The organism is Herbaspirillum lusitanum, assembly GCF_046025995.1.
GTDB lineage: Bacteria > Pseudomonadota > Gammaproteobacteria > Burkholderiales > Burkholderiaceae_D > Herbaspirillum > Herbaspirillum lusitanum_A.
In genome coordinates this window covers 1-57671 of record NZ_JAQQFM010000009.1, presented here as the reverse complement: position 1 = coordinate 57671, position 57671 = coordinate 1, and the positions used below count along the sequence as shown (strand labels likewise).

Genomic DNA, 57671 nt, shown 5'->3' with positions numbered 1-57671 from the left:
TGAAGACCGCTCTGCAGGCTTATACCTGATAGGCTGAAGCAGCCTCTCTGATCCAGCAGCGAAGTCGGATCAGAATCTGAAGGCAGGAAGAAGAAAGGCGCTCAAACGAGCGCCTTTCTTCATTAGCCGGACTGGGTGAAAGAGTCTGATCAGGACAGCAGCAGCTTGATGTCCTGCGCCAATGGCTCCGCGCCCTGGCCATGCTTGATGAATAGCCGGATATGTCCTTCCGGATCGAACACATAGCTGCCGGCGGTGTGATCCATCGTATAGCTGCCCGGCGTCTTGCCCGGCACCTTCTGATAGAAGACCTTGAATTCCTTGGCGACCTTCTCGGTCGCCGCCTGATCACCGTACAGGCCGAGGAAGCGCTTGTCGAAGGCCGGTACATATTGCGACAGAATCTCCTGCGTATCACGCTCAGGATCGACGGTCACGAACAGCACCTGCACCTTGTCCGCCTGCGGGCCGAGATCCTTCATGACATTCGCCATTTCCACCATGGTGGTCGGGCAGACGTCCGGACATTGCGTGTAGCCGAAGAACATGACCACCACCTTGCCCTTGAAATCAGCCAGCGTGCGCGGCTTGCCGGTGTGATCGGTCAGCGCGAAATCCCTGGCGTAGCCGAGGCCGGTGACGTCGGTGTTGTTGAATTTCAGTTCCGGCTTGCCGCCGCAGGCTTGCAGCAGCGTGGCGGTGGCCGCCAGCAACAAGATAGACAGGAGACGTTTCATCAGAAAGATCAGAAGGAGCGGAACAGGAAATAATGATCGACCAGCAGCACCGCGAACAGCAGCGACAGATAGACGATGGAATAGGCGAAGGCCTTGCGCGCGATCAGATCGGTGTAATGCCGATAGATGCGCCAGGAATGCCACAGGAAAATCAGGCCCAGCACCACGGCGGCAGCCAGATAAATCAGGCCGCTCATGCCGACCGCGAACGGCAGCAGGCTGGTGGCGAACAAGGCAATGCTGTACAGCATGATGTGCTGCTGGGTCACCTTCATGCCGTGTGTGATAGGCAGCATCGGCAGACCGGATTTGGCGTAATCGTCGCGGCGGTACAGCGCCAGCGCCCAGAAATGCGGCGGGGTCCAGATGAAGATGATCAGCACCAGAAGCCAGGCTTGCATCGGCACGTCGTTGGCCATCGCCGCCCAGCCCAGCGCCGGCGGCATGGCGCCGGCCAGACCGCCGATCACGATGTTCTGCGGCGTCGCCGGTTTCAAAATGATGGTGTAGATGATGGCGTAGCCGACGAAGGTGGCGAAGGTCAGCCACATGGTCAAGGGATTGACCAGCGCGTACAGCACCCACATGCCGAGTCCGCCGATCACGCCGGAGAAAACCAGCGTCTGCGTTACGGTGATTTCACCGCGCGCCATCGGACGGCGGGCGGTGCGCGCCATCCGCGAATCGATTTCGCGCTCGACCAGGCAATTGATGGCAAATGCGGCGCCGGCCAGCAGCCAGATGCCGATGGTCGCGCACACCAGACGGCGCCAGTCAGGGACATCCGGGGAAGACAGCAGCATGCCGATCACCGCGCAAAACACCGCCAACTGAGTGACGCGGGGTTTGGTCAGAGCCCAGTACTGGGCGATGCGGTTCGGTTGTGCAGTCAAAGTGGTCATGTCAGGCTTTTTGCGCGTCGCGGGCGGGTATCGTGGCAATACGGGCGATACCGGCGGCGACAGGCGTGGCGTATCGAGCCTTGTAGTTTAACATGACCAGCAATGACACCAGTAAGGCCGCACCGCCGTTGTGCACCACAGCAATCGCCAGCGGCCAGTCCAGATAGATGGTGGCCAGCCCGGTTGCCAGTTGCAGCGCGATCACGATCAGCAGCCAGCGCCCGGTCTTGCGCAGCCCCGGATCCTTGAGCGCCTTATGCGCCACCCAGGCCACCACGGCGATCACCACGAAGGCAAAACTGCGGTGCACCCAGTGAATCGCGGTCAGCGCCGGGAACGGCAGAAAATCGCCGTCGGCCGTCATGCCCAAGTGTCGCCACAAGGAAAAACCATTGGCGAAATCCATCTCCGGCACCACTTTGCCGTGGCACAGCGGAAAGTCCTCACAGGCCAGCGCCGCGTAGTTGGTACTGACCCAGCCGCCCAGCGCAATCTGTATCACCAGCAGCACAAAGGCCAGCGTGGCCGGTCCGGTCAGCTTGCGCCCCAGTGCCGACACCGGCACATGTTCATTCTGTCGCGCCCCCAGCCAGACCAGCATTGCCAGCAGCGTCAGGCCGAGCAGCAAATGGATCGTGACAATCACCGGCTGCAGTTTCATGGTCACGGTCCAGGCGCCGAACGCGCCCTGCAGGCAGACGAACAGGAACAAGGCAGTCGGAAACCACGGCCGGAAGTTGCGATCGGTGCGGCCGGACTTGATCCAGCGCCGCCATGCAATCACCATCAGAATGATGATCAGCACGCCCACCGCCATCGCTACATAGCGATGCGTCATTTCGATCCAGGCCTTGCCCCAGGTCACCGGCCCGGTCGGCATCGCCTCTTGTGCCGCGTTGATGTGTTCATGCGCCAGCAAGGGATTGGAATGACCGTAGCAACCCGGCCAGTCCGGACAGCCGAGACCGGAGTCGGTCAGGCGCGTGAAGGCGCCGAACATGATCAGGTCGAAAGTGAGGAACAGCGTCACCCAGACCAGTTTCCGGTATTTGTTGGCGTCCGCCGAAACCCAGACCAGCGTGAGCGGTATCAGCGCCACCAGTACGCCCATGATTCCCAATTGGAGCAGCATCGTTGTTACTTTCGCCTTACATTCACTTGTTGCCTTGATATGTTCCCAGCATTGGTGCGCTGCACGCGCCTGCGCCGGCAGATCAACCGATGGCCGACGCGCGCAGCAGCTTGCTGATGTCTTTTTTCATCTTGCCCGGATCAGGATCCCTGGGGAAACGCATCATCAGATTTCCCAGGGGATCGATCAGATAAATATGGTCGGCAGCCGTGGTGCCGGCATCCACCGGCAACCAGGCTTTCAGCTTCGCCGCGTCGACACGCAACATTTCCATGCCGTCGTATTCGCGGATCAGCATGGTTTCCAGCGGCGCCTTGTCGTTCACCAGCCAGACGCGCTCGATGCGTTCCATTTCCTTGCCCTGCATCAGCCGCAGCTGGCGCATGGTAAACAATTTCTTCTTGCAGGCGTCATTGCAGTCGCCGCCGTCCACCTGCACCATCAGCCACTTGCCCTTGAGATTGGCCAGCGAGGCCGGATCGCCGTCCAGCTCGGTGGCGCCCAGATCGGGAATCGGATACTCGCGCGGGTCGATCAGCGTGCCGTAATTGTTGCGCCCCTCCGGCTTGATCACGTAGTAAGTCAGATACGAAGCGATCATCGGCGCCGCACAGACCAGCACCACCAGCAGCATTTTCCAGCGGCCGATGCGGCGCTGGCGTTGCGGATTGCTGCCGGCCGTCGCGGCGGAATTAATTGCGTCCTGGTTTGCGTCCACGTCTGAATCCTGTCACAACAAAAAAGACCAGCGCCATCGCCGCCAGCGCATACCACTGCAGCGCATAACCGCGATGACGATCGATACCGAGCGAAGGCGCGGGCCAGTCGCGCACCAGCGCATCGCCGACGTCCTTGCCGCCCTGCTCGATCACGAACGGCGCCAGCGGCAGACCACTGGCCTGCGCATAGGCGGCGACATCCAGATTTTGCAGAATCGCACCGGGCCTCGGCGCATCGGCCTGGCCCAGTTGCAGCACGTGCCCGGCGTCCTGCCGCAGCTCGCCCACGATCTGCGTCGTGCCGGCGGGCGTCGGCACCTGCGGCACTTTAGCCCGATCCGTCGGATCGCGCGGCGACCAGCCGCGCATCACCAGCACCACCTGATCCGAGCCCGCTATTTTAAACGGCATCACCACATAGAAGCCGGGCACACCTTTATACGGTCGGTTTTCCAGATAGCTGGCCCAGCCGGGAAGATATTCGCCGCTGAGTTGTACATGCCGAAACTCCAGGCTATTAAAACCCGCGCTCCCGTCTTTGCCGGCCTCATCGGCGCTCGCCGGCAAGCTCGTGAGCGGCGGCGCCGTTTCACGCTCGTCCATGCGCGCCTGAATCTCCAGTTTCTGTTGCGCACGATGCGTTTGCCACTGGCCCAGCGCCACGCCCGCCGCCGTCACCAGCACGGTGGCGCAAAACGGAATCCAGCCGAAACGGAATCTGATTGGCATTACAATAATCGCTCCAGACTACACAAATAATTAACTTGATACGGAGACCAGCGGCCAGCTCAACGGCGCACCAACATCATGAAAATCATCGTCGCCATCGCCTTCATACTGATCATCGGCAGCCTTGCCTCGGCCCTGCTTTTCCTGATGCGCGATCGCGGCCGCAGCAATCGTACCGTACAGGCGCTGACCATGCGCGTCGGTTTTTCGGTGGCGCTGTTCTTGTTGCTGTTGCTGGCCTACAAACTGGGCTGGATACAGCCGACCGGCATTCGCTGAGGCCGACATTGTTCAGAAGTAAAAAAGCCGCACCGAAGTGCGGCTTTTTCATGTGCGCAAGCGCCATTGTTCAGCTCACCAGCTCACCCGTGCATCAGAGCCAGTACACGACCACATACAAGCCCAGCCACACCACGTCGACGAAGTGCCAGTACCAGGCCGCGCCTTCGAAGGCGAAGTGATGCTCGGGCGTGAAGTGTCCGCGCAAAACCCGATACAGCACCACCGACAGCATGATGGCGCCCACCGTCACGTGGAAGCCGTGGAACCCGGTCAGCATGAAGAAGGTCGAGCCGTAGATGCCGGACGTCAGCTTGAGGTTGAGCTCGCTGTAGGCGTGCATGTATTCATACGCCTGAAAGCCCATGAAGATCGCGCCCAGCAAGACCGTCAGAAACAGCCACACTGCGGTCTGGGTACGATGGCCGGCGCGCAACGCATGGTGCGAAATGGTCAGCGTCACGCCCGAGGTCAGCAGCAAGGCGGTATTGATGGTCGGAATCGGGAACGGGCCCATCACGTTGAACGATTCCACCGTACCGGCCGGGCCGGTATTGCCCCAGTGCGCCGCGAAGTCGGGCCACAGAATCTTGTGATCCAGATCGGCCAGCCACGGCATGCTGATGCTGCGGGCGTAAAACAGGGCGCCGAAAAATGCGGCGAAGAACATCACCTCGGAGAAGATGAACCAGCCCATGCTCCAGCGATAGGAGAGATCGATGCGCTCGCTGTAGAGGCCGGATTCGGACTCCTTGATGGCGTCGCCGAACCAGAAGTACAGCACGGTCAGCACCATCAGAATGCCGAAGATGTTGACGTAAGGCGCCCATGACAAACCGTTGACCCAGCCCGAGGCGCCGATCATGGTGATCAGCAGTGCAATGCCGGCCAGCAGCGGCCATCTGGAAGGCCCAGGAACAAAGTAGTACGGCGTCTTGGCGTGTTGAGAACTCATGTGCATCTCCCGATACAAAATTCAATTGTCTTGTTGGCTGCTCTGCTCTTCCAAACTGCTCTGCATCACGATCCGGCTTGCTCTCGCGCCTTGCCGCTTCAATGCTGCGCCACCACCAGTTTCACTATCGTGATCAGCACGGCGATGAAGATCGCCGCACCCAGCACGCCAGCGATCAGCACGTAGACCGGATTCAATCTGGCCGCGTCCTGCTCATAATCGCTTTTCTTGCGCACGCCGAAGAAGGACCAGAACACCGCCTTCATCGTCGCGCCGAAAGAAGCCTTGCGTTGCGTTGCCCGTTTCAGATCATTCATCGCCGCCATCCTCCGACTGCCTCTGTCCCGACTCAGACTGTACTGTTCAGCTTGCCTTCTTGTCCTTGCCGCCGATTTCAAAGAAGGTGTATGACAGCGTGATGGTCGTCACCTCCTTGGGCAAGGCCGGATCGATGTAGAACACCACCGGCATCTGCTTGGCCTGATTCGGCCCCAGCGTCTGCTGGGTGAAGCAAAAACATTCCACTTTCTTGAAGAAGGCCGCCGACTGCTGGGGCGCGTAACTCGGAATCGCCTGCGCATCGACATTGCGCGCCTGCGTATTCACCACTTCATACATCACCTGCGTCATCTCGCCCGGATGCACTTGCAGCGTGGCCACCGTCGGCCGGAAACGCCATGGCCCCTGGGCATTGCCGTCGAACTCGACGGTGATGGTGCGGCTCTTGTCGACCTGCGAATTGGTCGGCGTTGCCACCGTCACATCTTTCGGCGTCAGGAAGTTGACGCCGGTCACTTCACAAATCTTGCGATACACCGGCACCAGCGCATAGCCGAAGCCGAACATCAGCACCGCAATGATGATCAGCTTGCGCAGCATCACCCGGTTCAGACCGCGCTCTGCGCCCTCCTCGTGGCCGGCATCGCTCATTTTGCGAACCAGATGCGATTGACGAAAATACCGACGAAGAACGCCAGCGCCACCAGGCCCAGCAGCAGGCCGGTGCGAGTGTTGTTAGGTTTCTTGCGATCTGTCATAAGCCGACGGGCCGCAGCCCGCCCTCCTGAAACTAAGTCCGAACAGCCAACAGAGACGACGGAAATCGGGCTGATTACTTCAGCACCGGCGGTTCTTCAAAGGTGTGGAATGGCGCCGGGCTCGGCACTGTCCATTCCAGGCCTTCAGCACCTTCCCACGGTTTGGCTTCGGCCGGCTTGCCGCCCTTGATCGACGGGATCACCACGAAGAACAGGAAGTACACCTGGCTCAGACCGAAGCCGAAAGCGCCGATGGTGGCCAGCATGTTGAAGTCGGTGAACTGCGCCGGATAGTCGGCATAGCGGCGCGGCATGCCGGCCAGGCCGAGGAAGTGCATAGGGAAGAAGGTGACGTTGAACCAGATCAGCGAATTCCAGAAGTGGATCTTGCCGCGTGTTTCGCTGTACATGAAGCCGGTCCACTTCGGGCCCCAGTAGTAGAAACCGGCGAACAGCGCGAACAGCGAACCGGCCACCAGCACGTAGTGGAAGTGCGCCACCACGTAGTAGGTATCCTGCATCTGGATGTCGATCGGCGTGACCGCCAGAATCAGGCCGGTGAAGCCGCCCATGGTGAACACGAAGATGAAGCCGACCGAGAACAGCATCGGCGTTTCAAAGGTCATCGAACCGCGCCACATGGTAGCGATCCAGTTGAAGATTTTGACGCCGGTCGGCACCGCGATCAGCATGGTGGCGTACATGAAGAACAGCTGCGCCGTCACCGGCATGCCGGTGGTGAACATGTGATGCGCCCAGACGATGAAGGACAGGATCGCAATCGATGCGGTCGCGTACACCATCGAGGCATAACCGAACAGCGGCTTGCGCGCGAAGGCCGGAATGATCTGCGAGACGATGCCGAAGGCCGGCAAGATCATGATGTAGACCTCGGGGTGGCCGAAGAACCAGAAGATGTGCTGATACATCACCGGGTCGCCGCCGCCGGCCGCGTTGAAGAACGAGGTGCCGAAGTGGCGGTCGGTCAGCGTCATGGTGATGGCGCCGGCCAGCACCGGCATCACGGCGATCAGCAGGTAGGCGGTGATCAGCCAGGTCCAGCAGAACATCGGCATCTTCATCAGCGTCATGCCGGGCGCGCGCATGTTGAGGATGGTGACGATGATGTTGATCGATCCCATAATCGACGACGCGCCCATGATGTGCATCGCGAAAATCGCCATGTCCATGCCGGGGCCCATTTGGGTGGACAGCGGCGCATACAGCGTCCAGCCGGCAGCGGTGGCGCCGCCCGGCACCAGGAAAGAACCGGCCAGCAGCAGCGCGGCCGGCGGCAGCAGCCAGAACGAGAAGTTGTTCATGCGCGCAAACGCCATGTCGGAGGCGCCGATCTGCAGCGGGATCATCCAGTTGGCGAAGCCGACGAAGGCCGGCATGATGGCGCCGAACACCATCACCAGGCCGTGCATGGTGGTCAGTTGATTGAAGAATTCCGGCTTGAAGAACTGCAGGCCGGGATGGAACAGCTCGGCGCGGATCAGCAGCGCCAGCACACCGCCCGACAGCAGCATGGTGAACGAGAACCACAGATACAGCGAACCGATGTCCTTGTGATTGGTGGCGAACAGCCAGCGGCGCCAGCCATGCGGGTGGTCATGTTCGTGTCCATGCGCATGATCGTGAGAATGATCGTGACCGTGATCGACAGCAGTTGTACTCATTTCCAATCTCCCAATCAATTACTTGCGACCAGCCAGAACATCCGTCGGCTGAACAATGTTTTCCTGCGGCTTGTTGGACCAGCTGTTGCGCGTATAGGTGATGACGGCGGCAATTTCGGTGTCGTTGAGCACCGTCTTCCAGGCCGGCATGGCGTTCTTGCCGTTGAGCACGGTGTGAATCTGCGGCGCCTTGGGGCCATTCACGACCGGGTCGCCGTCGAGCGCAGGAAACGCGCCGGGCACGCCCTTGCCGTTGGCCTGGTGGCACACCACGCAATTGGCGGTGTACACTTTTTCGCCGCGCTGCTTGAGTTCGTCTATGGTCCAGACCTTGTTCGGATCGTCCGCCTTGGCCGCCATTTCCTTCTTCTTTTCGTCGACCCATTTCTTGTAATCGGCTTCGCTGACTACGTTCACCACGATGGGCATGAAGGCGTGATCCTTGCCGCACAATTCGACGCACTGGCCGCGATAGGTACCGATCTTTTCGGCCTTGAACCAGGTGTCGCGCACGAAGCCGGGAATCGCATCCTGCTTGATGCCGAAGGCGGGAATGGTCCACGAGTGGATCACGTCATTGGCGGTGGTGACGATGCGCACCTTCTTGTTGACCGGCACCACCACAGGATTGTCGACTTCCAGCAGATAGTTGTCGTTCTTCTTGATCGAACCGTCGGTGATCTGTTCCCGCGGCGTCGCCAGATTGGAAAGGAAGGAAATGCCCTCGCCTTCGCCCTTCAGATAATCGTAACCCCACTTCCACTGCATGCCGGTGACCTTGATGGTGAGGTCGGCGTTGGAGGTGTCTTTCATCGCCACCACGGTCTTGGTGGCAGGCAGCGCCATGCCGATCACGATCAGGAAGGGCACCACGGTCCAGGCGATTTCAACGCCGGTGCTTTCGTGGAAACTGGAGGCCTTGTGGCCCAGTGATTTGCGATGCTTGAGGATGGAGTAAAACATGACGCCGAACACGGCGACGAAGATCACCAGACAGATGATCAGCATCAGGTGATGCAGGTCGTAGATCTGTTCTGCGATCTGGGTGACGGGCGGCTGGAAATTCATCTGCAACACGGCGGGGCCGCCGGGACTGTCCACCACTGCCCAGGACGGCATGCCTGCCGCCAGCAGCGATGCACCGAGGATCAAGGATGAAAGGCGCTTCGCTTGTGTCATGATTTCCTCAAAAGCCCAAAATATAAGAATTTTTTGCTAATACTGAATACTGGTTCTGGATGCAAGCTCCTGGCGGAGCTCCAGCGCCAATTCGCGGCGCTTCCATTCGGTCAAAAACCGGCCCACCTCGACACGCGCGTCAGTTCCGGCCAGCCCGATGAGCTTCCACCGGTTTTCAGGGAAATCGACGCGCACACCGCGCAAGTCCAGCTTAAATCGGCTCGCCTTGCCCGCCCGGGTCACTTCAACCAGCAGGCAGTCGTCTCCGAAGGCGACGTATTCCCGGTCGGTTGCATGACGTGCATAGGCCAGAAAGGCCAGTCCGACCGCTGACAGCTCAATAACAGAAAAAATCAGGATGTACCAGGCGCCGCGCAGTGTGAACACCAACGCGACCGTCAGTGATACCGCACAGAGTAATGCATAGACCTGCGCCAGTTGGCGCGGCGCAATCGAGCAGTTGCGCTTTAATATCCATTCCCTTGTCTCCATTTAGCACCTCGCCAATATTTGATAGGCTGAGTGTGTCTCTTATAATAAAACCCTCGGAGTATAAGGGGTAAGTGCGAAAGTTATCAAGCGCTCAAAAACCTGCATCAAAGCGCCTCCGGCGCGTCTATTGACACCTCTGAAAGGCGCTTGCAGCCTGGCGTTTGACAATTTTCGCAACGTTCTCCGAAAAGTCTGTTTCCTCCACAATACAACAGCCGCCGTACTTTACAGTTCAGCGCTCAATCTGACATACGGCGCGGCCGATACCGCTTATTGCTTCTTTGGAAAATCGAGGCGGATGATGGATTCGCCGCTGGCGGTTTTCCGTGGCACCGGCCTGAATGCATGACCATAGACTACTTCGAAGGTCAGCGGTATTTTTCCGTCGGCGCCGCGCATGTTTTCAAAGGCCTGCAACAGCTTTTGCTGCGCCGCACGACCGATCAGACCACGACGTCGCGACTCCAGCGGATTGCCGCCCCAGGCACGCACGTCCTGCAGCAATTTCTGCGGCGTCTGATAGGTGACGGTGATGTTTTCCATATCCATCACCGGCGTCGAAAAGCCGGCATTGACCAGCATGTCGCCGAAGTCGTGCATGTCGACGAAGGGCAAGGTATGCGGCGCCATGTCGATGCTGTCGAACGCGCTGCGCACTTCGCGGAAACTGTCCGGCCCGAAGCAGGAAAACATCAGCAGGCCCTGCACCCGCAGCACGCGGCGCCATTCGGCAAACACCCGATCCGGCTGCGGATGCCAGTGCACCGCCAGATTCGACCAGATGACGTCGAGCGCGTCGTTGGCCAGCGGCAGGCGCGCGAAATCGGCGCAGGCCAGCTCGGCGCCGCCGGCGCCGGCATTGCCGCCATTCGGCAACCACTTGTTGATGGAATTGAGCAGGCGATTGACCGCCGAACGTGCCGCATTCTGCCGCGCGCGCGCTACCGCCAGCATGGCGAAAGCGCCGTCCAGCCCGATCACCTGCGCCTCGGGAAAATGCTTTTGCAGCGCCAGCAGATCGGCCCCTTCGCCGCAACCGGCATCGAGCAAATGTTGCGGCGCAATTTTGACCAGCTCCAGCTTCTCCTGCATGCGGCGCGAAATTTCACGGCGCAGGAAATCGGACTCCGCCACCCGCTCCGGCCGCCCGAAGAAACGGCGAACCAAGGGTAAATCGATGGGCGCGCTCAATTTGGCGCTGGCAGAGGGAGGGCTGAGAGACATCGGAAGCTTTACTGGAACTTGGTGAGATAATCGGCGCTAGTTTAGTCCAATTCCCTTTTGCAGGTGCACCGATGGACCGCAAGCTTCCGCCCCGATCCGATTTCACCGGCGCCCCCGAGCGCCGCATCAGCAGCACGCCGCCGCCCGCCGCAGCGCCGACCCGGCGTCGCAGCGATCCGGTCAAGGACAATGTCAAAAATGCACCGGAACTGGTGCCGCATGCGCCGCAGCCGTTCCGCAGCAAACAGGGTTTCGTGCGGCAACTGCTGGCGCGCCTGCCGCAGTTGATTCCCTCCTCCTGCGCGCTGTGCGGCCGCAGTAATCCGCATGCGCTATGCGAACCTTGCCAGCGCCAGTTCTTTACCCGCAACTTCCGCCGCTGCGTGCAATGCGCGGTGCCGATTGCGATGAGCGCCAGGGACATCCGCTGCGGCGACTGCAGCAAGAACAAACCCGCCTTCGACGCCACCGTGGTGGCCTGCGACTATGTGGCGCCAGCCGACCAATTGGTGCTGGCGCTCAAGTTCGGCGGCGATCTGCGGCTGCCGCCCTTGCTGGCGCAACTGCTGCACGATGCCTTTCTGCGCGGCCCGATGCCGGGCGCCGGGGTGCAACTGGTCATGCCAACCATGCTGACGGCGGTGCCGCTGGGCCGCCAGCGCCTGCAGGAACGCGGCTTCAATCAGGCGCTGGAGATCGCAAGACCGCTGGCCGGCCTGCTCGACATTCCGCTGGTGCCGCAGCTGGTGGAACGCCTGCGCGAAACACAGGCGCAATCCGGCCTGCCGCTGGCGATGCGCCAGCGCAACATGCGCAAGGCCTTCATCGTGCCTTACCTTGCGATGGATCACGTCAAGGGGCGCCACGTCGGCATTGTCGACGACGTAATGACCACCGGCGAGACGCTCAACGAAGTAGCGGCCACGCTCAAGCGCTTCGGCGCCAAACGCGTGACGAATCTGGTTTTTGCGCGTACCCTGCCGACTTGATTTTTCAGGAGCTTGTCTTGTTTCACGTCGTACTGGTCGAACCGGAAATCCCGCCCAACACGGGCAACATCATCCGCCTGTGCGCCAATACCGGCGCGCAACTGCATCTGGTCGAACCGCTCGGCTTTCCGCTCGACGACGCCAAGATGCGCCGCGCCGGCCTCGATTATCACGACTACGCCAGCATGCAGGTGCACCCCGACTGGGAAAGCTTCCTGCAACGCCGCCTGGCCGATCCGCAATTCGACGCAGCGCGCATGTTTGCGCTGACCACCCACGGCTCAACCCCCTTCGCCAGCATGCAATTCCGCCCCGGCGACGTCTTCGTGTTCGGCTCAGAAACGCGCGGACTGGCGCCTGAGCGACGCGAGTCCTTCCCGGCTGCACAGCGCATACGGCTGCCGATGCGGCCCGACAATCGCAGTCTGAATCTGTCGAATACGGTAGCCGTGGTGGTGTATGAGGCCTGGCGCCAGAATGGCTACGCCGGCGGCAATTGAAACTTGTAGTCCGTCCCAAATGAAAAACGGCTCCTGATCGGAGCCGTTTTTTACAGATCACTGACACATCTGCGGATGGTCAAGGCCAACCCGCATTACCCCAGCAGCAAGGCGTCATCCGACAAGACCTCACCGCGCGTCTGCTCGAACATCTTGAGCAGATCCGGCACGTCGAGGCCGGCACGTTCGGGGCCGGACACATCCAGCACCACTTTGCCCTGATGCAGCATCACGGTGCGGTCGCCGTAGTCCAGCGCCTGGCGCATGCTGTGGGTCACCATCATGGTGGTCAGCTTGCTTTCGGCGACGATCTTGGCCGTCAACTCCAGCACGAAGGCGGCGGTCTTGGGATCCAGCGCGGCGGTGTGCTCATCCAGCAATAGAATGCGCGAAGGTTGCAGCGAAGCCATCAGCAGGCTGACCGCCTGGCGCTGGCCGCCGGACAGCAGACCGATGCGATCGGTCAGGCGCTTTTCCAGCCCCAGATTCAGGATCGCCAGCTTCTCGCGAAACAGCGCGCGCATGTTGCGCTTGATGGCGAATCCGAAACCGCGGCTCTTGCCGCGCGCCATCGCCAGCGCCATGTTTTCTTCAATCGTCAGCGCCTCGCAGGTACCGGCCATCGGGTCCTGAAACACGCGCGCGACCAGTCCGGCGCGATCCCAGGCCTGTTTGCGCGAGACATCCACGCCATCGATTTCGATCTTGCCGCTATCCACCAGCAGGTCGCCGGAGATGGCATTGAGGAAGGTCGATTTGCCGGCGCCGTTGGAGCCGATCACGGCGACGAACTGGCCGGTCGGGATTTCCAGACTGAGGCCGCGCAGCGCCGGGTTTTCAATCGGCGTGCCGGGATTGAAGGTGATCTTGAGATCATTGGCTTTCAACATCTCAGGCTCCCTTCATCAACAGCTTCAGCTTGCGCTTGCCCATCGGCAGCACCAGCGCAAACATCACCAGCAGCGCGGTCACCAGATTCAGATCCTGCGCCTGCAGGCCGATGAAGTCGCTGTTGAGCGCCAGCGCGATGAAGAAGCGATACAGGATCGCCCCCAGAATCACCGCCAGCGTGGTCCACACCAGACGACGCGCGGGCAGGATGTTTTCACCGATGATCACTGCCGCCAGACCGATCACGATGGTGCCGATGCCCATGGAGATATCGGCGCCGCCCTGGGTCTGCGCAAACAAGGCGCCACCCAGCGCCACCAGCGCGTTGGCCAGCGCCATGCCGGCCAGCGTGGCGCGGCCGGTGGCGATGCCCTGCGCCCGCGCCATGCGCGCATTGGCGCCGGTGGCGCGCATGGCCAGGCCGATTTCGGAAGAGAAGAACCAGTCCAGCAAAAATTTGGCCAGCGCCACCACCACCAGCAGGATGATCGGGCGCGCCACATAATCGGGAATCGCATCCGGCTGCAGGATGCTGAAAATGGTCGGTTCGCTGATCAGCGGCACGTTGGGCTTGCCCATCACGCGCAGATTGATCGAGTACAAGGCAATCATCATCAGGATACTGGCCAGCAGATCCATGATCTTCAGGCGCACATTGAGCCACGCCGTGGTGAAACCTGCCAGCGCGCCGGCCAGAATCGCCACGCCGGTCGCCAGAAACGGGTTGTAGCCGGCGGCAATCATGGTGGCGGCGACCGCGCCGCCCAGCGGAAAGCTGCCGTCAACGGTCAGATCGGGGAAGGTAAGAATGCGGAAGGAAATCAGCACTCCGAGCGCGACGAGACTGAAAATCAGGCCGATTTCCAGTGCGCCCAACAGCGTATACAGCGACATAAAAGGTCTTTCTTAAAAAACACATTCGGCATCGGCGCATGCTCGCCGATGCCGGATGTCTTCTGCGGACCGCATCAGAACGCGCGGGTAGCGCTGAACGATGCGGCTTGTTGCGGCTGGCCGGACGGCGGGTCTTTGTGGACCTGCCCCGGCACAGCCGGCAGGGGCTCAGGGCAGGCTCAGACCGGAGCCGGCTTCAGGAGCAGACTTAGTCGATCACCTTGTTGGCCGACTTGAGGAAGTCCGGCGACAGCGTCACGCCCTGCTTTTGCGCGGCGGAGGTGCTGATGTACAGCTCAAGGTTCTTGCTGGTCGAGGAAGCGATATCGCCGGGCTTTTCACCCTTGAGGATACGCGCCACCACCTTGCCGGTCTGCACGCCCAGATCGTGGAAGTTCACGCCCAGCGCGGCAATCGCGCCACGCTTGACGCTGCCGGTGTCAGAAGCGATCAGCGGGATCTTGGCGTCGTTGCAGACCTTGGCCAGCGATTCGAAAGTCGACACCACATTGTTGTCGGTCGTGGTGTACATCACGTCGATCTTGCCGATCAGACTCTTGGCGGCCGGCGCCACGTCAACCGAGCGCGGCGCGGCGGCCTCCACCAGCGTCATGCCCTGCTTTTCCAGCACAGCCTTGATGCTGTTGAGCGCCGACACGGAATTTGCTTCGCCGGGATTGTAAACGATCCCGACGCGCTTGGCGTTCGGCACCACTTTTTTGATGATCTCGACCTGCTTGACCGGATCCAGCATGTGCGACAGGCCGGTCACGTTGGTGCCGGACGGCGCCCAGCTCTTGACCAGTTGCGCAGCGATCGGATCGGCGATGGCCGAGTACACCACCGGAATGGTCTTGGTCGCGGCCACCATAGGTTGTGCCGACGGCGTGCCGATCACGACGATGGCGTCCGGATTGTCGCCCACGAATTTCTTGGCGATCTGGCCCGCCGTGCCGGCGTTGGCCTGCGCGCTCTGGAAATCCCATTTCAGGTTCTTGCCCGGCACGAAGCCTTCGGCGATCAGACCTTCCTTGGTGCCGTCGCGCACTGCGTCCAGCGCAGGGTGCTCAACATAGGATGTGATGGCCACGACCTTGTCGGCGGCCAGGGCCGGCGCCGAGCAAACGGCAGCCAGAGCCAGCGCGCCGACGATGGCGCGCAAAGATTGATTGAAAGTGAACATTGCCTCTCCTCTTGGTATTTCGCTAAATGATCGGTTTCTCGAACCGCATTGCTGCAGGCCGGACGCCGTTTTGTTTTGGGTTGATGATCTCAGATCGGTCTGATGTTGATTTTGGATAACTTTCTGTAAAGCTTGTTTGTCCCGCTCCGGCAAGCCGGAGGCGCAGTGTACTGCAAAGCAGCGACGTCCACCGCTTGCTGCCGCTGCCTCGAGACGGATCAAACCTGAGTCCACCCAGGCCTGATCCGCCTTCAATCCTTACTTGATGACCGTCTTGGCCGACTTGACCAGTTCAGGCGACAAGGTCACGCCCTGTTTCTGCGCAGCCGCGGTATTGACGAACAGTTCCAGCTTGCTGCTGGTTTCTGAAGCGATATCGCCCGGCTTTTCGCCCTTCAGCACGCGCACCACCACCTTGCCGGTCTGACGGCCGAGGTCGTAGTAGTTCACGCCCAGCGCCGCAATCGCGCCACGCTTGACGCTATCGGTGTCGGAAGCCACCAGCGGGATCTTGGCGTCGTTGCCGACCTTGACCAGCGCTTCATAGGCCGACACCACGTTGTTGTCGGTGTTGGTATAGATCACGTCGACCTTGCCGATCAGGCTCTTGGCGGCGCTGCCCACATCCACGCTGCGCGGTGCGGCGGCTTCCACCAGCGTCATGCCGGACTTGCCCAGCAATTCCTTCATGCTTTTGACCACCACCGCCGAATTGGCTTCGCCCGGGTTGTAGACCATGCCGACGCGCTTGGCGTTGGGTACGACCTTCTTGATCAGGTCGATCTGCTTTTCCAGTTCCAGTACATCGGACACGCCGGTGACGTTGGTGCCGGACGGCTTCCAGTCTTTCACCAGTTGCGCGGCGACCGGATCGGTCACGCCGGAATACACCACGGGAATCGACTTGGTCGCCGACACCAGCGCCTGTGCCGACGGCGTGGCAATGGCGACGATGGCGTCGGGCTTGTCGCCGACGAACTTGCGTGCGATCTGCGCTGCGGTACCGGTATTGCCCTGGGCGCTCTGATATTCCCACTTCAGATTCTTGCCGGCTTCGAAGCCTGCTTCTTTCAGCTCGTCCTTGACGCCGTCGCGCACTGCATCCAGCGCAGGATGTTCCACGATCGCGGTGACGGCCACATACTTATCTGCTGCCAGTGCCGGCATGGTACAGACGGCTGCCAACGACAGCGCGCCGACCAGAGTGCGAAGCGACATTTTTCCTAAGCTGGACATGCAGATCTCCTTCAAAAAATTACGTGAAAGTTTCGATGAATTGAGGTTGAAACTCGGAAAAGACGCTAAGTCTAGCCTAGGGCCTGCCAACAATCAATTTGCAAGGCGCGTCCCCACGCGCTAAATCGCGCTTTGCACACCGGCCGCGCGTTGCGAAAATGCTGCAATGATTTGAGGCGCCCCGGCGACCGCCGCCAGGCAGCCAGTCGCGCCTCTACCTGGCTCGCATTCATGGCGCCGACGAGCGTTTGCGCGGCCGGGCGATTTGCTGCGTTCGCACATGAATAGCATGGATGTGGCGGTCTTGATCAAGATGAGTTGAGGCCGCTCATGCCTCATGTGCGAGCTATTTCAAACCCGCATGCGGCGACATCCTGCGATTGCCTTGGCCGCGGCAACGAGTTCTATATAATCGACGACTTATGCGCTTTCGACTTCCTCCGCAACTCGGCAAACCCAACCCGCCCAAGAAACGACGCGCTGCTTTGCGCCTCGCATTCTGCGGCTGGAGTCTGGCGGCTCTGCTGCTGCAAAGCCTGTGGATGCCGTTCGCGATGGCAGCCAGCGACAGTCGCGGCGGCGAAACGGTAATGGCGATTTGCAGCACCCACGGCAACGGGCAAAGCGGTCAGCCGGGATCCTCTTCCACCGCAACGCACATGAATTGCCTGCTCTGCTGCGGGCATCAAGTATTCAACGGCGTCGCCGATTCTGATATTGCGCCGACCGCTTCGGCCTCCAGCTATCTGCTGCCGCAACGGATAGTCTTCAACCATGTGCAAGCGCTGCATACCGTCAGCCGCCTGGCGCGCGCACCGCCGGCGCTCGTCTGACCTATTCCCCGATACATCGCATCGATTGCCGCGCTCATGTCGCGGCTTACTATTTCCGGTCCTGCTGAAGCTGATCCAGACAGCCGGCGCCCGCCGCATGACAGCGGTGTTCAAGCAAATATTCATCCGAATCAAGTGGAGACTTTCATGTCCTTTATCAGCTCATTCTTTCAAGGCGCCCGCGTCGCTGGCGCAATCGCAGCACTGACTTTCGCCGTGTCGGCGCAGGCCCACGAATACAAGGTCGGCGACCTGCAGATCGGCCATCCTTACGCTCGCTCGACCGTGCCCGGCCAGCCGGCCGGCGGTGCTTATCTGAGCATCACCAATCAAGGCAAGAGCGGCGACAAACTGATCTCGATGTCGTCGCCGGTGGCGAAATCGACCGAGCTGCACACCATGGCGATGGAAGGCAATGTCATGAAGATGCGCGAAGTCGACGGCAATCTGGAAATCAAGCCCGGTCAGGAAATCAAGATGCAGCCGGGTAACGGCTATCACATCATGCTGATGGGGCTGAGCCAGCCGCTCAAGGCCGGCGACAAGATTCCGCTGACGCTGACCTTCGAAAAATCGGGCAAGGTGGAAGTGTCGCTGCATGTAGAAGATGCTGCCGCAGCCAAGGATGGCAAGGCCGGCGAACACGCGCATCATTGATGTCTGCAAGAGGGTGTCGCGTCGCTCGCCTATCCGGCAAGCAGCACGCATCTCTTCAGACGTAAAAAAAGCGGCATGCGCCGCTTTTTTTTCGCTCCGGAATTCCTGAAACTCTGCCGCGCTTGTGTGCGGCTTACCTGGCTTGCCGCACCTTGTTGAGCAGCTTGGTGGTCGAGCGGTCATGCTCGAAAGCGATCGCCACGGACTTGCCGCCGTAAGCCGCCACCGCCTTGCCCTCGGGGATCGCGGCCATGTCGTAGTCGCCGCCCTTGACGTAAATCTGCGGCTGCGACTCCTGCACTACTTCCAGCGCAGTATCTTCATCGAACTCCACCACCAGCGACACCGATTCCAGCGCCGCCAGCACCGCCATGCGGTCGGCACAAGTGTTGATCGGCCGGTCGTCGCCCTTGCCCAGACGCTTGACGGAGGCATCGGTGTTTACCGCCACCACCAGCGACGCACCTTCCGCCCGCGCTTGCGCCAGATAGGTCACATGCCCGCGATGCAAAATATCAAATACGCCATTGGTCAGCACCGCCGGTTGCGGCAAGGCGGCGACGCGTGCCTTCAGTTGCTCGCGTGAACAAATCTTGGTTTCGAAATCGGCCATGTCGCACAGTCCCGCTAAATCTCGTGAATGAAAAAAGCCGCACTTTCGTGCGGCTTTCGATATTTTACTGCCTTGCCTGCTGCGCTGTCCGGTTTTTGCCAACAGCGTTTGCTTCACATTCAGCATCGCCTCGTCACATCCGCCATCTCATCCATCTGCCACGTCAGGATGCGATGACGTGGAAATGAAATTAAGCGGCCGGCGCCGGAGTCGGTGCTACGACCGGCGCAGGTGCCATCCGTGCCGCCACCTCCTTGCGATAGCGATTCAAATCCTGAACCGAATCGAAGGTGCGCTCAAACAGCAACGACAGATTATGCAGAATGCGGCTGACCACTTTCTTTTCCCATTCGCTGTCGAACTTGATCTGGGTATCGAGCCACTGTTCCAGCCAATCGGGATCAGGCAGACGGCTCTGCACGGTATCGTTCGGGAACAGCGCCTGATTGACGTGCAGATTGGTCGGGTGCAACGGCTTCTCGGTACGGCGTGCCGAAGCCATCAGAACACCGATCTTGGCGAAGGCGGCACGCGCCACGTCGCCGACTTCGTTCATGGCCTTCTTCATGTAGCGCAGGTAAGCGCCGCCATGGCGTGCTTCGTCCTGGCTGATGATCTTGTAGATCTGCTTGATGACCGGCTCGGTGTGCCAGTCGGCAGCACAGCGGTACCAGTGATTCAGACGGATTTCGCCGCAGAAGTGCATCATCAACGTTTCCAGCGGCGGCGCCGGGTCGAACTCGAAGCGCACATTGTGCAGCTCCTCTTCGGTCGGCACCAGTTCCGGGCGGAAGCGGCGCAGATACTCCATCAGCACCAGCGAATGCTTTTGCTCTTCGAAGAACCAGACCGACATGAACGCAGAAAAGTCGCTGTCGCCGCGATTGTCGCGCAGGAACATTTCGGTCGCAGGCAGAGCCGACCACTCCGTGATCGCATTCATCCGGATCGTCTGTGCCTGCTCGTCGGACAGCAAGGAAGGGTCGAACTGATCCCATGGAATATCTTTATCCATATTCCAGCGAACCTGTTCAAGCGATTTAAACAATTCTGGGTACAGCATCTGATCCTGTCTATGTGCGTTAAGTGGTTGATTTTACCAAGCTTTTTCCATCCCCCATACTAGAACCGCAAGGTTTCAGGCATGTGACAGGACAATAAAGTCCTGCGTTTTGCAAGAAAACCTTGAGATCAGACTGGACGAGGGGATTTGGGCTTGCGGACTGGCGCTGGCATTTTTTTCCCGGATTGTACAACACTCGCCTTGGCTCCCGCCTTCGAAGATTGCGGCGCTTTTGTGATTTTCTTCGGTGCAGCCTTGCCGACAGCCGCCTTGGGCGCGGGCGCTTTGGCTACGCGCCCCCTGGCGGCAGGAGCGGCCGTGGCCGGGGCAAGCTTGGATTTGCTTTTTGCAGCGCCCTTGCCCTTCTCTTCATCCTTTCCAGGCTTCCTGGGCTTAAGGGAGGGTGCTTCGGCGCCGGCGCCATCCGCCATGGCATTGCCGACGGCCTGAGTAAATTGCTGCTGCAGCATATTCCACCAGGCATTGGGATTGGCCATGGCCGACTGCAAGTCGGGCATGATGCCAGCGGCCGGCTGCGGCTTTGCAGTATCTGCGGCGGCCTCGGCGGCACTGTGTGCAGAGGCCGAAGCAGGAGACGGATCCGGCTCATCCTCCGCGACCTCGGGCTCCGCATTTTCCTCTGCGCGCGCGGCTTCTTCATCTGTGCCGTCGCTGTCCGCAGTTGCGGATGGCGTCACACCCGGCCACATCGGAAAACCGAAGGGAAACGGCGGCATGACCGGCGCTGCGCCATCGCCGCCGGCACCGTTCTGCGCACCATTGGGGCTGGCCGGGGCATCCGCCTGGCGCGAACTCAGAATCGCGCCCATCGCCTGCAAGGTGGTCAAGGTGGCGCTTTGCACCTCGAGCGTCTGTATCGTCGCCCGCAACATGTTCATGTTGAGTTCCAGCCATGAGGCGACGGTCTTGAGGTCTGAGATTTTCTTGTTCAGGTCGTCGACCGACAGCGAAGGCGATGTCATGGGAGGTGTGCCCATGCCGCTCCACATCTGCTTCATGAACGCCAGGGTATCGGCAACCGAACCTGCGCCCGGCATATTCTCTTGATTCAACATGCGTGACTCCAACCAAACAGGGAAGAAAGAGCCGGCTGTGACGCCGGACTTGTATGGAAAACGATTGCCGGCAGGTGCACCGGCGCCAGTCATCTGCGCCACCGCCGGCGGCGGCAACTGCCGATCCGCCGCGCGCAGGCTCGCTTATCAGATGCGACCCGATAATGCGCTCCTTCCAGCCTGTATGCAACCAGAGCGGCGCCCCGGCAAGCGCCCTGCACGGTCTGAAAGCCGCGACATGGCAGGTAAGCGTACCGATTCCAGCAGCATCGCGATGCCGCACCGCAATACCTTCCGATACACTTACGCCATGCTCGAAGTTGCTCGCCACAAGAAAATGCCCTGGGGGCGCACCCTGCTTCTGATCCTGGGAGTGTTGTCGCTGCACGCGCTGATGATCGATTGGGGCGGCCGCTATCTGGGATGGCGCGAGAGCGCCAAAATGGATCCCGCCACCATCAGCGTCACGCTGCGCCCGCTGCCGCCTGCCCAGCCTGTGTCGCTGCCGGTGGCGCAAAAGGCGCCGCCCAGACCCACTCTCAAACGAAGTCCGGCTCCGGCAAGCGCACCCAGGCCTGCCGCGCCGCCGCCGGCGATAGCACCAATCCCGGATAGCGCCGCCGATCAGAGCGCGACACCGGAAACCAACGGGCCGACCAGCAACAGCGACGGCAGCGGCAATGCCAGCGACGGGCAAGGCGAGGCCAAGCCGCCCTCCAGCATCAGCGCCGAAGACGCGCCACCGCCCGCCGGCACGCACTACGAAACCAATCCGCCGCCCACCGTCACGCTGGAATATGACGTGCAGGCCACCTACAACCAGATGCCGGTACACGGCAGCGGCACCATTGCCTGGAAAACCGACGGCAAGACCTATCGCATCGACGGCAAGGCCGAAGACTTTTTTTTCACCTTCCTGAATTTTTCCAGCACCGGCGACATCAACGAATTCGGCGTCGCACCTGAGCTGTACACCGAAAAACGCATGCGCAAGTCTGCCACCAACACGCACTTCCACCGCGAGCGCAACACCATCAGCTTCTCGGCGTCGACGCAGACTTACCCGCGCGTCGGCGGCGAGCAAGACCGCGCCAGCCTGATCTGGCAATTGTCTGCCATCGGCCGCAAGGACAGCGCCAAATACGTCATCGGCGCAGTGATCGACCTGTTCGTGGCCGGCGCACGCGATGCCGAAATCTGGCGTATTCAGGTTCTGGGTGCGGAGCAGATCAGCGTGCCGATCGGCGATCTGCAAACCTGGCACGTCGTGCGCATGCCCAATCCCGGCTCGCACGATCAGCGCATCGATATCTGGCTGGCGCCCGAGCACGAGTGGTACCCGGTGCGGCTGCGCTACAGCGATCCCAACGGCGGCGACTATCTGGACATGGCGCTGAAGAAACTCGAAAAGCCGGTAAACTAGCGCTTTAAAATCTGCACAAGCAATCGCAGGCAACCCCGGCAACGCACGGACAACTCGACGGCAACGCCGCGCCCAGCCTGGCATCGCAGCGTTTGCCAAGGCCGTCGTCAAATCTGGAAACAATTGGGCACGAACTGTCGCCAAGGTGCACAGTCCCATTTGCAGGCCTCGCCAAGCGGCCTCAGGCCCGCATCGGCGCCGCCCGGAACGACATCGAATAACAGATGCCCGTCTTACGCATCATCTTGCTGAAGAGAAACGCATGAGCATTCAAACTATCGCAACATCGCCACGCCGCACATCTCGCCTGCACTCAGGCAACGCCATCCGCGCAAGCAGCCCAAGCGCAATACTCGGCAAACTGCTGCTGGCGGCAAGCTTGCTGGCATCCGGCGCGCCGGCCTTTGCCGCCGACGCCAGCGCCCCCCATCCGGCGGTCAAACGCGCCTTCAGTCTGCCGCCTTCGGCTGAACTCAGCTATTCGATCCAGGCCAAGCAAAGCGGCCTCGATCTGAAGGGCGAGGCGCTGGTCAAATGGAGCGGCAGCAAGGAGTCGTACAGCGTCAACGCCGAAACGCGCGCCATGCTGCTCGGCAAGATTCTGGAAACCAGCAGCGAAGGCACGATTGACGCCTACGGTCTGGCGCCGGCGCGCTTCGTTGAAAAGCGCCTGCGCCGCGAACCTTCCACCACCACCTTCAATCGCGAGCAGAACAAGATCAGCTTCACGCAATCGACCGATACCTTCCCGCTGAACGGCGGCGAACAGGATCGCACCGGCATCACCTGGCAACTGGTGGCGGTGGCGCGCGCCAATGCCGCCAAGTTCGTGCCGGGTTCGGAATGGACCTTCTTCGTTGCCGGCCCGCGCGATGCTGAACAATGGAGTTTCAAGGTGGTCGGCCGCGAGAAAATCAAGACCGCAAACGGTGAAACCAATGCCGTGCATCTGTTCCGGGCACCGCCACCTGACGATCAGGGACAGAAGCTGGATATCTGGCTGGCGCCATCGATGGAGTGGTATCCGGTGCGCCTGAAATTCACCGATCCGGATGGCGACTATATTGAACAGACGCTGGATTCAGTCAAGAAAAGCAGTTAACAATACGGCTTCAGAATGCAGGCCAGGGCTTCAGCGACACGCAAGCCCTGCCCGGCATCGTCGCAGATGAATCCGATCACCGGTCCCTGTTTCCGAATTGATGCGTCCTGAACTTCGACGCGTAAAAGAAAAAGAGAAAGCCGCCATCGGATTCAGCATTCCGCTACATTTGCAACATACATTCGCAACGCAAAAAGAAGAGCAAAAAACATGACTTCAGCTGCATCCGTCAAACCTCGCGGCGCCCTGGTTCTGTTCAGCGGCGGCCAGGACTCCACCACCTGCCTGGCCTGGGCGCTGGCGCGCTATCCGCGCGTGGAAACCATCGGCTTCGACTACGGCCAGCGCCATGCCATCGAACTGACGGTGCGGCCCTCGCTGCTGCAAAAGATGAAAGAATTTTCGCCGGAATGGAAAAAACGTCTCGGTGAAGATCACATGGTCGATCTGTCACTGATCGGCGCAATTTCAGACACCGCGCTGACGCGCGATGTCGCCATCACCATGCAGGACAACGGTCTGCCCAACACCTTCGTGCCGGGCCGCAATCTGATGTTCATGACGGTGGCGGCGACCGTGGCCTACCGGCGCGGTCTGGATGTGCTGGTCGGCGGCATGTGCGAAACCGATTTTTCGGGCTATCCGGATTGCCGCGACGACACCATGAAGGCGCTGCAGGTGGCGCTCAATCTCGGCATGGCGAGCCATTTCAAACTGGAAACGCCGCTGATGTGGATCGATAAGGCGGAAACCTGGGAACTGGCGAATGCACTGGGCGGCGAGCAACTGGTCGACCTGATACGCAGCGACACGCATACCTGCTACATGGGCGAACGCGGCGCACTGCACGACTGGGGCTACGGTTGCGGCACCTGCCCGGCCTGCGAATTGCGCGCGCGCGGCTATCGGCAATACAAGGCGGCGCATGCCGCCAAGGCCACGCCGCCGCATCCGACTGCATCTGCCGCGCCGGCTGCAAAGTAGATTCTGGCGAGCGAGATGTCGCATGTCCCCGACTCTTGAGTCGGCAAGCCGTCGCGGAATTCAGTGCTCAGCGTCCATAAAAAAAACGGCAGGGAGCACCTGCCGTTTTTTATTTTGCGGACACCGGATGCACGCTGCACCGAATCTCCCATGAAGTGGGCTCACGCCATCAGAACAACTCGTTCTTCATCTGCGTCTTGGCCTTTTCTTCTTCCGGCGACATGGCAGGACGATCGCCCATGCCCAGATCGCGCACGCTGGCGTTCGGCGGATACTCGGCGTAGTAATACTCTCCGCCCGCTTCGATCAGACCTTCCGGCACCGTGCGGTCGACATTCGGCACATCCTTGAGCACCTTGGACATGTAACTGATCCACACCGGCAAAGCCAGGCCGCCGCCGGTTTCGCGGTCGCCGAGACTCTTGGGCTGGTCGTAACCGATCCAGGCAATCGCAGTCAGATTCGGTTGATAGCCGGCGAACCAGGCATCCAGCGAATCGTTGGTGGTGCCGGTCTTGCCTGCCAGATCGGTGCGCTTGAGCGACAAGGCCTTGACCGCCGTGCCGTGACGCACCACGTCGCGCAGCATGCTGTCCATCACGAAAGCGTTGCGCGCATCGATGACGCGGTTCGACTCGTCATTGGCCAGCGCCGGCTTGGCCTGTGACAGCACGGTGCCGCTGTTGTCGGTGATCTTGGTGATCAGGTAAGGATTGATCTTGTAACCGCCGTTGGCGAACACCGAATAGGCGCCCACCATCTGCAGCGGTGTGACGTTGCCGGCGCCCAGCGCCAGAGTCAGATACGGCGGATTCTTGTCGGCGTCGAAGCCGAAGCGGGTGATGTATTCCTGCGCATACTTCACGCCCACGCGCTCCAGAATCCGGATCGATACCAGATTGATCGACTTCTGCAAGGCGCGCCGCATCGAGATCGGACCTTCGAACTTGCCGCCGTAGTTCTTCGGCTGCCAGACCTGGCCGCCGGTCTGGGTGAAAGTCAGCGGCGCATCGTTGATGATGGTGGCCGGCGACAAGCCTTTTTCCAGCGATGAAGAATAAATGAAGGGCTTGAACGAGGAACCCGGCTGACGCCAGGCCTGGGTCACGTGATTGAACTTGTTGCGGTTGAAATCGAAGCCGCCGACCAGCGCACGGATGCCGCCGTCCTGCGAATTGACCGAGACGAAGGCCGATTCCACTTCCGGCATCTGGGTGATGATCCAGTTCTTGCCATCCTGGAAGACACGGATGATGGCGCCGCGCTTGATGCGTTTTTGCGGCGGCGCCTTGTCGCTCAGCAGGTTGGCGCCGAAGCCCAGACCGGCGCCGGAAATCTTGATTTCCTCGCCGGTGGCCAGGACCGCGCTGATTTCCTTGGGCGTGGCTTCCAGCACCACGGCGGCGATCAGATCGTCGCTGTCGGGGTGATCCGCCAGCTCGACCTCAATTGCGTTCTCTGCCAGCTCCTTGGAGCCTTCCGGAATGTCCATATAGGCTTCCGGGCCGCGATAACCGTGACGCCGTTCGTAGTCGATGATGCCGCGCCGCAATGCGATGTAGGCCGCATCCTGATCGGTCTTGGTGATGGTGGTGAACACATTCAGGCCGCGCGTATAGGTGTCGTCCTTGTACTGCGCATAGACCAGCTGACGCGCCATTTCGGCCACGTATTCGGCGTGTACGCCGAAGGCGGCGCTGTCGCCCTTGATCTTCAGTTCTTCATCCTTGGCCTGCTGATATTGCGCATCGGTGATGTAGCCCAGCTGACGCATGCGCAACAGGATGTATTGCTGGCGCGCATGCGCGCGCTTGGGATTGACCACCGGATTGTACGCCGACGGCGCTTTCGGCAGGCCGGCCAGCATGGCGGCTTCTGCAATCGACAATTCCTTGAGCGGTTTGCCGAAATAGATCTGCGCGGCCGAGGCGAAACCGTAAGCGCGCTGTCCCAGATAAATCTGGTTCATGTAGACCTCAAGGATCTGGTCCTTGGTCAGATTGCGCTCGATCTTCCAGGCCAATGGAATTTCGTACAGGAATTTGCGCGACGCCTTCTGGATGAAGGTCGGCTCGTTGCTGGTGAGGAAAAAGTTGCGCGCCACCTGTTGCGTAATGGTGCTGGCGCCGCCGCCGCCGCCCGAAAGATTCGAGAAGGTCGCGCGCACGATGCCCTGGTAATCGACGCCGCCGTGCTCGTAGAAGCGATCGTCCTCAATCGCCAGCACCGACTTCTTCATGATTTCGGGGATGTCCTGGATATGCACCAGGTTGCGGCGCTCCTCGCCGAACTCGCCGATCAGCACGCCGTCGGCCGAGAAAATGCGCAGCGGAATCTTGGGCCGATAGTCGGTCAGCGTATCGAGATCGGGCAGCTTGGGATACGAGAGTGCGACGATGAAGGTCAGACCCAGCGCCGCCATCAGCACCAGCGAGACCAGCACGCCTATGGTGCCGAGAAAGAATCGCAGTACCGGATGCAGACGCTTGCGAGGAGGTTTGCTGGGGTTTTCGGCAGCGTTTTGAGGAGAAGCCATGCGCGAGAAAACGGAATTGAACCGGGTTGATAAAACAAGGACGCATTATAGCGGCTCGCCATGCCGATCTGAGCAGACGCAGCTTGCTGCCTCATTGCGACCTCGTGCGGCACCTACCCGGAACGTTTGCGCCGGCATTGCCGGACTGCGCCGGAATCATGTGGCATGGGGGTCTGCTGCCTGCCGATGCCTGCCATCAGGCAATTTCTCTCTCCGAAAATCGGGGTGAGGACAACTTCGCCAGTGTTGCAAAACGGCCAAAGCCTGCGCGCTTATCTCACTCAATATCTCATTCCGCATGGCACTCAAGCTTAGTCAAACGACGAGAGCGGCCCGAACGAAGTCCGTATCGCCGTCTATTCTGCGATCTATTTTTCAGGCTATTCCAGTTTCATCTATTGCCAGCGGATATTGCACAAACAACAATTTGTTTCCGCCAAGAAAACCTATTCATCTCTTGGAATGAGCTTGCTCCGCGCTGTTCATGCGGAACTCCGACAGGGAAACAAATTGAATTTCGCGCCTCGATCCACTCAGCAATCCGGTCACACGTCCATTTTCCGACGCTGGCATTCGGCCCCGGCCCGCTTGCGGGCTTCCAAGCTATACGCCGGCCTCGACCTCAATCCGCAGGCGCTGCGGCTGGTCATACTCTCGCCCGAAAAAAATCGCTGGCGCCTGGTGCACCGCGCGGTCATGCCTATAGAGAGCGGGCTGATGCATGAAGGCAGGATTCTCGATCCGGAGCATCTGATCAAGCTGGCGCACGGGCTGCTGCCTGCCCCTTACGCGGCGGCATCATCCCCGCCGCGCGCTCATCGCAACATGGCGCCGATGCCTGTCGCGCTTGCGCTGCCCGCTTCACAGCTGCTGACGCGCAGGCTGATCTTGCCGGCGCAGGCCGATGAGCAACAACGGCAGGTGCAGGTCGAAAGCGAAATGGCGCAATACCTCGCCTATCCGGTAGCGCAGGCTGCCATCGATTTTCACGTCGTCAGGAATTCCGCCCTGGCGGCATCCTCGCCCCACGATCAGGAAATCATCGCGACTGCCGCGCCGCTGGACTTGCTGCAGGACCGGGTTGAATTGGCGGAAGCATTGAATATGAAGGTCATGCTGGTCACTGCCGACGACCAGGCTGCGGATGATGCCCACCCTAGCGCGCATCTGCATATCGAGAGCAAGAGAGAGCGCGCGCTGTTGCGCCTGTCGACGCGGCGGCACCCGAATGGCGAGATCACTTTGGAGATCGGGGCAAAGACAGCGGAGCAAACCATTCAAGGTCTGCTCCTGCAACTGGCGCCTTATCTGGCGGGTGGCGAGATCGAATGCATACTCCTCAGCGGCATCGATCCTGCCGAAGACAGTCTTGCCGCAAGACTGGAAAAATACAGCGGCATACGCTGCTGCATAGCGACGGCCGGTGAGCTTGATCCACACAATCATCAAGATACAGAAAACAACGCTGAGCATCCTGCGGCCTATCGGACGGCGTTTGAACTGGCACGCCACTGCGCAAAAATTTCATGAGCGCATCGCTGAATTTTCTACCGCATCGCCTGCACAGCAGGCGTCGCCGCGAACTGCATTTTTATCGCCAGCTGGCTTGCGCCGCGGCCTTGGGCATCGTCATCATTGCCGCCATTGGCGCACTGCAGGACAGAGAGCTCGCTCAACTCAAAGAGCTGCAGCAGATTCTGGCGCTGCAGAACAGTGAACTCGACGGCCGGGTAAAAGACGCCGCCGCCATGAGGGCCGAAATCAGGCAACAGGACATCCACATCCAGTCGCTGCGTGCGCTGAACGCACAACGCGCAAGCGCATCCGGACTATTGCTGACTCTGGCACGCATCACGCCTGAGCACCTCTACTTGCGTTCAGTCCACATGACCGGTCGCGAACTCACGCTAGGCGGCCAGGCAGAAGACAGTCCGTCTGTGGAGATATTCGGCGCCAGATTGAGCGCGGCCGGCTTCAGGCAGGTGCATCTGCTCGAGTTGCGCGCACTGAACGCTTCGGCCTACGAATTCAGGCTGAGCGCCGGCCGCACGAACGATGAGGCTAATCCGATCACGGCACAGCCTGAGATGGGCCGCCAATGATGCGGTCAGATCTGAAGGCGCCGCAAATCCGCATGTCGCCGCGTCCGCTCAATGGCGTGCAGACGCTGCGTACACATCCGGCGCACTGGCCGCGTCTGCCGCGCACAATTTGTCTGCTGCTGAGCATGGGCCTCAGCCTTAGCGCAGGCTGGCTGTTCTACGTGAGCGATCAGACGACTGCGCTGGAAACGCTGCGCCAGCAACTGGATGACGGCCGCCAGCTTTACCAGCGCAAGCTGAAGAACGCGGTGCAATTGCTGGCATTGCATCGTCAAAGGGATCTCCAGCGCCAGCAACTGCAAGAGCTCAGCTACGCACTGCATCAGGATGCCGCCGCGCCTGAGTTACAAGTCAGCATCAGCGAACTGGCGGCGCGCCATGGCTTGCAACTTGCGCTGTTCAAACCGACGTTCTCGGCGTCCCGGCCTGCTGCGGCGAACCAGGATGCAGACACCGAAGCGGTAGAAATCAGCCTGCGCGGCAGCTACGCCTCGCTGCAAAAATTTCTCGAAGAACTCTCACTCCAATCGCCACTGCTGCTGCCCGAAGAACTGCATCTGAACGGCGATGGCGTCGCCAATCCAGATCGGGCCGGCGCTGCGACGCTGAGCCTCAAACTGATTTCCCGGATTGCAAGGCTGCCCGCTACAGACACTCGGAACAAGCGCCCGCGCTCCGGCGCCGCTCAAGGAGAACAAGGATGAAAACAAGACGTGACTCCCGATGTCGGGCGGCCCTATGCCTTTTTGCCGCACTGCTGCCACTGGCCGCATGCCATCGGCAGGACGAGGTCGCGCTCCTGAAGAGTTGGCTGCTGGAGCAAAGCAGCGCCGCAGAGCGCGAAGCGTATCGGGACATGAATTCAGCGACTGAGCACACGCCGCCGGTTCAAGCTTCGATTCCGCCGTCGCCCCAACTCGCGCCGCTGCACTCGGCCATGCGCATGCTGATCAATGCGCACGAACATGATGCGGATGAACATCGGCTTGATCCTTTCAACCCGGCGCGTCTGCAGCGCCGCCCGGCATCGCATCTGAGCGCCGGAGCTGTTGACAGAAATACAGACAGTGAAGAGGAAGGCTCCTTTGTTCCCGGCAGGCGCGAACGCGAGCCCGCCCCACCTCCTCTTGAAATCCGAATGATAGGCAGCCTGTCGAGCGACGACCTCGACTTCGCCTTGCTGCAAGTCGGCAGTGCGCTCTATCGGGTCGGGCTCGGTGATGCGGTCGGTAATCAGCCGCTGCGTGTGATCAGGGTCAGCAAGCGTTCAGTGGAGCTGGCGCCCACCGGCAAACGCGGGCCGAGAGAAAAGAACCGGATCATTGCATTGGAAGGAAGCACACCATGAGAGCTGCGAGCACATTCCCCATTTCAGACACCGAAGACGCCAAGGACGGGCCAATCAGTGCGGCTTGGCGTACGCTGAAAACGAAGATATTCCAACTCCTGTTCGGCTTGCTGCTGGGCTTGAGCATGCATGCAGATGCCGCCTTGAATACAGTTCACAAAGCCGAGGAGAACGGCGGCGAGAGCACGACTGTTCACGATAGCGCCGAAGAAAATACCATCGAAAAACTGGAGATCAGCCGGACCGGACAGCAGACTCAGGTAGCGATATCGACGCGTCTGCCATTGAGCTCTGCCCCTCAGCATTTCGCGACCTTGCAGCCGCCGCGCATCGTGCTCGATTTCGACAAGCTGGCAAATCGCAGCGGCCTGACGCGGCAAGATATGCAGAGCGGCGCCCTGCAAAGTCTGACGCTGGCCGGCGATGCAACACGTACACGGCTGATCCTGAATCTGAAGCAGGCCTCGGCCTACAGACTCAGCCGGCACGACAACACCCTGAGGATTCTGCTGGGATATCCGGAATCCGAGCCGCTTGCAGTTGCGGATGAAGCCGCCCGCAACGGTGCTGCCGCTGCTGCGCAGGAGCCGACATCCTCACCGCCGGCGCCCATGCCGCCAATGGCGCCGACGATGCCATCGTTCAGTCCACCTGCCATTTCCAACATCGACTTCCGCCGTGGCGAGGAAGGTCAGGGCCGCATCATTGTCGCGCTGCCGTCCGCCGCGCAGCGCCTGAATGTGCGCCAGCAAGGCCAGCAAATCGTGGCCGATATCTTCGATACCGAATTGCCGGCAGCACTGCAACGCCAACTGGATGTGCTTGATTTCGGCACACCGGTGTCGCGCATCAGCGCCATGCGGCATGGCCGCCATGTCAGGCTGGTCATCGACGCCGGCGGCATGTGGCAATACCATGCGTATCAGCGCAAGGACGAATTGCTGATCGAGGTCACGCCGCAAATCAATCCGCTGCAGCCTGGCCATCGCGTGGCACAAGGCAGCGCCTACCGCGGCAATCGCCTGTCGCTGAATTTTCAGAACATCGAGGTGCGCAGCGTGCTGCAATTGCTGGCCGATTTCACCGGCCTCAACCTCATCGCCAGCGACGCCGTCGGCGGCCACATCACCTTGCTGCTCAAGGATATCCCTTGGGATCAGGCGCTCGACATCGTGCTGCAGTCACGCGGGCTGGACATGCGACGCAACGGCTCGGTGCTGTGGATTGCCCCGCGCGATGAATTGCTCACGCGCGAAAAGCTGGAGCTGGAACAGCGCGCCATGATTGCCGATCTGGAACCGCTGCGCGCCGAGATCTTCCAGCTCAATTATCAGAAGGCGGATACCTTCCGCAAGGTGTTCGGTATCGGCGAAGACGGCAGCGTCAGCCCCGAGCGCAAGAACACCATCCTGTCGCGGCGCGGCAGCGCCGTGGTCGATACGCGCACCAATCAATTGTTCGTGACCGATACCGGCGCGGTGCTGGCGAATATCCGCAAGCTGCTGGAGAAGACCGATATCGCCGCACGCCAGGTGCTGATCGAAGCACGTATCGTCGAGGCCGACGACAGCTTCGGCCGCAACCTCGGTGCGCGTCTCGGCATCGCCGCCAAAAATGCAGGTGTGGCGCTGGGCAACTCGTATGGCGCGGTGGGCCAACAAAGCGGTCAGATCGACATCGATCCCGCCACCTATCTCAGGGAACAGGCGGTGAATTTGCCGGCGGCGGCGCTGGCCGGCGCGGTACCCGGCAGTTTCGCGCTGAGTCTGTTCAATGCCGCCGCCAATCGCTTTCTCAACATTGAACTCTCCGCGCTGGAGGCGGAAGGCAAGGGCAAGATCGTTTCCAGCCCGCGCCTGATCACGGCCGACCAGCAAGCGGCGCTGATCGAACAAGGCGAGGAAATTCCCTACCAGCAAGCCACCAGCAGCGGCGCGACGTCCACCGCCTTCAAGAAGGCCAATCTGAAACTGGAAGTGACGCCGCAGATCACGCCCGACGGCCACGTGGTGCTCAACGTCGACGTCAACAAGGACAGCCGCGGCACCGCCACGCCGGGCGGGCTGGCGATCAACACCAAGCATGTGAAGACGCAGGTGCAGGTCGAAGACGGCGGCACCGTGGTCATCGGCGGCATTTACACCCGCACCGAATCGCAGCGCGAAGCCAAGGTGCCGCTGCTGGGCGATATTCCGGTGATCGGCTATCTGTTCAAAAACACCGCACGCGTGGATGACAAGACCGAGTTGCTGATCTTCCTGACGCCGCGCATTGTGGCTGCCAATGGCGCGGTGCGCTGAGTCCGGCGGACGCTGAACCGTACGGGCGCCGGCGGCGGCCTCGCCTGCAGCCGCAAACCCGCACAAATCCTGCCCCATACAGGATTGCGCTGCTGCCGCAGCGCCGCGCAAACGGCATCTTTTTCCCGAAAAGACCGCAACAAACGGTAAAATCGGCGTTTGCAGCCGGATTGCCGCCCTTCCAAGGAGACGACGCGGCAGGCGCAACGGCAAACAGAGCAACAAAGCAACAGACGGCCACGACCGTTTTGCCGGCGCCATTGACCAATTGACCCTGCATCGCAGAATGTTCTTATGAGTGGAAGCATCTTTCTTGTCGGCCTGATGGGCGCCGGCAAGACAACAATCGGCCGTGCGCTGGCCAAAAAACTGAACAAGCGCTTCATCGACTCGGATCACGAGATTGAAGCGCGCACCGGCGCATCGATTCCCGTCATCTTCGAAATCGAGGGCGAAGAAAGCTTTCGCCGACGCGAAGCGGAAGTCATCCGCGAACTCAGCGCGCTGCCGGATATCGTGCTGGCCACCGGCGGCGGCGCCGTACTGCGCGCCGAGAACCGGCAACATCTTTCCCAACGCGGCACCGTCGTGTATCTGCGCGCCAGCATCAACCAGATCCTGCAACGCACCGGCCGCGACAAGAACCGGCCGCTGCTGCAGATCGCCGACCCGCGCCGCAAGCTGGAAGAACTGTCGCGCCAGCGTGAACCGCTGTACCGCGAAGTAGCCGATTTCGTGGTCGAGACCAATCGCCCCAATGTGCAGTTTCTGGTGCAGACCATCATGAGCCACCTGGAGCTGTCGCCCAAGCAGATCGATGCGCCGGTCGGTCAACAAAGCACGGCAATGCCGGTCGGCAACATGCATGCTGCATCCGATGTGACGGCACCATCGACGATGCTGGTGACCGAAACCATCCGCACCACCCGAACCACCAGCAGCACCATCATCGATCCCGTGACCGGCGACACCATCGCCAGCAGCAACAGCACTTTTACCAGCGTCGACATCCATTTCGACGCCCAACCGAACCGCAGAGACATGGATACCTCCAGCATCGCCAGCAGCAATCAAAGTGACAACGATCAGGCCCGCGGCACATCCGCCGGCGAAACCATTCGCCTGGAAGTCGACCTCGGCGAGCGCAGCTATCCGATCCTGATCGGTCGCGGCCTGCTGGACGACGCGTCGGTGCTGCCGTCCTACGTCGACGGCAAGCGCGCCGCCATCGTCACCAACGACAAGGTCGGCCCGCTGTATCTGGCCAGGGTCAGCGCTGCTCTGCGCGCAGCCGGCAAGCAAGTCACCGAAATCGTGCTGCCGGACGGGGAAGAGCACAAGAACTGGGCCAGCCTGATGAAGATTTTCGACGTCCTGCTGGCCGAAAAATGCGATCGCAAGACCACGCTGATCGCGCTCGGCGGCGGCGTCATCGGCGACCTCACCGGCTTTGCCGCAGCGTCGTACATGCGCGGCGTGCCCTTCGTGCAGGTGCCGACCACGCTGCTGTCGCAGGTGGATTCATCGGTCGGCGGCAAGACCGGCATCAACCATCCGCTCGGCAAGAACATGATCGGCGCCTTCTACCAGCCGCAAGCGGTGATCGCCGATACCGCCACGCTGCACACGCTGCCGCCGCGCGAACTGGCGGCCGGCATCGCCGAAGTGATCAAGCACGGCGCCATCATCGATGCGCCCTTCTTCGACTGGATCGAAACCAATGTCGCCAGGCTGGTCGCCAGGGATGATGCGGCTCTGGCGTATGCCATCCAGCGCTCATGCGAAATCAAGGCGGAAGTGGTGCGCCAGGATGAACGCGAAGGCGGCCTGCGCGCGATTCTGAATTTCGGCCATACCTTCGGCCACGCCATTGAAAATGGCCTCGGCTACGGCCAATGGCTGCACGGCGAAGCGGTCGGTTGCGGTATGGTCATGGCGGCCGACATGTCGCATCGCCTCGGCTACATCGATGCCGCCAGCCGCGATCGCGTGCGCGCAGTTACACTGGCCGCCGGCCTGCCGGTGACCGCGCCCGATCTGGGCACCGCGCGCTGGCTGGAGCTGATGCAAGTCGACAAGAAAAATGAAGGCGGGCAGATCAAGTTCATATTGATCCGACCGCTGGGAGCCCCTTTGATCACCCACGCGCCGCAGGAAGTTTTACTGCAAACCCTGGCGGCCTGCACCGGAGACTGACATGAGTTTTGAAGCGCCGAATTTTCTCGCCCCCTACGCCGCGCAAGCGGCAAGCACCGGCGGTCGGCGCTTCGATGAAGCTCCTCCCGGCTCGCGCAGCGAATACCAGCGCGACCGCGACCGCATCGTCCACTCCACCGCGTTTCGCCGGCTCGAATACAAGACTCAGGTCTTCGTCAATCACGAAGGCGACCTGTTCCGCACCCGCCTCACCCACAGCATCGAAGTCGCGCAGATCGCTCGCTCCTGCGCGCGCAATCTGCGTCTGAACGAAGATCTGGTGGAAGCCATTTCGCTGGCCCACGATCTCGGCCACACGCCCTTCGGCCATGCCGGCCAGGATGAGCTGAACAGCTGCATGAAGGATTACGGCGGCTTCGAGCACAATCTGCAAAGCCTGCGTGTGGTGGATGAACTGGAGCAGCACTACGGCGCCTTCGACGGCCTCAACCTCACCTTCGAAACACGCGAAGGCATCCTCAAGCATTGCTCGCTGGCGAATGCGCGTCAGCTGGGCGCCATCGGCCAGCGCTTCATCGACAGGAAGCAGCCCTCGCTGGAGGCGCAACTGGCCAATCTGGCCGACGAAATCGCCTACAACAATCACGACGTCGATGACGGTTTGCGCTCGGGTCTGCTGACGCTGGCGCAACTGAGCGAGGTGGATTTTTTCGCGCGCCACCGACGTGAAGCGGAAGCCGCTTACCCCGGCATCAGCGGCCGCCGCGCCATCAATGAAACCGTGCGGCGCATGATCAATGCATTGATCGTCGATCTGCTGCGCACCTCGCAGCAACGCATCGCCGATGCCGCACCGGCCAGTCTGGACGACGTGCGCAATGCGACGCCGCTGATCGCGTTTTCGCCGGCGATGGCGGAAGACGCCAGCATCCTCAAACGCTTTCTGCGTGAAAATCTGTATCGCCACTATCAGGTCAATCGCATGACCAGCAAGGCGCATCGCATCATCGCCGAACTGTTCCAGGCCTTCACGCAGCAGCCCAATCTGCTGCCGCCCGATTATCAGGTGCGCGACCTCGGCGACGAGACGCTGCGCATTCAAAAACAGGCACGCCAGGTCGCCGACTACATTGCCGGCATGACTGATCGTTACGCGATGCGCGAGCATAGACGACTGTTTCTGGTCGAAGAAATCTGAAGGCAAAACAAAACGTCTCGTCTCACTTGCGCGCACACGAAAACCGCTGTCGCGCTTAAGCTCAGCACTGGCTGCGCCTTTGTTGAATGCAGAGCAATCTTCTGTTCACGTGAAGCCGATTTATCATCACTCCGGCAAATTTTTTTAATTTATTTTTGTTGGTCGCAAAGACAGATTTCACTCGCGCAACGCCGCGCAAAGCCTTTATCGAAAAGGCTTTCGGTGATCGGCAACCTCACTTCGCCGCACACTCTTGTCACACTGTCCACTGAAACTGACGAATGTAAATTTTTGTCAATATTCAGATATCCGGGCAAGTGTCGATATGGAAGGATGGACTGGCGCGCTTGTCGGCTGCCAATCCCGCCGGATCCGACTCCCCCTCCCTTTTGCCCGGATCCTGTTTTTCGACTAGGAGACCGTTATGGCCATTACCAGTACCAGCGGCGTCGACACGACTGCGCTGCTCCCCAGCACCACTTCCACCGGCACTGATGCCAATCTGCCGGCCACCGCCGGCGCGACCGCAGCAGCCGGCACCAGCACCGACAAACTCAGCGATGCCGAAAAAGCCAATCAGCTGACCACGGCCGGCGCCAAACAGCAGCTCAACATTGCCATTCTGCAGTCCTCGCTGGAAGTCTCGATCAGCTCGCAAAACGACCCGCTGGCGCTGGTCTACAAGAGCGCGATTGAAAATCTGAATGAAGTGCTCAAACCCCAGCTGGGCGACAACGCGATTCAGAACGCCGCATCCGAAGACAATTCACCGGAAGCCACTGCGGGGCGCATCGTCTCGTTCGTGACCAACATGTTCGAGATGTACAAGCAGAACAACCCGGACAAGGATGACTCCGGCAACGTCAACAGCTATATGGGTCTGATCTACAGCGGTGTGGAAAAGGGCTTCAAGGAAGCGCGCGATATTCTGTCCAGCCTGAACGTGCTCAACGGTACGCTCTCGGACAACATCGACAAGACCTACGATCTGGTGCAAAAGGGTCTGGCCGATTTCATGGCCAAGATCAAGAATCCGGATCAGGGCCAGACCGATGGCGGCACCCCGAGCGACGGTACCGTCACCGCCAGTGAAACCACGGTGACGGTTTCAGTGTCGGTCAGCCAGACCAGGATCTCGACCAGCGCCTGAGTTGCCGGCTGCGCGGACGCAGTCATTCAGGGACAAAAAAAGACGCGGCAAGCCGCGTCTTTTTCATTGCAACAAAACTTTTAGTGCATCAGCCCTTGAGCTTGGCGAACGCCGCTGCCATGGCATTGTTGGCCGGCGGCGCCTGACGCGACTGCTGGCCCTGATGCTGCGACAAACGACGCGCATCGTTGCGGTCGCCGCGTTGCTCGGGCTTGCTGCCGGCCACCGGCGCGCTGTCGGACAGGCGCATGGTCAGCGCGATACGCTTGCGCTTCTCGTCCACCTCCAGCACCTTGACCTTGACCACCTGACCGGCCTTGACCACCGTGTGCGGGTCCTTGACGAAGGTGTTCGACAGCGCCGAGATGTGCACCAGACCATCCTGATGCACGCCGATATCGACGAAGGCGCCGAAGGCGGCGACGTTGGTCACCACGCCTTCCAGAATCATGTCCGGACGCAGATCCTTGATTTCTTCCACGCCATCCTTGAAGGTTGCCGTGGTGAACTCAGGACGCGGATCGCGGCCCGGCTTTTCCAGCTCCTTCAGAATGTCGGTGACGGTCGGCACACCGAATTTTTCATCGGCGTATTTGGTCGGGCTCAGCGATTTCAGCAGCGCCGCTTCGCCCAGCACGCCCTTCACGTCCTTCTTGATGTCGGCCAGAATCTTTTCCACCAGCGGATACGATTCCGGGTGCACCGCCGATGCGTCGAGCGGGTTGTCGCCGTTCATCACGCGCAGGAAACCGGCGGCCTGTTCGAACGTCTTGTCGCCCAGGCGCGGCACTTCGCGCAAGGCCGCGCGCGAGGTGAACATGCCCTTCATGTCGCGATACGAGACGATGCTTTGCGCGACGCTGGCATTCAGGCCGGAGACACGCGCCAGCAGCGGCGCGGAAGCGGTGTTCACATCGACGCCGACGGCGTTCACGCAATCTTCCACCACCGCATCAAGGGAACGCGCCAGTTGCGACTGGCCGACGTCGTGCTGATACTGGCCGACGCCGATCGACTTCGGATCGATCTTGACCAGCTCCGCCAGCGGATCCTGCAGACGGCGTGCAATCGACACTGCGCCACGGATCGAGACGTCCATGTCCGGCAATTCCTTGGAGGCGAATTCCGAAGCCGAGTAAACCGAGGCGCCGGCTTCCGACACCACGATCTTGGTCAGTTTCAGTTCCGGACGCAGCTTGATCAGATCCTGCGCCAGCTTGTCGGTCTCGCGCGAGGCGGTGCCGTTGCCGATAGAGATCAGCGCGACCTTGTGTTTTTCAGCCAGTTGCGACAGCGTGTGCAGCGCGCCGTTCCAGTCGTTGCGCGGCTGGTGCGGGAAGATGGTGGCGGTATCGACCACCTTGCCGGTGGCGTCCACCACGGCCACCTTGACGCCGGTGCGCAGCCCCGGGTCCAGACCCATGGTGGCGCGCGGACCGGCCGGCGCCGCCAGCAGCAGATCCTTCAGATTGCGAGCGAACACATTGATCGCCTCGGCTTCCGAGCGCTCGCGCAGACCGGTCATCAATTCTGTTTCCAGATGCATGAAGACCTTCACGCGCCAGGCCCAGCGCACTGTGTCGGACAGCCACTTGTCGGCCGGACGGCCCTTGTTGCTGACGCCAAAACGGGCGGCGATGCGGCCTTCGCATGGATTGTGCGGGGCGTCCCACTTCGGCTTTTCTTCTTCGGTGTCGAGACGCAACACGACGTTGAGCATCTCTTCGCGACGGCCACGGAACAAGGCCAGCGCGCGGTGCGAAGGAATGGTGCCGATGGTTTCGGAGTAGTCGAAATAGTCGGCGAATTTTTCACCGGCATCCTGCTTGCCTTCAACCACTTTGGATTCGACCACGCCATGCTCGGTCAGATATTCGCGCAGGTTTTGCAGCAGCGCCGCATCTTCGGCAAAGCGTTCCATCAGGATCTGGCGCGCGCCGTCCAATGCGGCCTTGGTGTCGGCCACGCCCGGATTGTCTACGCCGTCGGTGCTGAAGGCAGGCTTCAGATACTTGGCGGCCTCTTCTTCCGGGTTCAGCGCAGGATCGTTGAGCAGTGCATCGGCCAGCTCGGTGAGGCCGGCTTCGGCGGCGATCTGCGCCTTGGTGCGACGCTTCTGCTTGTACGGCAGGTACAAATCTTCCAGGCGGGTCTTGTCTTCCGCGTGCACGATCAGATCGAGCAGTTGCGGCGTCATCTTGCCCTGTTCTTCGATCGAGCCGATGATCGCAGCGCGGCGGTCTTCCAGCTCGCGCAGATAGCGCAGACGCTCTTCGAGCAGACGCAGCTGCGTGTCGTCCAGACCGCCGGTGACTTCCTTGCGGTAACGAGCGATGAAGGGAACGGTGGCGCCTTCGTCCAGCAGGGCGACGGCGGCGGCAACTTGCACCGGCTTGGCGACCAGTTCGAGAGCGAGACGTTGTTCGATAGAAGGCAACATGTGAAACCCAGTAATGAAAATCAAGCGATGGATGATACGCAATTCATGCGGACGCGCCAATCTTGACATCCGCGAATTGCCTGAAACCTGCGCGCAAACTGCGCTGCGTGAAGCATGAATGCGCTGAAACCGATAACAAAATTACAAATACTGCGGGCTGCGCATCACAACTGCGATGCGCTCCCGCCGCTGCTGAAAAGGGATGCCCTCAGTCAAAATGGACGACCCCGACCAATATCCGCGATAATCTGCGCTTTCCTGCTGATCTCCGGCCCATCCGGCCCTTCTTCGCAACATGTCCATCCGTCTCATCGTCGGTCTCGGCAACCCCGGCCCCGAATACGAACAAACCCGGCACAACGCCGGCTTCTGGCTGGTCGACAATCTCGCCGGCAGCACCCGGCTGGCGCGCGAGCAGCGCTTCAATGCGCTGGCCGCCAAGACCTCGATCCGCGGCAACGAAGTCTGGCTGCTGGAACCGCAGACCTTCATGAACCGCTCCGGCCAGTCGGTCGGCGCGCTGGCGCGCTTCTACAAGATCACGCCGGATGAAGTGCTGGTGGTGCACGACGAACTCGATCTGCTGCCCGGCGTGGCGCGCCTCAAGAAAGGCGGCTCCTCCGGCGGACACAACGGCCTCAAGGACATCACCGCCGCGCTCGGCACCCAGGATTACTGGCGTCTGCGTCTGGGCATCGGCCATCCGCGCAGCCTCGGGCTGCAACAGCCGGTGGCCGACTTCGTGCTGCATCGGCCGCGCAAGGAAGAACAGGCGCTGATCAACGAGGCGCTGGAAAAAAGCCTGGATGTGATTGCCTTGCTGTGCGAAGGGAAATTTGACGCGGCGATGATGCAACTGCATACGACGAAGTAAAACGCGGGGAGCAGATCAGAGCGCATCGGAGCCGACCTGGAGCCGATGCGCACTCAAGCCAAGATGGGATTTCCGGAGGCGCCGGAAATCCCATCTGCGTTTTGAGCGTCTTAACTGATCGTCTTATCAGATCAACTTATTTGATCGAGGACAGCTTCTGTTCCAGCGCCTTGGCGTCGATGGCGCCCGGAATGCGCGAGCCGTCGGTGAAGATGATGGTCGGCGTGCCGGTCACTTTCATTTTCTTGCCCAGCGCCAGAATTTCTTCATGCGGCGCGGTGCAATTGGCTGGCGCGGCCGGCGCTTCCTTGCCGTTCAGCATCCAGTCCGACCAGGCCTTGCTCGGGTTGGAGGCGCACCAGATGTTGCGCGACTTCACGATTGAATCCGGCGCCAGGATGTTGTACTGAAAAGTGTAGACGGTGATGTTGTCGACTTTTTGCAGGGTTTCGTGGAAGCGCTTGCAGTAACCGCAATTCGGATCTTCGAAGACCGCGATATTGCGCTTGCCGTTGCCCTTGACGGTCTTGATCGCCTTGTCCAGCGGCAGGCCCGAGAACGGCACCTTGTTGATCGCTTCGATCTTTTCCTTGGTGTAATCGCGATAGCTCTGCGCGTCGACCACGCGACCGATGAACAGGTATTGCGCCTTGACGTCGGTGTAGATCACGTCGCCGTCGATCTGGATTTCATAGAGGCCGGAGTAAGGCGTCTTGGTGACCGAATCAACCTTGGCGCCCTCGCCCAGACGCGGCTCGATCAGTTTCTTGATGGTGGCTTCTGTGCTGCCGTCAGTCGCGGACTGCGCGTGTGCGTTGACTCCGACACATCCCAGCAAGGCTGCCGCCAGCCCGAAACGACGCAAGGACTGGATCACGCTTGCTGTAAAAATTTTTTTCATAAATATCCTGATTCAAATCAAAACGCGCATGCATTCTTCATTTTTAATGGAGGCGCTCTTCTATGTTTTGCCTGGCCTGTGACGCCGGGCAATCAGCACGATACAGCTATTTTCAGTTTTTATTTACCGACCTGCATCACTACTCCAGCGCCGGCCAACATCCGGCGCTGCAAATCATTTCCCGAGCGCATGCCCGATCAGACGCCGCTTTAGGACAGGCAAGCTGTTCACCAAGTTCATTCCGAGATTGCGCGCCAGCCGCAGCGGCTCGGCGTCGCTCGCAAACAGACGCGACAGACTATCGGTCGCCAGTTGCATCAGCAAGACTTCTTCCTTGCGCGCCCGCGCATAACGACGCAGCACGCGACTGTCGCCGCAATCATATTGCGGCTCGCGCCCGCTCAATATCTTGACCAGCGCCGCCACATCGGCAAAGCCGAGATTCATGCCGTGTCCGGCCAGCGGATGCACCACGTGGGCGGCATCGCCGATCAGCGCCACGCGCTGCGCGATCATGGCATGCGGCTTGATCAGCGCCAGCGGAAACGCCTTGGCCACTTGCGGCTGCAGCGGCGTCAACTGGCCCAGCACCGCACCCGCATATTGTTGCAGACGCTGCGCCAGTTCGGCCAGCGGCAATTGCATCAACCGATCGGCCAGCGCGTCCGGCGCCGACCACACCAGCGAAACACGCTCACCCGCCAGCGGCAACAGCGCGATCACGCCGTCCTGCGCGCTGAACCATTGATGGGCGATGCCGTGATGCGGTAGCTCACAGTGGAAATTGGTCACGATGGCGCGCTGGCCATAGGCACGATAGTCGAGCCCGATATCGCATTGGCCGCGTACCCAGGACTGGCCGCCGTCGGCGCCGACAATCAGCGACGCCGACAGGATCTCGCCGCTATCGAGCTGCAGACCGGCCGCATCCAGACCAGCGCGCAAAGCCACTGCCTTGCCGCGCACCTGGCGCACGTTCGCGAACTTCAATGCGGCATTCAATGCGGCATCCAGATTGCGATCTTCCACGATCCAGGCCAGCGCATCGGTGCGCGCCGAATAGGCATCGAAACTGAGTTGCCCCTTACTGCGCTGACCCTCACCGTCACCATCGCCGAACACGCTCATGTTATCTACCGGCGCAATGCGTTCGGCATCCATCGCCTCCCACACCCGCACCGACGACAGCAGATGGCGCGCGGTATGGTTGAGCGCATACACGCGCACGTCCCAGTCGGGACGAACAGCCGCAGGATCGGGAGCAGGCGCCGGCGGCGCCAGCAAGCTCACGCGCAAGCCGGCCTGCGCCAGCGCCAGCGCCGCCGTTTTGCCGACCGCGCCGTTGCCGACGATGCAAATATCCGAGCGCGCGTTGTTGCCGGCGACAGACGAAGAGGAAGAAGATGGTTCGAATCCGTTCATGGGAATGCATTATAAACGGCCTGAGAAAACTAATTTATTGAAAGCTCTTGCATAATTTTTTTTCTTTGCTATACTCTTTCGTCTTGGCCTGGTAGCTCAGTCGGTAGAGCAGAGGATTGAAAATCCTTGTGTCGGTGGTTCGATTCCGCCCCGGGCCACCAAGAATTAAAAAACGCCAGCCTTCGGGTTGGCGTTTTTGTTTTTGCTGCGGGAAATCGCAGCATCCGGAATCTGCTTTCTGCTGCTTTCACACACTCCGTTTTATTTTCTGCACTGATTCTCTCCTCCTTCGGCGCCGCTCGTTCGGCCCGACCAAGTTCTTCAGGTCTAACTGAATCTGAGCCTCCCTTTGCGCGCTTTTAGCGCATTCCTCACACGCCCGGCATTGCTCGATCTGCCGACCCGCATGAGGCAACACCAGCATCGCCAGAACAGCAACGTACAAAAAGGCGGCCGCACATCCCTTGCAACATATTTTTTGTCATTTCGACATGCAATCGAACGCCACTGCAGGCAAAACGGGCTGAATGCAGCGGTTGCTCAAGGCACATTTCCCCCTCTCTTCGCCGCAACAACTTGAAAATTGGTCGCATATAATCAAGTCATTCTCTTTGCGCCATCCGGGCCATCCGAATACTGCCTGCGAAAAATAAAATACAGCATGCGCTTCATTCCAGTCGCATTGATTCTTGCCTTGCTCATGAGCCTTGCCGCTTGCGATAAAACCGAGCCGGAGCCTCTGCCTGCGCCGAAAACAATGGAAAGCAAAGTTGCCTCCAAGGCCGGCATCGCTGCGGCGCTGCATGTCGAAGCGGAGAGAGCCTGCAAAGCGGCAGGCATTGCCGATGTCGGCCAGTGCGCCGATTCACAAGCATCCAAGTTACGTGAAAGTAACGCTCAAAGACTGGCCGTCGTTGCCCAGCAGCAGATCAAACGATACTTTGACTTTTGCATGACCGAGTTCCCCGCGTCTTACTGCAACGTCATCCTCGCGCGAGCCATCGGCATGGCAGTGGAAACGCATGTGGTCAATGACGATTTCGATTATTGAGCGGAATCGAAGCGCTCATCGCTCGCCATGATTTTGCGGTACGAGCAGACGAAAAAAAACGCCAGGCGATCAAGCCCGGCGTTTTTTTATTGCAGATGCGATATCGCTATGCGAGGCCGCAGCAAGGAGCACGAAGTCACGCTCCGTCACCGCCCCCAACTCAACTCGCTTACAGCGCCATATCCGATGCAGCATTGCCCTTCACCGGCTTGGTGCTGCCCGATGCTGCCGGTTGCGGCGTGACCGTACGGTCGATTGCCGGCGGCGGCGTCAGTTGCAGAATCTGGCTGGTGTAGGTCCATTCCTGGAACACCTGATCCGGGCTGTCATTGAGCTTGGTGCCGTAGCTCGGCACGATCTGACGGATCTTGGCTTGCCATGCAGGCGTCGCGACCTTGTCCTTGAAGACGCGTTCCAGCACGCTCAGCATGATAGGTGCAGCCGTCGATGCCCCCGGCGAGGCGCCCAGCAGGCCGGCAATGCTGCCGTCCTTGGCGCTCACGACTTCAGTACCCAGACGCAGTTCGCCGCCCTTCTTTTCGTCGCGTTTGATGATCTGCACGCGCTGGCCAGCTTGCCACAGACGCCAGTCTTCCTTCTTCGCATCCGGGAAATATTCCTGCAAGGCCTTGAAGCGATCGTCGTCGGACAGCATCAGCTGGCCGGCCAGATACTCCACCAGCGGATATTGCTCGACGCCGACCTTGACCATAGGCCAGACGTTATGCGTGGTGGTGCTGGAGAACAGGTCGAAGTAAGAACCTTCCTTCAGGAACTTGGTGGAGAAGGTTGCAAACGGTCCGAACAGAATCACGCGCTTGCCGTCCAGCACGCGGGTGTCCAGATGCGGCACCGACATCGGCGGCGCGCCGACCGAAGCCTTGCCGTAAGCCTTGGCCAGATGGCGCTCGGCGATGGCCGGATTGTCGGTCACCAGGAACGAGCCGCCGACCGGGAAGGCTGCGTATTCTTTGGCTTCCGGGATGCCCGATTTTTGCAGCAGACGCAGCGCGCCGCCGCCAGCGCCGATGAACACGAACTTGGCGTCGGTCTGCACGCTGGAACCATCTTTCAGGTTCTTGTACGAAATACGCCAGGTGCCGTCCGCATTACGCGTGATGTCCTGCACTTCGCTCGACAGCTTCAGCGAGAAATTCGGCAGCGTCTGCAGATGGCCGACAAACTGGCGCGTGATCTCGCCGAAGTTGACGTCGGTGCCGATCGGCGTCCAGGTCGCGCCGATGCGCTGATTGGCGGCACGGCCTTCCATCATCAGCGGCACCCATTTCTTGATCTGCTCCGGATCTTCCGAATACTGCATGCCGCGGAACAGCGGGCTGGCCTGCAGCGCTTCGTAACGCTTCTTCAGGTATTTGATATTGTCGTCGCCCCATACGAAACTCATGTGCGGCGTCGAATTGATGAACGAACGCGGATTCTTCAGCACATTGTTCTTGACCTGCCAGGACCAGAACTGACGCGAAATCTGAAACGCTTCATTGATTTCGATGGCCTTGGCGATCTCAACCTTGCCATCCTTGTTTTCCGGTGTGTAGTTCAGTTCGGCCAGTGCCGAGTGACCGGTGCCGGCATTGTTCCAGCCGTTCGAACTTTCCTTGGCGACGCCATCGAGGCGCTCCACCATTTCCATCGTCCAGCCGGGTTCAAGCTCATTGAGCCAGACGCCCAGGGTGGCGCTCATGATGCCGCCGCCGACCAGCAGCACATCCACTTTTTTGACGTCGGCGGCCTGCGCCGGCAACACCAGCAACGAAAAGACAAAACCCAGCAAGGCCAGGTAGGATTTTTTTAACATTATCGAATCCACATTGAATAAATGACATCCGCGCACCATGCTCCGGTCTTCAGACAGTCCCGGCACTCCCTCACGCATGGCGGCTGGCGCGCATGAAGAAAAACGGGGCTATCGACAGCCCGATCCACGGAAGAACAGGAGTATCGCGACACAGGGCGAACCCGGCGTCAGATTGGTATGAGCTGCAACAACTTTCGGATTTGTACAACAACCGACCTTGGTGTCTCCCGCACAAAAGACTTACGGTCCTTCAAGTCTCCTGCTCCTGCGAATTCCAAGTGCACGGCGAATGGCTGGCACGGTATTGGCTTGGTCGGCGTGCGACCATGGCGCCCATTTAGCGAGGAAAAAATTGCTTTATGGGTCTGATGGGTTCTGACGAATTCAAATGAAATTCAGATCTGGTACATGCGGCGCATGCAAAAACAGCAGCGTTCCCGCAATGCGCAAGATCAAATCAAATCAAGATTTTGCTCAGGCCCGAAGGATATCATGAGTCCGCCCGAGGCTGACGCCGAGAAGTGCACCGCAATAAAAAGCGCGCGTGGATAAATGCAGTCGTCAGAAGTTCAATAGGTAAGACAAGTTGATGCATCGCACGAAAAACTGACTCGCACTTCATGGGGCGAGCCTCCGCTCATCCGCAAGCCATGCACAGCAACAGATTATGGCCGGCTGTACGCGCGCAAAAAATGCATCACTGCCTCTTGAAATTCGCATTTCCGACACACCCCCTCAGAAAAATATTTCCATTAGGAATAAAATACGCATCTTCCTTCGGTCCGCGCCAGCCTCCGATTGAATTGCACAGGTACAAAAAGACAACCGGTTTAGATGGTGGTGAGGACGTCTGTGCTTTGATTTCCGACCCATCCTGCTTTCTTAAAGCGGCGTTTCTGCGTGCCTGTTCTTCTCGACAAAACAGTTCAAAGGAAACGTCATGTCTCAAGAAAAAGAGCCAAGACGGCGCTTTTTGCGCCAAGTCTTGGCTATCGTCCCAGCAACTACGCTAGGTGGAACCACTGCAGTAGCCGTCAGCAATATCGCCTCCGCTGACGCGCCCGAACCCGGTAAGGCACGTGCCTACCAGCCAACCTACTTCAACGCGGCAGAATGGGCATTCATCAATGCCGCTGTCGATCACCTGATCCCCTCCGACCAGTATGGTGCCGGCGCCCTCGAAACAGGCGTGCCCGAGTTCATCGACCGTCAAATGGAAACGCCTTACGGCGCCGGCAAGCTGTGGTACATGCAAGGCCCGTTCCACACCGACCTGGTGCCTGAGCTGGGCTATCAGCTGTCGCTGGTGCCGCGCGATATCTACCGTCAGGGTATCGCCGCCTGTAACGACTGGTGTACCAAGAATCTCGGCAAGGTGTTTGCCGATCTGGACAAGGCCAAGCAGCTCGACGTGCTCAAGCAGATGGAAGGCGGCAAGATCGCTTTCGACGCCCTTCCCGCCAAGACCTTCTTCAGCTTCATGCTGGGCAATACCAAGGAAGGCTACTTCGCCGATCCTATGTACGGCGGCAACCAGAAGATGGGCGGCTGGAAGATGGTCGGCTTCCCCGGCGCACGCGCCGATTATCTGGACTGGGTTGACCAATACAACGTGAAGTATCCATACGGCCCCGTGTCGATTCTGGGTGAAAAGGGCTGATCATGGCGATTAAAAAAGACAAAGTAGATGTGGTGATGGTAGGCCTCGGCTGGACCGGCGCCATCATGGGGATGGAACTGACCGAAGCCGGTCTGAACGTGCTGGCACTGGAACGCGGCGACATGCGCGACACCAATACCGACACGCCTTATCCGAAGGCCGTCGACGAGCTGAAGTACTCGGTGCGCGGCGCGCTGTTCCAGGACCTCTCGCGCGAAACCGTGACCATCCGTTACGGCGTGGCCGACACCGCGGTGCCATACCGCCAGCACGGCTCCTTCCTGCTGGGCGACGGCGTCGGCGGCGCAGGCTTCCACTGGAACGGCATGATGTACCGCAATCTGCCGGAAGAGCTGAACATGCGCACTCACCACGAGCAGAAGTACGGCAAGAAATTCATTCCCGAAGACATGACCATCCAGGACCACGGCGTCACCTACGAGGAACTGGAACCGTTCTACGACTTCTCGGAAAAACTGATGGCGGTGTCCGGCAAGGCCGGCAACCTCAAGGGCAAGATCGTCGCCGGCGGCAACCCGCTGGAAGGCGCCCGTACCGATGAATTCCCGACCAAGCCGCTGCAATACCAGTACAGCGCCTCGCTGGTCGAAAAGGCCATGCGCGACGTCGGTTACCACCCGTATCCGGCACCGGCGGCCAACGCCTCCGAGCCTTACACCAACCCTTACGGCGTGCGTCTGGGCCCCTGCAACTACTGCGGCTTCTGCGAAAACTACGGCTGCTACATGTACTCGAAGGCGTCGCCGCAGACCACCATCCTGCCGGTGCTGTTGAAGCGCAAGAACTTCGAAGTACGCACCAAGGCGCAAGTCATCAAGGTCAATCTGGATGCTTCCGGCAAACGCGCGACCGGCGTCACCTACATCGACGCCCAGGGCCGCGAAGTGGAACAACCGGCAGACCTGGTGCTGCTGACTGCATTCCAGACGCACAACGTGCGCCTGCTGCTGCTGTCGGGCATCGGCAAGCCGTATGACCCGGTCACCGGCGAAGGCGTGGTGGGCAAGAACTTCGCCTACCAGTACAACGGCGGCATCAACGTGGTCATGCCCAAGGGCACCCAATTCAACCCCTTCATCGGCACCGGCGCCGGCGGCGTGGGCATGGACGATCTGAACGCCGACCAGTTCGACCACGGTCCGCTAGGCTTCATCGGCGGCGCATCGATCCGTCACGTGCGCTACGGCGGTCGTCCGATCAAGCAGACCGGCACCATGCCGGGCGAGAAGGTTCCCAACTGGGGTTCGGAATGGAAGGGCAGTGTGCAGGACGCTTACCAGCGTACGCTGACCATCGGTATGTCCGGCTCGGTGATGGCCTACCGCGATTGCTATCTGTCGCTCGATCCGACCTACAAGGACGCGAATGGCCAGCCGCTGCTGCGCATGACGCTGAACTGGAAGGAAAACGAAGGCAAGATGCTGACCTACATTGCAGGCGAGATGGAAAAAGTCGGCCAGGCGATGAACCCGGAAAAAGTGGTCAAGGCGGTGCGCAAGACCGGTTCCTCATGGGATACCCGCGTGTATCAGTCGACCCACCTGACCGGTGGCGCGATCATGGGCACCACGCCCAAGAACAGCGTGATCAACAAGTACCTGCAAAGCTGGGACGTGCCTAACGTGTTCGTGTACGGCGCTTCGGCGTTCCCGCAAAACATGGGCTACAACCCGACCGGCCTGGTCACGGCGCTGGCGTATCACTCCGCCAAGGCAATCCGCGAGCAGTATCTGAAAAACCCCGGCCCGCTGGTTCAGGCATAAGAGGATAACGACCATGATCAAGAAACATTTCATCGCCGCTTGTGCGGCAGTCATGACGCTGTCCGCTTTCGCAGGCTCTGCAGCGTTGGCGCAGAATGCGCCTGCGCCCGACCAGCAACTGGTGCAGCGTGGCGAGTATCTGGCCAAGGCAGGCGACTGCGTGGCCTGCCACACCACCAAGGGCGGCAAGCCGTTCGCCGGTGGTCTGCCTATCGTCACTCCCATCGGTACCGTGTACTCGTCCAACATCACGCCGGACAAAACCAATGGCATCGGTAACTACACCGAAGACGATTTCGACAAGGCCCTGCGTCACGGCATCCGCAAGGATGGCGCGTCGCTGTATCCGGCCATGCCGTATCCCTCGTATGCCAAGGTCAAGCCGGCCGACGTGAAGGCGCTGTATGCCTACTTCATGAACGGCGTGAAGGCCGATCCGACGCCGAACCGCAATGTCGATATCGTCTGGCCCTTGTCGATGCGCTGGCCGCTGTCGATCTGGCGCAAGGTGTTCGCGCCGGCCGTGGCAATCGACGGTGGCGACGACAGCAACGCGCTGCTGCGTGGTCAGTACCTGGTCGAAGGCCTGGGTCACTGCGGCGCCTGCCACACACCACGTGGCGTGGGCATGCAGGAAAAGGCGCTGACCGACGACAGCACGCAGTTCCTGTCGGGCGGCGTGATCGACGGCTACCTGGCCAACAATCTGCGTGGCGACGCGCGTGATGGTCTGGGCACCTGGAGCGAAGCCGACATCGTCACCTTCCTGAAGACCGGCCGCAACACCCATTCCGCAGCATTCGGCGGCATGGCGGATGTGGTCGCCAACAGTACGCAATACCTGACCGATGCCGATCTGACGGCCATGGCCAAGTACCTGAAGTCGCTCAAGCCGGTGAAGGAAGGTGTTGCACCGCTGGCCTATGACGAGAAGACCCATCAGGCACTGCGCAAGGGTTCCGACCAGAGTCCGGGCGCGATGGCGTTCCTGAACAACTGCGCCGCCTGCCATCGCAGCACCGGCAAGGGCTGGGATGAGACTTTCCCGCATCTGGCGCAGAGCGCAACGGTGAACGCCGACAATCCGGCTTCGCTGATCCGCATCGTGCTGGAAGGCGCGGAAATGCCGTGGACCCACAAGGCCCCGACCCAGTTCGCCATGCCTGGCTTCGCCAGCCGCATGTCGGACCAGGAAGTGGCGGACGTGGTGACCTTCATCCGCAGCAGCTGGGGCAACCAGGCGTCGGCGGTGACGGCAGGTGACGTCGCCAAGGCGCGCAAGGAACTGCCGAAGACGGTTGCATCGACGGGATCGGCTCCGGCTCCCGTCAAGCCTTAAGTCCGGCTCGGCCGGTGGCGCCGGTCCGGTAAGGGCGAGCGCTGTCGGCGGAATTTCCGGATGGTAGTACCGCAGCAAATGCAACGAACGCAATAAAGAAGCGCAAGAACCGCAGCAAGAAAAAGCGGCCACTCCCGAACGGGGTGGCCGCTTTTTTTTGGATGCGGCGCGCGCCTGATCTCGGTCCGGCGCACCGTCGCCTCCAACAGCAGGACTCACTCAAGCGCATCGACCGAACACGTAATGGCCTTCTGCGCTTCCAGCTCTATCAGCCGGGCCGACAGCGCAGCACGGATGCGCTCGTACGAGCCGCTGCCCAGCACCAGTCGCTTCGGCGCGCGGTCGGCATCGGCGCAGCGGATCATCGCGGCCACCGTTTTGGCGGCGTCGCCGCGTATTGCAAACTCACCCGAAGCAATGGCACGTCTGACATCGCCGGCCGGGGTCGCATCGTAGATTGCCATATTCGTCGGCACGACCAGATTTTCCCCGAAACGGGTGCGTGTCGGGCCGGGCTCGATCACGGTGAATTCGATGCCGAACGGCGCCACTTCCTGCGCCACGGCCTCGACGAATCCTTCTATGCCCCACTTGCTGGCGTGATACAGGCTGAAGTTGGGATAGGAAATCTGCCCGCCCTCCGACGACACTTGCAGAATGCGGCCGCCGCCCTGCGCACGCAAATGTGGAAGCACGGCGCGGATGACCTGAATCGAGCCGCTCAGATTGGTCGCCAGCTGTTGCTCTATCTGCTCATCGCTCAATTCTTCGGCGGCGCCGAATACTGCATAACCGGCATTGCTGACCACCACATCGATCCGCCCCAGCTGCGCAAAAGCGCGCGCGCTGACCTCGCGTATCTGCGCGTGGTCGGTCACATCCAGCTGCGCCGTCCACAAGGTCTGCGGATAGCGTTGCTGCAGATCGTCCAGCGCAGAAGGCTGGCGCAAGGTGGCGGCCACGCGATCTCCGCGCGCCAGCAATTGCTCACTCATTTCGCGTCCGAGCCCGCTCGACGCACCGGTGATGAACCAGGTCTTTTGCATGATGTTTCTCCTTGAAGATTGAATCGCAAGAGCGATCATGCAGTTCAGTATAAGGAGAAATATTGCTGTTACTATCCACCCAATATTGGATGATTTGATGAAATACAGCCATGAATAACAATCCTGCCCTGGACGATCTGACGGCTCTCAGCGCCATCGTCAATCACGCCAGTTTCAGAAAGGCGGCGGATGAGCTGGGCCTGTCGCCTTCGACGCTGAGCCACATGATGCGCGCGCTCGAAAAGAAAATGGGAGTGCGCCTGCTGAACCGCACCACCCGCAGCGTGTCGCCGACCGAAGCCGGACAGCGGCTGGTCAGCCGGCTCGCGCCCATCTTGCAGGATCTCGATCTGGCGCTGGATGAGGTCAATCATTTCCGCGACCGGCCGCAAGGCATTTTGCGCATCAACACCAGCGAAACGGCGGCGCGCCTGCTGCTGCAAAAAGCCGTGCCGACCTTTCTGGCGCGCTATCCGGAGATGTCGCTGGATCTGGTGACCGAGGGCAAGCTGGTCGACATTGTTGCCGCCGGTTTCGATGCCGGCATCCGTCTGGGCGAGTCGCTGCCGCTGGACATGCATGCCGTGCGTTTCGGCGGCGACGTGCGCTTTGTCGCGGTGGCGGCGCCGGCCTATCTGAAACAACACCCGGCGCCACGCACGCCGGACGATCTGCAGCAGCATCAGTGCATACGGATACGCATGCCCAGCGGCAAACCGTATCGCTGGGAATTCGCGCGTCGCCGTCAGGAAATCACGGTGGACGTGCCGGGCGCGCTGATCCTCGATCACGTGGCGCTGATGGTGGAGTCGGCCGTCGCCGGTCTCGGCATTGCCTATGTTCCCGACAACGCCGCCCTGCCCTATCTGGCCAAGGGCAAGCTGGTCACGCTGCTGGACGACTGGTGCCCGCGCATTCCAGGACTCTTTCTTTACTACCCCGGCCATCGTCATGTGCCTTCGGGCTTGCAGGCCTTCATCTCGGTGCTGAAAGAACTTTACTGATGAAGCTCTAATGATCCGCCTGGCGGACTGCCCGGCCAGATCAGCCCCGATCATGTATCCTGCCAAGCCGTCTCAGATTTCCAGACGTTTTCTTTCATTTCCGCAGCACGCCTTCACTTGAAAAATCCCGATCAGCTTTCCGGCGCCTCCAGAACTTCTGCACCTTCCGCTCACAATGCCATCCGCAATGCAACGCTGATCGGCCTGACCGCGATCGTGTTCTGGAGCGCCACCGTCGGACTGGTGCGCAGCATTGCCGAAGCGCTGGGGCCGGCCGGCGGCGCCGCGTCCTTCTTCAGCGTGGCAGCGTTGCTGACCTGCGCCGTGCTGGGTATTCCGCGGCTGCGGCATTTCTCGTGGCGCTATCTGCTGATCGGCGGCCTGCTGTTCGTGAGCTATGAAGTCTTCCTGGCGCTGTCGCTGGGAATGGCGCACAGCCGCGCCGAGGCGATGGAACTGGGCATGATCAATTATCTGTGGCCCTGCCTGACCATCGTACTTGCAGTGCTCACCGGGCAGCAGCGCAGTTCAATGCTGCTGTGGCCGGGCGCGGCGCTGTCGCTGCTGGGCATCGTCTGGGTGCTGAAGGGCGACAGCGCATGGTCGCCGGCGCTGCTGTGGGATCACATGCAGGGCAATCCTGTGGCCTACCTGCTGGCCTTCAGTGCAGCGGCGCTGTGGGCCGCCTATTCGGTCTTCACGCGGCGCTACGGCGGCGGCAAGAGTGCGGTGCCGCTGTTTCTGCTGATGACGGCGCTGGTGCTGTGGATCAAATACGGATACAGCGCTGAGGCGCCATTGCATTTCAGCTGGTCCAGCGCCTTGCAGGTGCTGGTGCTGGGCGGCCTCAGCGCCACCGCGTATTCGTGCTGGAATGTCGGTATTCAGCACGGCAACATGACCTTGCTGGCGGCGGCGTCTTACTTCACGCCGATCTTTTCAGTCCTGCTCGCCAGTCTGTGGCTGCAGACGCAACCCACGCTTTCGTTCTGGCAAGGCGTGCTGATGGTGACACTGGGCTCGCTGATCTGCTGGCGCTCCACGCGGCGCTGACGCCGGGCGGCGACCAACTGCTGCGATTGCTGCAATTTCTCCGATTGCCCTGAAGCATGCATTTTCGTGCCGCCTAGGGAATTCCCCGATGGCGCTGTGGCATCGCGCTGCTTAAAATTCATTCGATGTCGCATTAGCAAGAAATCGCGGGGTATGATGCAGTGGCCGGGCAAGACCAACCGGCCAGGGTTCTCGTACCAGCACAGACAAGTGCACTGCAATCGTAGTTGCAATCGCAAAGCTTCATTGCACTTCCACGTTCCGTGCAGCAAAGCGCTGCACCGATCCGCCCAACAGCGCTGACGCGCCTTGCCGAGAGCCAGGAAAAACGATGACAGTCCAATCCAATCTTGAACAGTTCGCGTCGCACATCTATCACGACCGCACCTTCAATTGCGACACCGCCAAGATCCTGCCCGGCGAATACTATTACACCCACCACGACATGATGATCACCACCGTGCTGGGTTCCTGCGTATCGGCCTGCATCCGCGACCGCGTCAGCGGCATCGGCGGCATGAACCATTTCATGCTGCCCGACGGCGGCGGCGAAACCGAGAGCCCGGTATCGCCCTCGATGCGTTACGGCACTTACGCCATGGAAATCCTGATCAACGATGTATTGAAAGCCGGCGCCCGGCGCGAGAACCTGGAATGCAAGGTATTCGGCGGCGGCGCCGTGCTGCGTGGCATGACGGCGCTCAATGTCGGCGAGCGCAATGCAAAGTTCGTGAAGAATTTCCTGTCGGCCGAAGGCATACGCGTGGTGGCCGAAGACCTGAACGACATCTGGCCGCGCAAGGTGCATTTCTTCCCGCGCTCGGGAAAAGTGCTGGTCAAGAAGCTCAAGCAGACCGACGCCACGCTGGTCAACAGCGAACGCGATTACGCCAGCAAACTGGCCAGCAAACCGGTCGGCGGCGAAATCGATCTGTTTTAAGCGCGCCTGCGCGGGCTCTGTCGCCGCTTTCCGCGCGAAAAGAAAGTTGCGGCAACACGCCACCCACTCCCCTTAGCGCGTAGAATCGCGCCAGCAAACGCTCGTGCATCAGAACTGAATTCGCATGAGGTGTCCGCAAGGCCGCCCACGTGCATCGAACAACCTCACGGCAACACCCTTGATGAACATTCCCGAGCAAAGCAATCTTCTCTGCAGAAAATGCGGACAAAAAACCGGCTGCGGCTTTTCGCCTGCAGCCATCTGGCATTACGCAACCTGCGTCAAATGCCATAACAAGGAAGCCGTCACCGAGCATCTGAAACCGGCTGCCGCCTGACTGCGCGACATCAGAAAACATGCGGCTGCACAGCGCGGCTGACATGAAAAAGCGGAACACTCACAATGAGCGTTCCGCTTTTTTTTATGGCTTCAGCACTGGCTGCCACAGGCGACGATGAGATCGCCCTGCGGCAGGCAAACCCGGAAACTCAGGCCGTCTTCAGCTTGGTCAGGCCCTGTGCTGCGAGGTCCTTGAGCCAGCCCAGACCGGCCGATGTGGCGCCGGCCGGATTGTATTCGCAACCGATCCAGCCCTTGTAGCCCAGCGTGTCGATCAGCTTCAGCAGGTAGGGATAGTTCAGTTCGCCGATGTCCGGCTCATTGCGTTCCGGCACACCGGCAATCTGGATGTGACCGATGCCGGCCATGTCGCGCTTGAGCTTGACGGCGACGTCGCCCTCCACGATCTGGCAGTGGTAGCAGTCGAACTGCACCTTCAGGTTTTCAGCGCCGATCTCGGCACAGATGGCCTGCGCGTCATCCTGACGGTTCAGGAAGAAACCGGGGATGTTGCGCGTGTTGATCGGCTCGATCACCACGGTGATGCCGGCCGATTCGGCCTGATGCGCGGCATACGACAGATTGTCCAGATACACCGCGCGATGCTTGGCGCGATCCTGCTCCGGCTTGATCAGGCCTGCCATCACGTGCAAGGACTTGTTGCCGATCACGGAAGCGTACTTCAAGGCAGTTTCAACGCTGCGCTTGAATTCGTCTTCACGGCCCGGCAGCGAAGCGATGCCGCGTTCGCCGGCAGCCCAGTCGCCCGGCGGCGCATTGAACAGTGCCTGGGTCAGACCATGGGCGTCCAGACGCGATTTGATTTCTTCCGGCTGAAAATCATACGGAAACAGGTATTCGACACCTTCGAAACCATCTTTCGCGGCAGCGGCGAAGCGGTCCAGAAAATCGTGTTCGACATACATCATGCTCAGGTTGGCGGCAAAACGCAGCATCGTGCTCTCCTTGAATGTGGATGTGCGGGATCGGCGACGTGCGCGGATCCGGTTGGGTGACTCTGAATGATAAAGCCCGCAGGCTATTCGCGTGCGGGCTTTGTCTTGTTGCGAATTACTTGTTGACCATCTTCGCTGAAGTGGCCAGCGTCGCGATCGAACCGACCACCAGCATCACCGCCAGCATGTACATGCCGATGGCATTGCTGTGAGTCAGATCCTTGAGGTAACCGATCAGGTAAGGGCTGACGAAACCGGCCAGGTTACCCACCGAGTTGATGGCGGCGATACCCACCGCGGCAGCAGCGCCCGACAGGAAAGCAGTCGGCAGCGACCAGAACAGCGGTGCGCAAGTCAGCACGCCGGCGGCGGCCAGCGACAGCGAGGCGATCGAGATCGCGGTGTTGTCGGCAAACAGCGCTGCGCCGACGAAACCGATGGCGCCCATCAGGGCCGGCACCACCAGGTGCCAGCGACGTTCGCGGTGCTTGTCGGCGCTACGGCCGATCAGGTTCATGGCGACGATGGCGCAACCGAATGGAATCGCGCTCAGCAGACCGATGTGCAGATTGCCGGTGACGCCGGTGGCTTTCACCAGCGTCGGCATCCACAGCGTCAGACCGTACTGGCCCATCACGAACGAGAAGTAGATCAGGCACATCAGCCACACGCGTGCATCTTTGACGATGGCGCCGAAGCTGTGATTGCTTTCCTTGCCGGTCTGGTCATGCGCGATGTCTTCCGCCAGCACTTTCTTTTCGTCGTCATTAAGCCACTTGGCCGACTTGACGTCGTTATCCAGGTAAGCCAGCGTCGCCAGACCGATCAGCACGGCCGGGATCGCTTCGATCACGAACATCCATTGCCAGCCATGCATGCCGGTGGTGCCGTGGAAGGCATCCATGATCCAGCCCGACAAGGGATTGCCCAGAATGCCGGCAACCGGAATGCCCGACATGAACACGGCGATCACCTTGGCGCGACGATGCGAAGGAAACCAGTAGGTCAGGTACAGGATGATGCCGGGATAGAAACCTGCTTCAGCCAGACCCAGCAGGAAACGCAGCACGTAGAACTGAGTCGGCGTTTCGACGAACATGAAGACCGCCGACAGCAGCCCCCAGGTGATCATGATGCGGGCGATCCAGATGCGCGCGCCGACCTTGTGCATCAGAATGTTGCTCGGCACTTCGAACAGGAAGTAGCCGATGAAGAACAGTCCGGCGCCGAGGCCGAACACGGTTTCGCTGAAGCCCAGATCAACGGACATCTGCAGTTTGGCGAAGCCGACATTGACGCGATCCAGATAAGCGATCACGTAGCACAGCATCAGGAAAGGCATGATGCGCCAGAAGACTTTTTTATACAGGACGTTCTTTTCCTGTTCGCTGGCGCTGGTCAGTACGCCGGGGTTGGTTGCGGTGGTCATGCTACGACATCTCCCTAAGTTTCAGGCTGCTCACGCAGCCCTTGGTTGCTGGCGCCTGCTGCGCAGGCTATTGGTTAATTCAATGAGAACGACACGCTCTGGCTGGCATGCGCTGGCAGCAATCGATCCGATGGCGGCCGGCATGTGGCGGGTTCAAAATTGATCAGTCCGGTCTTGCGCCGGCTCAGGCTGCTGCGCTTGATTGTTGGCTTCCCGGTCATGACCACCGGGGCTCTTGTGCGCAGCATCGTGGGGGGGGGGGGGGGGGGGGGGGCCGCCCCCGGGCGGCCGGGCCCTAATAAAAAAAAAGTGGGG

General features: G+C 60.3%; 53 protein-coding genes and 1 tRNA gene (1 of these 54 running past the window's edge). 26 read left to right on the top strand and 28 right to left on the bottom strand.

The genetic code is table 11. From position 1 onward, the window contains the following. Positions 1-29: the 3' end of an RNA polymerase sigma factor RpoH gene (rpoH, locus tag PQR62_RS19900; protein WP_408159764.1), read on the top strand. 868 nt of this gene lie to the left of the window's left edge; the window shows 29 of its 897 coding nt (coding positions 869-897); its start codon lies off the left edge, out of view; the stop codon is at positions 27-29. A gap of 120 nt (positions 30-149) precedes the next feature. Here the strand turns inward: rpoH and PQR62_RS19895 are convergent, their stop codons facing one another. From PQR62_RS19895 to PQR62_RS19875, 5 genes are all read right to left on the bottom strand, one after another. Then, positions 150-737, bottom strand: a complete 588-nt coding sequence (locus tag PQR62_RS19895) for an SCO family protein (protein ID WP_408159763.1) — start codon at positions 735-737, stop codon at positions 150-152. A gap of 8 nt (positions 738-745) precedes the next feature. After that, complete coding sequence (cyoE, locus tag PQR62_RS19890; protein ID WP_408159762.1) at positions 746-1639, bottom strand: heme o synthase; 894 nt, start codon at positions 1637-1639, stop codon at positions 746-748. A 1-nt stretch (position 1640) separates the two neighbouring features. Beyond that, positions 1641-2771 (bottom strand): COX15/CtaA family protein, encoded by a 1131-nt coding sequence (locus tag PQR62_RS19885; RefSeq protein WP_408159761.1) that lies wholly within the window; start codon positions 2769-2771, stop codon positions 1641-1643. A gap of 82 nt (positions 2772-2853) precedes the next feature. Then, positions 2854-3468 carry a redox-active disulfide-containing membrane protein gene (locus PQR62_RS19880; RefSeq protein ID WP_494410468.1) on the bottom strand — a complete coding sequence of 205 codons (615 nt, stop codon included), beginning with the start codon at positions 3466-3468 and terminating at the stop codon, positions 2854-2856. Beyond that, positions 3464-4219, bottom strand: a complete 756-nt coding sequence (locus tag PQR62_RS19875) for an SURF1 family protein (protein WP_408159760.1) — start codon at positions 4217-4219, stop codon at positions 3464-3466. Before PQR62_RS19875 ends, PQR62_RS19880 begins: the two co-directional genes overlap by 5 nt. 78 nt (positions 4220-4297) lie before the next feature. Between PQR62_RS19875 and PQR62_RS19870 the strand changes: the two genes are divergently transcribed. Continuing rightward, positions 4298-4498, top strand: a complete 201-nt coding sequence (locus tag PQR62_RS19870; protein WP_408159759.1) for a twin transmembrane helix small protein — start codon at positions 4298-4300, stop codon at positions 4496-4498. Between the two features lie 94 nt (positions 4499-4592). Here the strand turns inward: PQR62_RS19870 and PQR62_RS19865 are convergent, their stop codons facing one another. The 8 genes from PQR62_RS19865 to PQR62_RS19830 form a co-directional block, all read right to left on the bottom strand. Beyond that, positions 4593-5453 (bottom strand): cytochrome c oxidase subunit 3, encoded by an 861-nt coding sequence (locus tag PQR62_RS19865; RefSeq protein WP_408159758.1) that lies wholly within the window; start codon positions 5451-5453, stop codon positions 4593-4595. Between the two features lie 98 nt (positions 5454-5551). After that, positions 5552-5770 carry a DUF2970 domain-containing protein gene (locus PQR62_RS19860; protein ID WP_408159757.1) on the bottom strand — a complete coding sequence of 73 codons (219 nt, stop codon included), beginning with the start codon at positions 5768-5770 and terminating at the stop codon, positions 5552-5554. Positions 5771-5816: 46 nt separating this feature from the next. Continuing rightward, positions 5817-6383: a cytochrome c oxidase assembly protein gene (locus PQR62_RS19855; RefSeq protein ID WP_408159756.1), complete on the bottom strand. Its 567-nt coding sequence runs from the start codon at positions 6381-6383 to the stop codon at positions 5817-5819. Beyond that, a complete protein-coding gene (locus tag PQR62_RS19850; protein ID WP_408159755.1) occupies positions 6380-6490 on the bottom strand; it encodes a cytochrome oxidase small assembly protein in 111 nt (36 codons plus the stop codon). The genes PQR62_RS19855 and PQR62_RS19850 overlap by 4 nt, the downstream gene beginning before the upstream one ends. A 74-nt stretch (positions 6491-6564) precedes the next feature. Beyond that, positions 6565-8172 carry a cytochrome c oxidase subunit I gene (gene ctaD, locus PQR62_RS19845; RefSeq protein ID WP_408159754.1) on the bottom strand — a complete coding sequence of 536 codons (1608 nt, stop codon included), beginning with the start codon at positions 8170-8172 and terminating at the stop codon, positions 6565-6567. An 18-nt stretch (positions 8173-8190) separates the two neighbouring features. Next, positions 8191-9351, bottom strand: a complete 1161-nt coding sequence (gene coxB, locus PQR62_RS19840) for a cytochrome c oxidase subunit II (RefSeq protein ID WP_408159753.1) — start codon at positions 9349-9351, stop codon at positions 8191-8193. Between the two features lie 36 nt (positions 9352-9387). Next, positions 9388-9843, bottom strand: coding sequence for a DUF2244 domain-containing protein (locus tag PQR62_RS19835; protein ID WP_408159752.1), 456 nt, complete (start codon positions 9841-9843; stop codon positions 9388-9390). Positions 9844-10113: 270 nt separating this feature from the next. Continuing rightward, positions 10114-11067: a methyltransferase domain-containing protein gene (locus PQR62_RS19830; RefSeq protein ID WP_408159751.1), complete on the bottom strand. Its 954-nt coding sequence runs from the start codon at positions 11065-11067 to the stop codon at positions 10114-10116. A gap of 71 nt (positions 11068-11138) precedes the next feature. Here PQR62_RS19830 and PQR62_RS19825 point away from each other — a divergent pair, with 71 nt between their 5' ends. Next, positions 11139-12056 (top strand): phosphoribosyltransferase family protein, encoded by a 918-nt coding sequence (locus PQR62_RS19825; RefSeq protein ID WP_408159750.1) that lies wholly within the window; start codon positions 11139-11141, stop codon positions 12054-12056. A 17-nt stretch (positions 12057-12073) separates the two neighbouring features. After that, positions 12074-12556, top strand: coding sequence for a tRNA (uridine(34)/cytosine(34)/5-carboxymethylaminomethyluridine(34)-2'-O)-methyltransferase TrmL (gene trmL, locus PQR62_RS19820; protein WP_408159749.1), 483 nt, complete (start codon positions 12074-12076; stop codon positions 12554-12556). A 95-nt stretch (positions 12557-12651) separates the two neighbouring features. Here trmL and PQR62_RS19815 read toward each other — a convergent pair whose 3' ends face one another. From PQR62_RS19815 to PQR62_RS19800, 4 genes are all read right to left on the bottom strand, one after another. Then, positions 12652-13446, bottom strand: coding sequence for an ABC transporter ATP-binding protein (locus tag PQR62_RS19815; RefSeq protein ID WP_408159748.1), 795 nt, complete (start codon positions 13444-13446; stop codon positions 12652-12654). Position 13447: 1 nt separating this feature from the next. After that, complete coding sequence (locus PQR62_RS19810) at positions 13448-14341, bottom strand: ABC transporter permease (RefSeq protein ID WP_408159747.1); 894 nt, start codon at positions 14339-14341, stop codon at positions 13448-13450. 208 nt (positions 14342-14549) lie between these two features. Beyond that, the gene (locus tag PQR62_RS19805; RefSeq protein ID WP_408159746.1) at positions 14550-15524 is read right to left on the bottom strand and encodes an ABC transporter substrate-binding protein; all 975 of its coding nucleotides are present in this window, start codon (positions 15522-15524) and stop codon (positions 14550-14552) included. 258 nt (positions 15525-15782) lie between these two features. Next, positions 15783-16760: an ABC transporter substrate-binding protein gene (locus PQR62_RS19800; protein ID WP_408159745.1), complete on the bottom strand. Its 978-nt coding sequence runs from the start codon at positions 16758-16760 to the stop codon at positions 15783-15785. A 422-nt stretch (positions 16761-17182) separates the two neighbouring features. On the opposite strand from PQR62_RS19800, the gene PQR62_RS19795 reads away from it, so the two are divergent. Beyond that, positions 17183-17593 (top strand): DUF2946 family protein, encoded by a 411-nt coding sequence (locus tag PQR62_RS19795; protein ID WP_408159744.1) that lies wholly within the window; start codon positions 17183-17185, stop codon positions 17591-17593. Between the two features lie 147 nt (positions 17594-17740). Then, positions 17741-18250 carry a copper chaperone PCu(A)C gene (locus PQR62_RS19790; protein ID WP_408159743.1) on the top strand — a complete coding sequence of 170 codons (510 nt, stop codon included), beginning with the start codon at positions 17741-17743 and terminating at the stop codon, positions 18248-18250. Positions 18251-18383: 133 nt separating this feature from the next. Here PQR62_RS19790 and rfaE2 read toward each other — a convergent pair whose 3' ends face one another. The 3 genes from rfaE2 to PQR62_RS19775 form a co-directional block, all read right to left on the bottom strand. Beyond that, positions 18384-18863, bottom strand: a complete 480-nt coding sequence (rfaE2, locus tag PQR62_RS19785) for a D-glycero-beta-D-manno-heptose 1-phosphate adenylyltransferase (RefSeq protein WP_408159742.1) — start codon at positions 18861-18863, stop codon at positions 18384-18386. A 190-nt stretch (positions 18864-19053) separates the two neighbouring features. After that, complete coding sequence (locus tag PQR62_RS19780; RefSeq protein WP_408159741.1) at positions 19054-19926, bottom strand: diiron oxygenase; 873 nt, start codon at positions 19924-19926, stop codon at positions 19054-19056. Positions 19927-20054: 128 nt separating this feature from the next. Continuing rightward, on the bottom strand, positions 20055-21002 hold the full coding sequence (locus PQR62_RS19775) for a PhaM family polyhydroxyalkanoate granule multifunctional regulatory protein (protein ID WP_408159740.1): 948 nt from the start codon (positions 21000-21002) through the stop codon (positions 20055-20057). Between the two features lie 238 nt (positions 21003-21240). Here PQR62_RS19775 and PQR62_RS19770 point away from each other — a divergent pair, with 238 nt between their 5' ends. The 3 genes from PQR62_RS19770 (at position 21241) to queC (ending at position 24511) form a co-directional block, all read left to right on the top strand. Next, positions 21241-22425, top strand: coding sequence for a DUF3108 domain-containing protein (locus PQR62_RS19770; protein ID WP_408159739.1), 1185 nt, complete (start codon positions 21241-21243; stop codon positions 22423-22425). Between the two features lie 262 nt (positions 22426-22687). Next, on the top strand, positions 22688-23527 hold the full coding sequence (locus PQR62_RS19765) for a DUF3108 domain-containing protein (protein WP_408159738.1): 840 nt from the start codon (positions 22688-22690) through the stop codon (positions 23525-23527). A gap of 210 nt (positions 23528-23737) precedes the next feature. After that, a complete protein-coding gene (queC, locus tag PQR62_RS19760) occupies positions 23738-24511 on the top strand; it encodes a 7-cyano-7-deazaguanine synthase QueC (protein ID WP_408159737.1) in 774 nt (257 codons plus the stop codon). A gap of 169 nt (positions 24512-24680) precedes the next feature. On the opposite strand, the gene PQR62_RS19755 is transcribed toward queC, so the two are convergent. Further along, positions 24681-27047, bottom strand: a complete 2367-nt coding sequence (locus PQR62_RS19755) for a penicillin-binding protein 1A (protein WP_408159736.1) — start codon at positions 27045-27047, stop codon at positions 24681-24683. 411 nt (positions 27048-27458) lie between these two features. Here PQR62_RS19755 and pilM point away from each other — a divergent pair, with 411 nt between their 5' ends. From pilM to PQR62_RS19715, 8 genes are all read left to right on the top strand, one after another. After that, positions 27459-28577, top strand: coding sequence for a type IV pilus biogenesis protein PilM (gene pilM / locus PQR62_RS19750; RefSeq protein ID WP_408159735.1), 1119 nt, complete (start codon positions 27459-27461; stop codon positions 28575-28577). Then, a complete protein-coding gene (locus PQR62_RS19745) occupies positions 28574-29149 on the top strand; it encodes a PilN domain-containing protein (RefSeq protein ID WP_408159734.1) in 576 nt (191 codons plus the stop codon). The genes pilM and PQR62_RS19745 overlap by 4 nt, the downstream gene beginning before the upstream one ends. Before the next feature lie 32 nt (positions 29150-29181). After that, positions 29182-29853, top strand: coding sequence for a GspMb/PilO family protein (locus tag PQR62_RS19740; protein ID WP_408159733.1), 672 nt, complete (start codon positions 29182-29184; stop codon positions 29851-29853). Continuing rightward, on the top strand, positions 29850-30497 hold the full coding sequence (locus PQR62_RS19735) for a hypothetical protein (protein ID WP_408159732.1): 648 nt from the start codon (positions 29850-29852) through the stop codon (positions 30495-30497). Before PQR62_RS19740 ends, PQR62_RS19735 begins: the two co-directional genes overlap by 4 nt. A 143-nt stretch (positions 30498-30640) precedes the next feature. Further along, positions 30641-32797, top strand: coding sequence for a type IV pilus secretin PilQ (locus tag PQR62_RS19730; RefSeq protein WP_408159731.1), 2157 nt, complete (start codon positions 30641-30643; stop codon positions 32795-32797). Positions 32798-33091: 294 nt separating this feature from the next. After that, positions 33092-34993, top strand: a complete 1902-nt coding sequence (gene aroB, locus PQR62_RS19725) for a 3-dehydroquinate synthase (RefSeq protein WP_408159730.1) — start codon at positions 33092-33094, stop codon at positions 34991-34993. Between the two features lies 1 nt (position 34994). Further along, entirely contained in the window at positions 34995-36152 is a 1158-nt protein-coding gene (locus PQR62_RS19720; protein ID WP_408159729.1) for a deoxyguanosinetriphosphate triphosphohydrolase, read from the top strand. Positions 36153-36576: 424 nt separating this feature from the next. Next, positions 36577-37302, top strand: a complete 726-nt coding sequence (locus tag PQR62_RS19715) for a DUF5610 domain-containing protein (protein WP_408159728.1) — start codon at positions 36577-36579, stop codon at positions 37300-37302. 88 nt (positions 37303-37390) lie between these two features. Here the strand turns inward: PQR62_RS19715 and PQR62_RS19710 are convergent, their stop codons facing one another. Then, complete coding sequence (locus tag PQR62_RS19710; RefSeq protein WP_408159727.1) at positions 37391-39742, bottom strand: Tex family protein; 2352 nt, start codon at positions 39740-39742, stop codon at positions 37391-37393. 295 nt (positions 39743-40037) lie between these two features. Between PQR62_RS19710 and pth the strand changes: the two genes are divergently transcribed. Then, complete coding sequence (pth, locus tag PQR62_RS19705; protein ID WP_408159726.1) at positions 40038-40616, top strand: aminoacyl-tRNA hydrolase; 579 nt, start codon at positions 40038-40040, stop codon at positions 40614-40616. A 136-nt stretch (positions 40617-40752) separates the two neighbouring features. Here the strand turns inward: pth and PQR62_RS19700 are convergent, their stop codons facing one another. Both PQR62_RS19700 and PQR62_RS19695 read right to left on the bottom strand, forming a co-directional pair. Beyond that, positions 40753-41517: a DsbC family protein gene (locus PQR62_RS19700; protein ID WP_408159725.1), complete on the bottom strand. Its 765-nt coding sequence runs from the start codon at positions 41515-41517 to the stop codon at positions 40753-40755. A gap of 174 nt (positions 41518-41691) precedes the next feature. Then, positions 41692-42939: an FAD-dependent monooxygenase gene (locus tag PQR62_RS19695; RefSeq protein WP_408159724.1), complete on the bottom strand. Its 1248-nt coding sequence runs from the start codon at positions 42937-42939 to the stop codon at positions 41692-41694. An 85-nt stretch (positions 42940-43024) separates the two neighbouring features. Between PQR62_RS19695 and PQR62_RS19690 the strand changes: the two genes are divergently transcribed. Further along, a tRNA-Phe gene (locus PQR62_RS19690) sits at positions 43025-43100 on the top strand. Positions 43101-43600: 500 nt separating this feature from the next. Beyond that, the gene (locus PQR62_RS19685; RefSeq protein WP_408159723.1) at positions 43601-43990 is read left to right on the top strand and encodes a hypothetical protein; all 390 of its coding nucleotides are present in this window, start codon (positions 43601-43603) and stop codon (positions 43988-43990) included. A 169-nt stretch (positions 43991-44159) separates the two neighbouring features. On the opposite strand, the gene mqo is transcribed toward PQR62_RS19685, so the two are convergent. After that, positions 44160-45806 carry a malate dehydrogenase (quinone) gene (gene mqo, locus PQR62_RS19680; RefSeq protein ID WP_408159722.1) on the bottom strand — a complete coding sequence of 549 codons (1647 nt, stop codon included), beginning with the start codon at positions 45804-45806 and terminating at the stop codon, positions 44160-44162. 940 nt (positions 45807-46746) lie between these two features. On the opposite strand from mqo, the gene PQR62_RS19675 reads away from it, so the two are divergent. Genes PQR62_RS19675 through PQR62_RS19665 form a run of 3 tightly spaced genes read left to right on the top strand, consistent with a single transcriptional unit; the run spans position 46747 to position 50589 of the window. Then, positions 46747-47466: a gluconate 2-dehydrogenase subunit 3 family protein gene (locus tag PQR62_RS19675; protein WP_408159721.1), complete on the top strand. Its 720-nt coding sequence runs from the start codon at positions 46747-46749 to the stop codon at positions 47464-47466. Positions 47467-47468: 2 nt separating this feature from the next. Further along, the gene (locus PQR62_RS19670; protein WP_408159720.1) at positions 47469-49250 is read left to right on the top strand and encodes a GMC family oxidoreductase; all 1782 of its coding nucleotides are present in this window, start codon (positions 47469-47471) and stop codon (positions 49248-49250) included. 13 nt (positions 49251-49263) lie between these two features. Then, on the top strand, positions 49264-50589 hold the full coding sequence (locus tag PQR62_RS19665) for a c-type cytochrome (RefSeq protein ID WP_408159719.1): 1326 nt from the start codon (positions 49264-49266) through the stop codon (positions 50587-50589). A gap of 215 nt (positions 50590-50804) precedes the next feature. On the opposite strand, the gene PQR62_RS19660 is transcribed toward PQR62_RS19665, so the two are convergent. Continuing rightward, positions 50805-51635, bottom strand: a complete 831-nt coding sequence (locus tag PQR62_RS19660) for an SDR family oxidoreductase (RefSeq protein ID WP_408159718.1) — start codon at positions 51633-51635, stop codon at positions 50805-50807. Between the two features lie 110 nt (positions 51636-51745). On the opposite strand from PQR62_RS19660, the gene PQR62_RS19655 reads away from it, so the two are divergent. The 3 genes from PQR62_RS19655 to cheD all read left to right on the top strand — a co-directional run bounded on the left by PQR62_RS19655 (position 51746) and on the right by cheD (position 54632). Continuing rightward, positions 51746-52639, top strand: a complete 894-nt coding sequence (locus tag PQR62_RS19655; protein WP_408159717.1) for a LysR family transcriptional regulator — start codon at positions 51746-51748, stop codon at positions 52637-52639. 117 nt (positions 52640-52756) lie between these two features. Continuing rightward, positions 52757-53692, top strand: coding sequence for an aromatic amino acid DMT transporter YddG (gene yddG / locus PQR62_RS19650; RefSeq protein ID WP_408159716.1), 936 nt, complete (start codon positions 52757-52759; stop codon positions 53690-53692). A gap of 331 nt (positions 53693-54023) precedes the next feature. After that, a complete protein-coding gene (gene cheD, locus PQR62_RS19645) occupies positions 54024-54632 on the top strand; it encodes a chemoreceptor glutamine deamidase CheD (RefSeq protein WP_408159715.1) in 609 nt (202 codons plus the stop codon). A 488-nt stretch (positions 54633-55120) separates the two neighbouring features. Here the strand turns inward: cheD and otnI are convergent, their stop codons facing one another. Both otnI and PQR62_RS19635 read right to left on the bottom strand, forming a co-directional pair. Next, entirely contained in the window at positions 55121-55927 is an 807-nt protein-coding gene (otnI, locus tag PQR62_RS19640; RefSeq protein ID WP_408159714.1) for a 2-oxo-tetronate isomerase, read from the bottom strand. Between the two features lie 115 nt (positions 55928-56042). Next, positions 56043-57356 carry an MFS transporter gene (locus tag PQR62_RS19635; protein ID WP_408159713.1) on the bottom strand — a complete coding sequence of 438 codons (1314 nt, stop codon included), beginning with the start codon at positions 57354-57356 and terminating at the stop codon, positions 56043-56045. Between the last annotated feature and the right edge of the window lie 315 nt (positions 57357-57671).

Excerpts from the sequence above, each read along its gene's own strand:
- PQR62_RS19875 (WP_408159760.1), bottom strand. The coding sequence starts at position 4,219 with ATGCCAATCAGATTCCGTTTCGGCTGGATTCCGTTTTGCGCCACCGTG.
- PQR62_RS19710 (WP_408159727.1), bottom strand. The coding sequence starts at position 39,742 with ATGTTGCCTTCTATCGAACAACGTCTCGCTCTCGAACTGGTCGCCAAG.
- PQR62_RS19745 (WP_408159734.1), top strand. The coding sequence starts at position 28,574 with ATGAGCGCATCGCTGAATTTTCTACCGCATCGCCTGCACAGCAGGCGT.
- PQR62_RS19885 (WP_408159761.1), bottom strand. The coding sequence starts at position 2,771 with ATGCTGCTCCAATTGGGAATCATGGGCGTACTGGTGGCGCTGATACCG.
- PQR62_RS19860 (WP_408159757.1), bottom strand. The coding sequence starts at position 5,770 with ATGAATGATCTGAAACGGGCAACGCAACGCAAGGCTTCTTTCGGCGCG.
- PQR62_RS19810 (WP_408159747.1), bottom strand. The coding sequence starts at position 14,341 with ATGTCGCTGTATACGCTGTTGGGCGCACTGGAAATCGGCCTGATTTTC.
- PQR62_RS19720 (WP_408159729.1), top strand. The coding sequence starts at position 34,995 with ATGAGTTTTGAAGCGCCGAATTTTCTCGCCCCCTACGCCGCGCAAGCG.
- queC (WP_408159737.1), top strand. The coding sequence starts at position 23,738 with ATGACTTCAGCTGCATCCGTCAAACCTCGCGGCGCCCTGGTTCTGTTC.
- pth (WP_408159726.1), top strand. The coding sequence starts at position 40,038 with ATGTCCATCCGTCTCATCGTCGGTCTCGGCAACCCCGGCCCCGAATAC.
- PQR62_RS19850 (WP_408159755.1), bottom strand. The coding sequence starts at position 6,490 with ATGACAGATCGCAAGAAACCTAACAACACTCGCACCGGCCTGCTGCTG.
- PQR62_RS19715 (WP_408159728.1), top strand. The coding sequence starts at position 36,577 with ATGGCCATTACCAGTACCAGCGGCGTCGACACGACTGCGCTGCTCCCC.
- PQR62_RS19790 (WP_408159743.1), top strand. The coding sequence starts at position 17,741 with ATGTCCTTTATCAGCTCATTCTTTCAAGGCGCCCGCGTCGCTGGCGCA.
- PQR62_RS19765 (WP_408159738.1), top strand. The coding sequence starts at position 22,688 with ATGAGCATTCAAACTATCGCAACATCGCCACGCCGCACATCTCGCCTG.
- PQR62_RS19800 (WP_408159745.1), bottom strand. The coding sequence starts at position 16,760 with ATGTCCAGCTTAGGAAAAATGTCGCTTCGCACTCTGGTCGGCGCGCTG.
- PQR62_RS19865 (WP_408159758.1), bottom strand. The coding sequence starts at position 5,453 with ATGAGTTCTCAACACGCCAAGACGCCGTACTACTTTGTTCCTGGGCCT.
- PQR62_RS19735 (WP_408159732.1), top strand. The coding sequence starts at position 29,850 with ATGAAAACAAGACGTGACTCCCGATGTCGGGCGGCCCTATGCCTTTTT.
- PQR62_RS19685 (WP_408159723.1), top strand. The coding sequence starts at position 43,601 with ATGCGCTTCATTCCAGTCGCATTGATTCTTGCCTTGCTCATGAGCCTT.
- PQR62_RS19660 (WP_408159718.1), bottom strand. The coding sequence starts at position 51,635 with ATGCAAAAGACCTGGTTCATCACCGGTGCGTCGAGCGGGCTCGGACGC.
- PQR62_RS19815 (WP_408159748.1), bottom strand. The coding sequence starts at position 13,446 with ATGTTGAAAGCCAATGATCTCAAGATCACCTTCAATCCCGGCACGCCG.
- PQR62_RS19855 (WP_408159756.1), bottom strand. The coding sequence starts at position 6,383 with ATGAGCGATGCCGGCCACGAGGAGGGCGCAGAGCGCGGTCTGAACCGG.
- PQR62_RS19695 (WP_408159724.1), bottom strand. The coding sequence starts at position 42,939 with ATGAACGGATTCGAACCATCTTCTTCCTCTTCGTCTGTCGCCGGCAAC.
- PQR62_RS19795 (WP_408159744.1), top strand. The coding sequence starts at position 17,183 with ATGCGCTTTCGACTTCCTCCGCAACTCGGCAAACCCAACCCGCCCAAG.
- PQR62_RS19665 (WP_408159719.1), top strand. The coding sequence starts at position 49,264 with ATGATCAAGAAACATTTCATCGCCGCTTGTGCGGCAGTCATGACGCTG.
- ctaD (WP_408159754.1), bottom strand. The coding sequence starts at position 8,172 with ATGAGTACAACTGCTGTCGATCACGGTCACGATCATTCTCACGATCAT.
- PQR62_RS19825 (WP_408159750.1), top strand. The coding sequence starts at position 11,139 with ATGGACCGCAAGCTTCCGCCCCGATCCGATTTCACCGGCGCCCCCGAG.
- otnI (WP_408159714.1), bottom strand. The coding sequence starts at position 55,927 with ATGCTGCGTTTTGCCGCCAACCTGAGCATGATGTATGTCGAACACGAT.
- PQR62_RS19895 (WP_408159763.1), bottom strand. The coding sequence starts at position 737 with ATGAAACGTCTCCTGTCTATCTTGTTGCTGGCGGCCACCGCCACGCTG.
- PQR62_RS19780 (WP_408159741.1), bottom strand. The coding sequence starts at position 19,926 with ATGCTGTACCCAGAATTGTTTAAATCGCTTGAACAGGTTCGCTGGAAT.
- PQR62_RS19700 (WP_408159725.1), bottom strand. The coding sequence starts at position 41,517 with ATGAAAAAAATTTTTACAGCAAGCGTGATCCAGTCCTTGCGTCGTTTC.
- PQR62_RS19870 (WP_408159759.1), top strand. The coding sequence starts at position 4,298 with ATGAAAATCATCGTCGCCATCGCCTTCATACTGATCATCGGCAGCCTT.
- PQR62_RS19635 (WP_408159713.1), bottom strand. The coding sequence starts at position 57,356 with ATGACCACCGCAACCAACCCCGGCGTACTGACCAGCGCCAGCGAACAG.
- PQR62_RS19835 (WP_408159752.1), bottom strand. The coding sequence starts at position 9,843 with ATGGAGACAAGGGAATGGATATTAAAGCGCAACTGCTCGATTGCGCCG.
- PQR62_RS19770 (WP_408159739.1), top strand. The coding sequence starts at position 21,241 with ATGGCAGGTAAGCGTACCGATTCCAGCAGCATCGCGATGCCGCACCGC.
- PQR62_RS19830 (WP_408159751.1), bottom strand. The coding sequence starts at position 11,067 with ATGTCTCTCAGCCCTCCCTCTGCCAGCGCCAAATTGAGCGCGCCCATC.
- rfaE2 (WP_408159742.1), bottom strand. The coding sequence starts at position 18,863 with ATGGCCGATTTCGAAACCAAGATTTGTTCACGCGAGCAACTGAAGGCA.
- PQR62_RS19670 (WP_408159720.1), top strand. The coding sequence starts at position 47,469 with ATGGCGATTAAAAAAGACAAAGTAGATGTGGTGATGGTAGGCCTCGGC.
- PQR62_RS19805 (WP_408159746.1), bottom strand. The coding sequence starts at position 15,524 with ATGTTCACTTTCAATCAATCTTTGCGCGCCATCGTCGGCGCGCTGGCT.
- cheD (WP_408159715.1), top strand. The coding sequence starts at position 54,024 with ATGACAGTCCAATCCAATCTTGAACAGTTCGCGTCGCACATCTATCAC.
- PQR62_RS19675 (WP_408159721.1), top strand. The coding sequence starts at position 46,747 with ATGTCTCAAGAAAAAGAGCCAAGACGGCGCTTTTTGCGCCAAGTCTTG.
- PQR62_RS19775 (WP_408159740.1), bottom strand. The coding sequence starts at position 21,002 with ATGTTGAATCAAGAGAATATGCCGGGCGCAGGTTCGGTTGCCGATACC.
- PQR62_RS19740 (WP_408159733.1), top strand. The coding sequence starts at position 29,182 with ATGTCGCCGCGTCCGCTCAATGGCGTGCAGACGCTGCGTACACATCCG.
- PQR62_RS19655 (WP_408159717.1), top strand. The coding sequence starts at position 51,746 with ATGAATAACAATCCTGCCCTGGACGATCTGACGGCTCTCAGCGCCATC.
- PQR62_RS19755 (WP_408159736.1), bottom strand. The coding sequence starts at position 27,047 with ATGGCTTCTCCTCAAAACGCTGCCGAAAACCCCAGCAAACCTCCTCGC.
- cyoE (WP_408159762.1), bottom strand. The coding sequence starts at position 1,639 with ATGACCACTTTGACTGCACAACCGAACCGCATCGCCCAGTACTGGGCT.
- aroB (WP_408159730.1), top strand. The coding sequence starts at position 33,092 with ATGAGTGGAAGCATCTTTCTTGTCGGCCTGATGGGCGCCGGCAAGACA.
- coxB (WP_408159753.1), bottom strand. The coding sequence starts at position 9,351 with ATGACACAAGCGAAGCGCCTTTCATCCTTGATCCTCGGTGCATCGCTG.
- mqo (WP_408159722.1), bottom strand. The coding sequence starts at position 45,806 with ATGTTAAAAAAATCCTACCTGGCCTTGCTGGGTTTTGTCTTTTCGTTG.